This window comes from Dickeya undicola, assembly GCF_000784735.1.
GTDB lineage: Bacteria > Pseudomonadota > Gammaproteobacteria > Enterobacterales > Enterobacteriaceae > Dickeya > Dickeya undicola.
Window position 1 is genome coordinate 57,672 of sequence record NZ_JSYG01000008.1, and the last position, 57,671, is coordinate 115,342.

The window sequence follows — 57,671 nt, forward strand, 5'->3', positions numbered from 1 at the left end:
CCGTATCATCCTCAGCGACATCGAAAACGCGCTGCGGGAACACCCGCAGGTACAGGACGCGATCGTCACTCCCTGGCTGTTACACGGCACCCCTCAGGGACTACAGGCGTTTATCCTGTCCAGCCAGAGGGATATTCTCCCGGCGCTGGCGGCTTATCTGCGCCGCTATTTCCCACTCTATATGGTGCCCAAATTCTGGTATCCGGTGGACGATGCTTCGCTCAACCACAACAGCAAGCTGGATCGCCATCACATCACCCGGCAGGCGCTCGACAAAGGCAAACGTTATGTTTTCGTCAGTTCTTAATCCGATTCAGACACAGATGCGGGAAAACCCGCAGCATCTTGCTCTCGTCAACGACAGCGGCAGCTATACCTTTGCGCAACTGGGAGGCCGGGTGGAAGGCATTCGTCAGGTGCTACGCCAACACACGCCGCGTTGTGTAATGATTTACGGCCACAAACAGGTAGACGCCGCTGCCGCCATGCTAGCCTGCGCGTTTGAAGCCATTCCCTTCACTTTCGTCGATATCGCCAACCCGTCCGCCCGTATCGAGCGTATCGCGGCGATGGTGCAGGCCGAGTTGGTACTGTTGACGTGTGAACCACGTACCACATTTCCCGCATTGTCAGTACCGATTATCTCCACGACCAGTCTGGCAGACGGTAGCCCTCTACTCCCGGCAGTCATACCGACGCCAGAACAACTCTTTTATATCCTGACCACCTCCGGCAGCACCGGCGAGCCGAAGGGGGTGAAAATCAGTTATGGGAACTACGGCGCGCTCGCGCACTGGGCACTGCCGCTGCTGCACGAGTCAGGCTGCGGCGTACACGTTAATCACGCCTGCCTGTCGTTCGATCTGGGTATCATGGATGTTTTCCTGACACTGGCGGCAGGCAAAACGCTGGCGATGCTGGACCACATCAACAATATTCGTCCGCGCAAAAACCTGTCGTTACTGACACAGCCAACGCTTCGGATCGACAGTTGGTTTTCTACACCGGGCTTTCTTGACCTGATGTGCTCGGATGCCTGGTTCTGTCAGCAAACCCTGCCCGACCTGAGATATATCGCTATCGGCGGAGAAGCGCTGTTGCCCTCTCTGGTGCAGACGCTTCACCAACGTTTTCCACAGGCAACCCTGCTGCATTGCTATGGCCCGACCGAAGCGGCTTGTATGACGCACGCGGCCCGCATAACGCCGGACAATCTGCCTGCCGTGCCACCCCTGCCGCTCGGCCCAGCTTGCGGCGACAACAGCGTGATAATTGTGGATGAAGGCGGTGAACCACTGCCCGCTAGAACATCGGGCGAAATTGTACTTCTCGGGCCGCAAATCAGCCCCGGTTACCAGCCAGAACCAGACCCACGCAATCACTTGTTCAACTGGCGACAAGGACAACGTTGCTACCACACCGGCGATCTCGGCTACCTCGACGCGCAAGGTAACCTGTTTGTGAAAGGCCGCAACGACGGGCAGATCAAATGGCAGGGAAACCGGATAGAAATCGGCGAAATTGAAACCGTAACCAACCAGTTGGTTGGCGTACAGCAAGCCATTATCCTTGTCGAGAAGCAGGATAACCGGGTAACGGAGCTGGTGCTGTTCGTACATCTGTCACCCGACACCAACGAGCGACGCGACAGCCTGCGCCGCGAGCTGGCGCAGCGGCTACCCGCTTATATGGTGCCACGTATCATTCGGTTCACCGGCCCATTTCCGCTGACACTGCATGGCAAAACCGATCGCCAGGCGCTGATGCGGCAATTCGAAACCGACACAAAAAACGCACCGCATTATGCGTCGCCAAATTAGCGGTACGACCTGCAAGCAGGCATAAAAAAAAACCTCTGTCGCCGGTAGTCTGATACAAACGGTATTGACGGGGGAAAAGTCATGAAATTCAGCCATGTTGGATACATCGTCAGAAATAGTGATACCACTATTGCGGCAATGGCGACTTTTTTCCCGCATATCATCGTGCACCGCAAAAAAGTCAGCGCGCAGCAGATCTACGTCACCTTCATGAACACCGCTCACCACGATATGCAGATAGAACTGGTGGAGCCACTACCGGAAAATCGGCTGCTGAGTGGCATGTTGAACAAAGAAAACAAAGACTGCCTGCCCTACCATATCTGCTTTGAAGTGGATGATTTCGATAAAAAATATCAGCAGTTACGTGGCGATGGCTGGCTGGCGCTAACGCGCCCGTTTCATGCCTATCCACAGGGGCCGCTGGCCAGCCACTTGTATAAACCGGAGGCGGGCATCATGGAGATCATGTCCGGCAGCACCAGTCTGATCGCACAAGGAGAAACCGCGTGAATGATTACGACCCTTTCCTTGAGCCGCTGAAACGCCTGATTGAAGATACCTTGCCCGAAGGGCGCCATCTGGGTGGGCAAATAGATATCGCCCCAGAGAAAGCACGGCTTACTGCGCAATATTCGCTGGCACCGATGCTCAATACGCTAGGCGTACCGGCCGACTATCGGCCGACCTGCTGGCTGGAGGACGATGGTGTCGCCCTGCGAGCGCTGCCGTTGCCGCTACGGTGCGAAGCTTACGAATCCTTTGGTTACATTGACCCCAACGTGCTGTTTGCCGCACCGGGGCCCGGCATGGCGGCGCTGGTGGTAGAAAATATGGGCAGCCAGGAACAGCGGGATGCGTTCTTCTCCCAGTTCAGCCGCGAGCTGACCTGGAGCTGCTTTGCCATGACCGAGCCGGAAGTGGGCAGCGATGCACAACAAATCCAGACCAGCGCCGTTAAGGTAGACGGCGGCTGGCTGATCAACGGCGAGAAGTATCTGATCGGTAATGGTGTCATCGCCGATACCGGCGTGCTGTTTGCTCGCACCGCATCCGGCCCGCTCGGCATCAATGTGTTCACCTTTTCGCCACGCCATCAGAATGGCGTATTCGCCGAACGTATCCCGATCAACGGCGTACCGGGTTGTAACGTGTCACATCTGAGGTTTCAGGATCTGTTTGTACCGGACAGCGCGCTACTGGGGCAACATCTCAGACCGACCGAACGTTTTGCCCGTTCCGCGATGGTCACCTTCGACTCACTGCGCCCTTGCGTCGGCGCGATTGCGCTCGGCGTCGCCCGTTCCGCACTCGACCTCGCCCTGCAACAACGCTGGGCCACACCCCGCGCCGCCTGGTTGCTGAAAGCCCGCCGACAGTTGCAGGCGGCCATGTCGCAAGCCCGCATGGTCTGCACGCGTTTCGAGCAAGGGGAAACCTGTGGACGCGACGCCGGACTGGCGAAAATCACCGCCACCCGAGTGGCCGAACAGGTGGTCATGTCGGTCATTCATCATGCGCCACCCGCCGCGCTGGGCGAATATCCGCGTCTGGCAAAAGCCTGGCGTGACGTAAAAGCCTTTGAGTACACCGAAGGCACTACCTTTATCCACCTGATTAACCACGGTTATCGGGGGGCGTAGCATGGCATACCCAGCGCGGCTCCCCGTTAGCCGTTCAATAGTGCAGGAAACCGGCAGTCTGGCGGTGGAAACGCGGGCTACACCGTTAACAGCGGAACAACATGCTCTGCTGTCTCCCTGGTTTGTCCTCAACCACGCCGACCCCACGATGCCCTGGTTTCTGCATGAACCCGTCCACAGTGACGAGTTCGGCCTGCATGACACCAACGTTATTGCGCTCTGCCGCCATTTTTGCGCCAATCATGCCAACAGCGTCCTGCTCTACGAGTATTACGGCGCACCGCTCCAGTTCCGCACGCCGTTGTTGCAAAGCCTGCTCTATGCCGCGCCAGGTTTTCATCACAGTCTGGGGATCAAGGCGCAAGGGCGGATACAGGCCGAGCGTGATTTGGCCGGTACGTTGCTGGACCACGATGGTGCCGTGCTCTATCTGAGCGATCCGCTGCGTCGCATCAGCCCATGCGCCGATGCGGAACCGGTTGTCTACCGTTACTGTCGGCTGTACCCACGCTAGCCCGTCGCGCCGCACCATGACACCCGCCATATCATGACGCCGGATACAGGGTTCACCTTTTTTCACCCCGCTAACCGCCAGGAGTGCGCGTGTGCTAGGACACATTGAGGCGATAGAAGTCGCGTTTCCACCCGAAGTACAGTCACTGGACGAGATTGCACAGGAAGTCGGCCTGACCCGGCTTGATGTCCGTATGTTCGACCGTTTTTACGGGTTACGTCGTTTTCACGGCGGCCCCGGCACACTGGATGAACTGCTAACGCCGGTTGTCGACCAGATGCAGCACAACCAGCCGCAGGCTTTCGCCGCCATCAGCCATGTTGTGCACTGCCATACCGTCCCTTGTGTACGAGTGTTTGAAACCGTAAGCCAGACGCCATCCTGGCTGGCGCGTTTTTCACCCCAGACCGAGTTCGCCAGCCTGACCATGGGCCACTGCGCCACCCCGCTCACCGCGGCAGAATGGTTGCTGAAGCAACTGTCGCCCGACAGCTTCGGCCTGATACTGATCGGCGAAAAAGCCTTTCACCCCAAAGTCAGGCTGATCAAAGACACGACCTTGATGGGCGAAGCCGCCTGTGCCGTGTTGTTGAGCCGTCAGGGTAACGGCCCGACAATCCTCAGCCGTTATACCGGTCAGGATGGGCGCTTCAGTATTCAAAAAGGCACCGACGAGCACGAAGCCTCCGACTTTGGCCAGCATTATATTGATTTTACTTGCCAACACCTGCAGGCAGCACTGGACAAAGCGGGCATAACCATTGATTGTATTGACTGGATCGCCCCCCATAACGTCAATCTCTCATCGTGGCATCGTCTGGCGCAGTTAATGAATTTTCCACGGGAGAAAATCTTTCTGGAAAACGTCCCGCGCTATGGTCATTGCTTTGGTGCCGACCCGTTTATCAACCTGCGCCAATTGCAGCAACAACAACGGCTGCGTAAAGGCGATATCGTGCTGCTGGTCAGCGTGGGGCTGGGCGCAACCTACTCATCGTTACTGATCAAGATCTAACCAAAACGCAATATCGGGCAATACACCACGGTTATTCCCGATAAGGTACATAATTATCGTGCGAATGGTATTTTTTGCGACTCGACTAACAGGACAGAACATGAAGGCTCTTACGTTCAGTAATGTATTAAAAGAATTGGATGCACTGGGCGAAAAATTACGGCAGGCGGCCAGTCAGGTAGAATCCGATCGTAGCCTGGCGTTATCCTGTCTTGAGGATGAGTTGCTTTATACCATCGCCTACATTGGCATTCCGCCCGAGTTCATTCCGTTCCGAGGCTGGGACTATCAGGCTTGCCACTATAGCGATCACATCGACATGCTGGAGTACCTTAGCCGCTTTGATGCCAGTGGCCTGATGATGTTGCCCGGTGCGTCACTGTCGGCGCGAGCGGTCACGGTGTTGGGCACACCGGAGCAACAGGCATTTTTCTTCTCCCGTTTTAACCAGCCGCCCTGCTGGGCGTTTTTTGCCGTCACCGAGCCAGAAGTCGGCTCCGATACGCAATCGATCGCGTCCTCGCTGACGCCTGTCGATAGCGGCTACGTGCTGAATGCCCGCAAGAAATTTATCGGTGGGGGTCAACTGGCGTCCGTCGGGCTGGTTTTCGCCCGCGAAGGCAACCGCCAGCGACTGGTGATGGTGGAGCCGCAGCAGGCCAGCGCGCATATGACGATCACGCCGCTTGAGCAGTTCGGGCTACAAGGTTCTAACCTGACGGAGATCGAGATCAACGGGTTACCGATCACACCGGATCGCATTCTGGGCTATGACCGCAAAGGACTGAATCAGGGACTGGCTGCGCTGGGAGAAGTGTTTGAGCGCCATCGCCCGATGGTCAGCGCGATGGCACTCGGCACCGCCTACGGGCTGCTGCGCGTGCTGGACGACACCACGTTAGACGCAGAACAACAACGCTGGCGCACCCAGCAGTGGCGCACTTACCATCTGTTGCGACAGCAGCTGTCGGACATCGCCGCGCGCTACCAGTCCGGCCAACCACAATACTACACCACCAGTCAGTTGAAACGGCGCTGCACCCTGTTCGTGGAAACGGTGGCGCACCGTATGCCGCATCTGCTGGGCGAGCAGGCATGGTTGGAAGACGCACCGTTACGTCGCCGTTGTCGCGACGCGCTGGCATTCGAATACATGGAAGGCACCGCCAATATTCATCTGATGAACAGTTTCCGTTGCTACACGGCCAGGGGAGGCGTCTGTGCCCACGTATCTTGACCCTCGGTCGATACTGCACCGCCGCTTTGCGTCGCCCGCCAGTATGCCGCGGCAGGCGATCAGCCCGGCGCAGGAATATTACTGGCACAGCTACGCCACCCGGTTCTTCGACAGCAATGGTCTTGACTGGCATGAGCGGATGGCCAACCTGCAATGCAGCAGCCGGACCAGCGACCTGACATCGTTCATCAGCATGATCGGTCAGTTGCTGCCCGTTTATCGGGCCAGAAACGATCTGTCGCATATCGACAGCGTGCTGATGGCACACTGGACACCGGATTTACATCTGGGCAGTTCAGTGATCAATTATGTGATCGAATCGCTCAGGCTACCGGCCTGTCTGGCACTGACCATCAGTGATCGCGGGCCGGATGCGGCACTATTCGCGCTCTCCAGCATCGCCAACTGTCAGCAGGACGACGACCATGACTCGCTGTTGTTGATCGCCGACCAGAGCAGCCTGCCGTATCACTCTACTCTGCTTGAATCACTCGCGCCGGAAAACAACGCCTGCCTGTTTTCCGTCAGTTGCCATGAGCAGCCGCTGCGCTATCAGGGTTTCTGTCGCCATCCTCAGCCCGCGGCCGACGCCACCCTGGCGCAAACCGTCGCCCAGTTATGCCAACGCTTTGCGCTGCGGCAAGACCGCTTATGCGTGGTGGCGGAACCACTGCTGCTGGCGGCACTGCCACCGACACTGACCGGTATCGCCACCAATCCACACCTGGTGTGCGCCGCGCCGTTTGTGGCGCTGGCGGAACATTACCAGCCTGGCTGCGACTACCTACTGCTGGTTCATTATCAGGACAAGCTCAGCGCCGTCGCATTGCAGGGGGTGGAATCATGCCGGGAGTAGCGTCATAGTGCGCCTGACCCGCTTTGTAACCTGGGTGCCGGAGCAGAGACTAAACGCCAGTGAGATTATTCGCGCCGCAGGTGCCAGTGCATCAGAAGCGCGGGTTTTTTCGCAACTGTTTGGCTTTCAACAGGTGGCGGCACTGGATAGCGATGTGCCGCTGGCCTCGGTGTTCCAGCGGCTGCTCAGCGAACTACAGCGTCAGTCGCCGCACCCCGAGCATCCGGCTGACGTGCTGATCTACGCCCACGGTATGCCGGTGCAGGCGGCGGAGCGGCACCCCTGGCTGGCTCAACTTGGTCGTGAACATCCGTTCATTCGCGATAACGCCCCCTGCTACGAACTCGACCAGCAAAACTGCGCCACGCTATTCTGGGCGCTGTCGCTAGCTCAACGGCTGCTGTTGCAATCGCGGGTGAAGCGGGTGGTTATCATTGCCGGTGATACCTTTGCAGCTTACCCGGTACAAGAACGTTATGTGCCGGGGTGTTCGCTTGCTGGTGATGCCTTCGCGGCACTGTTGCTGGAAGCGGAGCCTGGAGGGTTGCAACTGGAGTCGGTCTTCATGGCACAACGCGCCGAGTTCCACGAGGGATTATTTGGCAGCATCGAGGCGCTGAAAGCGTTCTATCTGGCCCATGACGATATGGTTAACACAGCCCTGCAAGGCGCGCTTCCCAGACAAAGCAGCACAGAGCGACGCCAATTGTACCTGTTGCCACACAACGTCAATCGGTTAAGTTGGCTCAATTATTCCCGTCGTCATCAACATCCACTGGAAAACATTGCACTGGGTCTGATGCCGGATATCGGCCACTGCTACACCGTCGACCCACTGCTGTTGCTACCCGCTGCGTTACCGGCCATTCAGTCCGGCAAGCCCCACGTCATGCTGTCCGTCGGCCTCGGGGCCTGGATCGGCAGTTGTCGAATCCGATACGCTGACGCGCCGTTCTGACCCGCCACAGCCTTGCCGCACTATTTAGCCGCATTTATCAGAATAGTTCTCAATTTCAGACAAAAATGGATAATTCCGCTATGCATAATAGTCATCAGGGAAAGCTTTCGCTGGCGTGCTGGCGATAAGAGACAGGGATGTAACTGAACCGCCCCGCCTGAACAACGGATGAATGATCAGACGGGTATCGGCCAGACAAGGATAAGCTGGCCGCGGGTTCCCTCCTGATACAGGACGTCAGGCTGACATAGCAGGGATAGCAACGGAAAAGGGAGAGAGGAATGAAGGCGTTACTTTATTCCACGCTGGCGCTGCTGCCATTGATGGCGGCCTGTTCTCCGGCGGATCAGCAAAACCTGGATGTGCCCTCCTTTACGACATTGGATGTCAGCCGTGGCCTGAGCGTCACTTTGGTTTGCGGTAATGGATACCGCGTGGAGGCCAGCGCCAGACAGGATGTTCTGGAGAAGCTGGTCATCCGCCCTCAGGGGCAGAGTCTGGTCATCGAAAACCATTCCAGCGATGACAATATCCTGCGTGATCACAGCGCGGCGATCACTGTCGTTGTCAGTGCGCCGATTAATGCGGTCAAGGCACAGTCAGGCGTCAAAATGACCGTTCCCGCCTGCGCGGTTTCGCCCGATACATTCAGCGTCGACGGCAGTATGGGCACGGAGATCAATGTCGCGGGCAATACACGTCAGCTCGACCTATCACTGGCGATGGGTTCCTCCTTCAATACCCATGAAGCGATTTTTTCAGCGCGAGAAGCTGTTGTGAATATCGCCATGGGTGTAGACGCACGGTTATGCCACGTGCAGCAACTGAGTGGAACCGTCACCACCGGTGCCAGAGTCCGGGTCGCACCGGATACGCTGGTTCATACCAACAACGGCTTAGCCAGCCTGATAGACCATCACGGCTGCTGAGGCGGTGTGCTGTTTCCCGGCGCGTCGTCTTGCAGTATCAGCACACGCCACGCCTCCGGCACCACCGATTTTGCGGGGAACAGGCAGTAGCTGAGCGCAACCGGCGGCGCTCCCATAATCCACGCCTCATCCAGCCAGCTATCGCTACTCTGCCCATCATCCACCACCTGTAGCCTTCCCTGACCGTCGGCCAGACAACTAAACGACGCCAGCGATTTACGCAGCCCCAGACCCAACGCCTTGATATAGGCTTCTTTGCGGCTCCACAAACAGGTGAACGCAGGCAGGAATTGCGTGTCATCAAACGCATCCAGCCAGCGGACTTCATCAGGGTGAAAAAAACGTCTGGCTATCGACCGCTTACGACTCGCCTGACCCTGGCAGCTTTCCACATCCACGCCCACTGGGCTGTGGCGCGCAAAAGCAAAGGCAAAGGCACTATGGGTATGCGACAGGTTGAACTGAATGGTTGGGTGCTGTGGTAAAAACGGTTTGCCATGCGGGGTACGCTCAAAGCGTAACGCTGTCGCCTCCTGCTGACACAGCGGGGCGAGCAGATGACGCAACACGCCCTCCGCCAACTGGCGAGGTGGCAATACCGCATCCGGCGACACACCACAGGCCTGACGGGCCTGGGTGACAATTACCGGGCTTGCCAGCTGCGCACGCGGCACCACAATACAGTGGGGATACGGCCATGTTCTCGCCGTCAGGTCATCCCAGTGGCAGGAAGATATTGACGACACAGCCTTCTGCATCCTTACGGTTCTCCAGCGTCAGGTGCCCGTCATGACCTTCGACAATCTGCCGACACAAAATCAGCCCGATGCCGCTGCCATGCGTTTTGGTGGTATAAAACGGCACGAACAGGTTTTCGATATTCGCCACCCCTTTGCCTTGATCGATAATCTCGATATGCAGTTGCCGGGCAATCACTTTCCAGCGCAGCACGATCTCACCCTCACCGGGCTCCATCGCTTCATCCGCGTTTTTCAGTAAGTTGATAAACATCTGCTGCATTTGATTAGCATCGACCATTACCTGCTGCGGCGCATCCCCGGAAAAGACCAGTTTGCGTTGTGGAAACAGCATCGCCATTTGCATCATCAGCCCGGCGATATCACATCGCTGCTTATTGGCCGATGGCAGGCGGTTCAACTGGCGATAACTGCCGACAAAGGTAATCAGTTCGCGGGCGCGATTATTGATAATCTCCATACCGTTGACCAAATCCGGTGCCGCCTGATGCTGGTTATCCTTACGAAACACCTGCAACAGCGTCTGGCTGATGGAAGCAATTGGTGTCAACGAGTTATTGATTTCATGGCTGATCACCCGTAGCAGGTTCTGCCAGGTTTTTTGTTCCTCGTTACGCAGCAGCTTGCTCACGTCGCTGATGAATAACAGATGGTTTTGCCGACCGTCTTCGATAAAGGAATCGTGACGAATCTGGAACATGCCCCGTGTGCCGGGAAAACGCCAGTCGACCGGCTCAGCATTGGACGGTTGTTGCAGCAGCCCTTCCAGTCCAAACTCCGCTGCCGGTTGTCCCACCAGCAGTGATAGCGGTTTGTTGACCAGCGCTGCCGCCGCGTCGTTGCACCAGATGATGCGTCGCTCCGCGTCCAGCGCGAACACGCTGATATTGATATTGGAGATCACCTTGTGCAGCACATAATAGGTTTCTTTTTGCTGCTGACGGCTGCGCGCCATCGTGCCGGAGAGCTGGTTAATCTGACGGATCAGGTTATCAAACGCGCCTTTATCCTTGGTCACACCGCGCAGGCTGAAGTTCTCCTGCTCCAGCGCTTCCAGCAGATTGGAGACAACGTGGATCTTGCCGTTCAGTCGCTCGGAGAAAGTAAAGCTGCTGTACACCAGGCACAGAAAAATGATGAATACCGTCAGTACCTTCAGGTACACCGACTGGTCGGGAAACAGCCATAGCAGGAAATAACCCAGCAAGCCGGCAATCGCTGCGACATTGAATGACAACAGGTGAGGCGGCTCAAAGGAGGAATCGAGTTTACTCATGGTTAATCTTGTATTTTTCCAGTCGTCGATAAAACGCACTACGGCTCAGCCCCAGCGAATGGGCAGCCTTGATGGCATTGCCTTCAAACTTCGCCATGCGCTGACAAAGCAGGCGTTCTTCAATATCGGCCAGCGTCGCCTCAGACGCCACCCACTCCGGCTCGGCTTTCGCCGCTTTTTGCGGCGCGCCAGGCAGTGACGGAAAAATATCGTCACTGTTCAACCGGGACGCCCCGCACAGCAACACCGCCCGCTCCAGCAAATGACTCAGTTCGCGGATGTTACCCGGCCAATGGTATCCCGATAACGCCGCCTGTCCGGACTGGCTGAGTCCCGGTGCCGATTTGTTGTATTTTCTGGCGTAACGGTCAATGAAGTTCAATGCCAGTGGCATGATATCCTGCTGTCGTTCTACCAGTGACGGTACGCGTAGCTCAATGGTGTTAAGACGGTAATAGAGATCCTGACGAAACGTTCCTTCCGCCACTCTGATACCCAGTTCAGCGTTGGTGGCGGCAATAATACGGCAATTGGTTTTCAGCGTACGGGACGAGCCAACCCGCTCAAAACAGCGTTCTTCCAGAATACGCAACAATTTACTCTGCTGGGTCATCGGCAAATTGCCGATTTCATCCAGAAACAGCGTCCCTTTGTCCGCCAACTCAAAGCGCCCGACGCGGCTTTCCCGTGCGTCGGTAAACGCACCTTTCACATGGCCGAACATCTCGCTTTCAAACAGGTTTTCGTTAATGCACCCCATGTTTACCGACACCATGTTCTCGTCACGGCGCGGAGAAAGCTGGTGAATCACCCGAGCCAGCAGGCTTTTACCGGTGCCATTTTCACCCAAGATCAGAATATTGGTTTCGGTTGCGGCTACCTGCTCCACGATCCGCATCAATTGCTTCATTGGCGCGGATTCCACCACCCACTCGCCATTAAAATTGTCTTCCAGTTCCAGCTTTAGCAGTTTGTTTTCTTCTTTCAATCGCTTGCCGGAACGCTGGCTGAGGCTAAAGGAAATCTGCTGGCGAATCACATTCAGCAACCGTTCGTTGTCCCAGGGTTTCTGAATAAAATCTACCGCGCCCGCCCGCATGGCGCTCACCGCGATATCGACACTCCCCCAGCCGGTCATCGCCACCACCGGCAGGTATTCGTCGTAACGCTTTATCTCTTCCAACAACACCAGCCCTTCCTGCCCGGACGTGGTATCCCGTTGATAGTTCATATCCATCAGGATCAAATCAAAGTCATGCTGGGACAACTGAACGGGCACTTGCTCAACGGCAGAAGCGAGTGTGACCTGATAGCCCTCCATAGACAGTAACATCTGCAGGCTGGCTAGAATATGTGCGTCATCATCAACAATCAGGATATGTTGCTTATCCGCCATATGGGTCCTTATCACGCGGGTTCATACTGGGTTTTATACTGATGGGCCGCTCGGCAGGGAACACGTCCCCCTTACAGCATAATCGATTCGTGGTAACTATTAACGGCTCAGTTACCGGAAACTGGAGCGTCAGAGGATATCCTGCCACGAGCGCCAACATGGACGCCACAGGCAGAATACCGTCACGCCGGATTATTCGTAACGTATCGCATCGCCCGGCTTCATCATGATGACACGCCGGGATGGAATCCAGGTTGCGAGCGCGACGATGATAACGATAAACAAGGCCACCCCGCCAAACAACGGTATGAAGCCACCGCCACCGTCACCATATACCCTGTTAATTTTGGGCGCAGCGAAAATCGCCAATGGCAACCCGAGGACCAAACCAGCAAACAACTGCCGAAGTCCAGAGAACATGAGCATACTCAACAATCGGGTAGGTGTTGCGCCCAGCGCCTGTCGAATACCAATTTCCTGGGTACGCTGGTTAATCGCGTGCTGTGTCACACCATAAATACCGCTAGCCGCCAGCACCATGGCAGCGGCACCAAACAGTAGAAACAAATTGGTGACAAACTGCACGCCAACCGTATTACGAGCCAGTTGATCGCTCAACGTCTGTGGTTGGGTACTTTCTATTACCGGCCCTAACTCATTGAGCATATTAAACAGCGGTTTTGAAAACCGCTGCGGCTGAGGTGCCTTAAGCATGATAGTCAACGATGGATTGACTTGCCGGAGCTGCATTAAGGAACGATACACCGTTGGACGCGTTTTGAACTCGCTGAACGGCCGCCCATGAATGATATGTGAAACAACGCCCACCACGGTAAACCAACGGTAGTCATTGCCGTCCCGAAAGCGTAGCCGCTTGCCAACCACCGTTTTTTCATGCGGCCAGTACTTCTTGATAAACGAATCGCTCACCACAGCAACTGGCAACGTGGTATCGATATCGCTGTCAGCGAACTCCCGCCCATTCAATAACTTCACCCCCATCGCCGTCAGACTGCCAGGCATTACTCGCACGTCGTTCACCAGCGAATAGGACAAGGCGTCTTGCCCATCGTGTTCCATATTTTCCGTCACCACTTGATGAGGAAAGGTGAATTGGCCCGGCGCGCTGGAGGTAAGGCCGCTGGCTTGCACACCGGGGATAGTATTCACCTGCTCAAGCAGTTTGAGATAAAATTTTCGGCGGCTACCGTCATCGGGGTAACTATCCTGGTCGACATTGATTTTCGCCACCAGAAAATGATCGATAGGTACGCCGTAGTCAGCCTTAGTGGCGCGCATCACCAGAAATAATAGCAAGACACTGATACACAAGATTGAACAGGACAGCGCTACTTCGATGATTACCAGCGTCCGGCTGAAGCGACCGGTTTTACGCCCCTGATCGCTGTTAACACCGTCACGCAAAGCGTAAGCAAACTTACCGTTAGCGATTTTCCACGCTGGTAATGCACTGGTGACAAACGATGTGGCGAGAATCAGGATGACAGCATCCAAAATCACGCTGCCGTCCAGTGACAGGTGCCACCAAACCGGCACCTTGTTGGGTACAAATTTAGGGAAGATATAGTTGGTAATATCCAACCCCCACGATGCGAGCAGCACACCGATGACGCCTGCGGTAGTGCTGATGATCAAACTTTCCCACAACATCTGCATCACCAACCTTGATGTCGGTGAACCCAGCGCCATGCGAATGGCTATTTCCCGAGTACGCTGATTGGAGCGCGCCAACAGCAGGTTGCCTACATTAAAACAGGCAAGTAGCAGGATAAACCCCACTGCGGACAGCATGACAAAGAAGGTCTGCGCGGTTTCTTCTCCGGTAAAATTCTCCTGAAAGGACAACACATTCGCCGAAATACCTTTATTAACCTTAGGATACTGACGCGCTACTTCCTGCATCAGACCATCGAGCTCGCGGCTAGCAGCAGCAGTCTTCCCTCCTTTCAGTAACCGTCCGAACACAAACACTTCCGGTGCCAGTTCCCGGTTAGGAAAGAGTTTGGGGTCAAGACGCGAGGGGAGCCACAGATCATGATAGAAAGGGAAGGCAAATCCCTTCGGCATCACGCCGACCACTCGGGTGGTGGTGCCGTTTACCTTGACGGTTTGATTAAGAATATCACCGCGACCATTAAAATAACTTTGCCACAACAGATAGCTGATTACCGCTACCGGTTCAGCACCAGGCTGCATATCCTGCTGATTGAACGCTCGACCGAGAAAAGGAGAAACACCGGTATAACTAAACATATCCGGCGTGTTGTACACCGCGATATACCGAACCGATTTCTCGTCATCTTTCAGGTCAGCGTATTCTGCATAAAAATAGCTGATATCTGTCAGTTTCGTCGCTTTTTGCCGGATGAGTTCATAGTCCAGAAAGTTCAACCCTGAATCATTCAGGCCTTCGCCGTCCACATTCGGCGTCACCATCACCATACCTTCCCCCTTCGGATACGGCAGGGTTTTGTACATGATGGTATTGATAACGGAATACATATACAGCGCCAGCCCCAGTCCGCAGGCCATCACAGTAATGGTCAGCACACTGAATCCAGGGCTTTTGAGCAGCAAGCGCAGAGCGTAACGGATATCGAACCATACATTCATTGTGTTATACCGCCTGACGCAATTGTCCGTTTTCGCCATCAGCCACCACCTGCCCGTCGGACAAGACGACCGTGCGCTGGGCACGCATGGCGGAACGCGGGTCATGGGTAACGATACAGATGGTCGCGCCGTCCTGATGCAGTTCATCCAGAATATTCATCACCGCTTCGGCGTTGGCAGAATCCAGGTTTCCGGTCGGTTCATCCGCCAGCAGCAACGACGGCTTGCCGACAATGGCTCGCGCGACCGCCACCCGCTGTTGCTGACCGCCGGAAAGCTGTGACGGGTAATGACGCACCCGATGCGACATATTGACTTTTTCCAGCGCCTGAATGACTCGCGCTTTCTGCTCCGAACGCGACAGGTCATTACGGTAAGTGAGCGGTAGCGCAACGTTTTCCGCGATGGTCAGGTCGCTTATCAGATTAAATGACTGAAAGATAAAGCCGATTTCCCGGTTGCGCAGCCGCGCCATCTCCCGACGACCGATCCGCTCAACATCCGTGCCGTTCAGCCGGTAGCGCCCTTCCGTTGGCGTATCCAGCAACCCCATGATGGACAACAGGGTCGATTTCCCACAACCGGACGGTCCCGCGATAGAGACGTATTCTCCCGAGTGAATAGAAAGGTTTATCTTGCTAAGGGCATGAGTTTCAATTTCATCGGTAAGAAAGATTTTATGCACATTATCAAGCTGAACCAGCACCGTCATGGGAAATCCTCAGTGTATAAATAGAGTCAGCCTTCCTGAGGCCGAGGGTATCTTACAGGCTGCAGGCCACTCACTTTTATCTCTGGTTTTAAAAATGTGTCCAAAATACCTCCATCTGTCCATGATGACGCCCTTTTCCTTCTCCTGAGCGGCGATCCATGCCGTTTCCCATTTATCCACGTCGGCAGGTTGTGTTCGGTCTGCGTGAACGCCAGTGCCTCTAAATAGCAGCACAAATCATACCAATTACATTCTGATCACGGCCAATGCCACGCGCACCGGGCTTCCCGCGCCCCTGCCGCACATCGAGCACGGCATGTCGCTACCCCGCTCGTGGAGCGGTAGCGCATCCGAATTGTCATTTGCGAGACGAAAAATCCCATGTTTGGTACGACTCAATCCCATAAATGGGACGAGTTACAGGTAGATGTAAGTATTTCCCTTGTAAAACAAATAATAACGATATGGCACACAATTTGCCTTAGACAGATCGCACATCTGACCAAAGGACAATAATTAACCACTGACTTCACCGCTGTAAGGATTTTTTGGATTTAGCCAGACCAGACACGGGGAATCTATTTTTTTGGGATGACACCATGAGCTTACAGAACACCTACGCCCATACGCTGGATAATGATATTTTCAACAACAACCTGATTCAGGATATGTACCGCCGTCACCCTAATTTGAGAAAAACGCTCGCAGCCAATAATAAAGCAACCAGCCTGGCGGGAATTATTGACTATATCATCGACAACATCGGTAACAATATTACGCTGGAAGATCTTGAAGACGTCAGCGGTAAATCAAAATTTGATATTTGCCGTCTTTTCAATCAGGTCTACAACATTACGCCGATGCGCTGGATTTGGCGTGTACGCCTGACGCTGGCAAAAGAGATCATTCATATTTCGCCCAACTGGTCGCTCACCGATATTTGCTATGCCTGCGGCTTTTCTTCGCTACCACACTTTTCCCGTTGCTTTACCAAGACCTACAACATTCCTCCATTGAAGTACCGCAAAGCGGTGTCACTGGAACGGGAAAACGAGCAACCACGTACCCTGCAAAATATGAGCTTCGATATTATTTTCGGCAAACAGCGTCATCTGTTCTCACGGCACGTACTGCTGGATAATATCCAGAACCTCTGCAATTAATTAATCCCAGATAGCCCGCCATCCGTGACGGCGGGCTCGTTTGATGCCCCCGCAACGCGCTGCAATATCCTGTCCATGTTAATGCCACCGGCATCGGACCACGCCGCCGCCGCACCATCACCCCTTATCGACTGTTGAGTGAGTGGCGATATCCGCCTTTCAGTTCCCACTGTGGCGTCAGATAAAAACGATAAAATGCGCTGATGCACCAGAGGGCTGCGTAAAATCCCCAAATGCCCCAACCCGCGGGTATAGAACACCTCGCTACGGGCAAATGCCCGGTGGATCGCATCCGCCACCTCCGGATGGACACGAACATCCTGCCAGTCGTGGCAAATCAGCGCCGGGCAATCGAGCGTGCGGTAAAGCGCTTCACCGACCTGATCGGGATGAAAACCAAAGCGCTGTGCATAAATCGCTTTCATGGGTGCCGCCAGCGATGCCGACACCGACGCCCCCGCCAGAAACCGGTCGATCATCTTGCCGAAATTGTCCGGACTTGCCAGTAGCACCAGCCGCTCCGCCGCCAGCCCCTGAGCCAATGCCAGGCTACACACCAGACCGCCGCTGGAATGCCCAACCACCGCACAGAACGGGCCGTAGCGCTGCCCCAGCCGGATAAGCAGGCTGGCCAGTTCATAGTTGGACACCCGCGTTCCCTCAGACAACCCGTGCGCCAGCAAATCCGGCATCACCACGCTGTACCCTTGCGCTTTTAACGCCTCGCACAGCGGCCGAAACATGATGCCGCGGCCTTCCCAGCCATGCACCAGTAAGACGGTTTTTGTCGGCGTATCCGCAGGCGGCGGCACCCAGCGAAACACATACACATTCTGATGCTGAAAGCAGACCGTCTCCTGCTGAAAACCAGCCAGATATTCATGGTCCATCTGCTTGTAAGAGATATAACGTGTGGTTTCAAATAGATGCAGTAGATAGCGCGCCGCCAGATGCAGGGAACAGCACTTCAGCAACCACAAATCCGCCAGACGCAGCACGCGGCACAGCCGGGTGTAATGTGTTTCCGGCTTGATCCGTACTTTAAGCAACAGCGACGGGCGACGCCCAAGCTTCACCAGCACGCGGTAATAGTGGTACTGGACGTGCGTCGCCAGCCACATCAAGGGGTAACACAGGCTATACAGCAGCATCCCGTTCTCCCAGTGCGTTGACCAGCAATCGATACTCACGCAGGAATACCACAGCGTACAGCAGGCTAAAGGCGACCATTAGGCTGGCGATCGCCTGCACGTCGTTAAGGAAGCGATGCGCGGTCAGGGCCACCACCACCATCAGCAGTTCCAGTATCAGTGTGAAAATCAGCACCCGCTTTCCCCGCTCCATCTGTTCCAGCAGCGTTTGCAACGCCGCCACCAGCGAGGTGAGGAAGAACGTCGGCAGCAACAGCAACAGCAGCATCTGGCTGGATTGCCGGATCGCCTCGTCATTGGAAAACCCGGCCAGAATATCGTCGCGCACCCAGCATACCCCTGCGGTCAACGCCAGATAGGCCAGCACGATAAGCCAGACGCCATTGTTCAACAGGCTTGCCAGCAGCGGCGCGGCATGAGTTTTGAGGCGCTGGTTCAGCAAAATGGCGATGGCGGAACCGGTCGCCACCGCCGGAATGATGAAGAAAGCGCGTAGCTTTATCACGATCAGGAACGCTGGCAAGAATCCCGCCCCCAGCGCAGCCACCAGCGGGAAAATCACCATCGAACTCAGGAACACCACCAACATGGAAAAGCCTACCGGCAACCCGGCATTGGTCAGTAACGCCAGCAGTCGCGGCACGAATGCCTGTGGCCGCTCATCCGGCACCGGTGTAGCGACTCGGCGCAGCGCTCGTACCGCCAACGGCAGCAGTACCAACGCCGGAACGCTGTTTGCCAGTAACACGGCATCAAAACCACGCTGGTAGACGTGGAACCCCAGGTAACAGCCTGCCGCATTCAGCAGCACATAACCGCACATCAGCGTCATAGCCGACACGGTTCGTCCCTGCCCGCGTAGCGCCGCATTGCACATTTCCAACGCCAGAAAAGGCGTCATCGACAACAGATAGCCGGGCGCGGCGCTCTGCATCCACGCCGGATCAGGGCTGTTCATCCAGCCGGACAGCGGTACAGCCAGCATCCGGCACAACAGCGCCGCCAGCGCCGTCGTCAGCACGCCTATCCCTCCGAGCCACAGCGTACTGTGCCAGATGCGCTGTCGTGGCCAGTCATGACGGGAACGGGCGCTGAACACCTGATTCGTGATCGCCAGGCATTCCAGAATAGCGATAAACAGGAAATTGAACGGCTGCAAGAAAGAGAGCGTCAACAACGTCTGGCTTTCGGTGCCGTTGCCCAGAATAGCAATTTGCATATTCTGAGACAGCGACACCACCACTGCGGTCACCATCATCGGCCAGGCCAATGCCATGATCTGCCGCATATCCCCACTGGCAGCCGGGGCAGCTCTGGACATCACACGCGAGATCAGGCTCATCATCCCTACCTTTTTTCCGTATTCAGGCTGCGGCCAGACAGCTCGCTTTGCCATAGACGCTGTAGAGCATCATGGAGAAATAGGACAGGCTATGGGTATTCCCCAGCAGGAAACCGTGTCCACCCATCATTTTTTCCGCTTCATTGTTAAGCTGGGTGATCTGGTAGTGATCATCTTCCAGACCGGCCAGGTCACCGTCCTGCAAACGCTGATACTGTTGCTCCAGCAACAGCGCTGCCTTACCGGCCACGTCGGCGAAACTGGCTTTAATTAACTGATGGCGGGTGGTTTTGGTGCCAAAGCTGTTACGGCTGGACAAATGCTGCCAGCTCATCGACTGAATACGGGCTAGCACCCCCAAACGAGCGGCGCACACCAGTATCGGGAAACTGGCCGGTAGCACCAGGGTATCCGTACCGCGCACCACATCCAGACCGAGGTGGTTCAGTACCCGGTCAAACAAGCGCTGTGGCTGGTCGGCGTCAGGCTGGTTGCTGATTTCCTGAATCTGATACCCAATCGGATGAACGTACTGCGCCGCTCCCGCCGACGCTTGCAGCAGGCAGGCCAGCGCATCAGACAACGGCTGCTCCCGAAAAGCGTCCCAGACCTGCTTGACGCGTTCAACTGACATGCCGCACCTCCTGCAACACATTGGCGTTCAGCCAGTTAATCAGGCTGCCCACCGTGGTGAAGGCATCCATGTTGATTTGGTCAGGATCGAACAGCAGCCCGTCGATGTTATCTTCAAGCGTCAGCAAAAATTGCACAAACATCACCGAGTCCAGGTCGAGGTCATGATCAAAATCCGTTTTTTCATTGATCTTGATGTCGTCATTCTCCATGACTTCGCGTAACGCCTGTTGAATAGTGATTAATAGCGCAGACATGTCTGTCTCCTGTTTAGATATCAATTTGCTGTATCAGCGCGCAGGAAAGCGTGACCCCCATTCCCATCGAAAAACAAAAATAGTTTTTCGCGCGACCGGTTGTAGTTTTCATTAATGAAGAAAAATTAAATAAAACGTCTGAGCAATACAGATGACCATAGTCAGAAACCTGCTGACTGAATAAGCGATCGCCCATATTCAAACGCTGTGCTATCTGACGTAATAACGGCAAATTAAGATTGCAGGGAACAAAATAGTCCATCTCATCCATGCCGATACCGCTGTCCCTGACGGCATCGACAATAAACCGGCACAATTCATCCAGCAGGCAACTATTCAAGTCGGCTTTTTCCTGCCGGGTCATATTGCTCGGATTGTTATAAAAACGGCTCAAATGCCGGACCGCGGTAAACGTCACCTGCCACGGGCTGTTCGCCGCATTGAAGAGTGCCGCCACCGGCAACTCTCCCTGTACACCGACCGTGAAGCGGTTGATCTCAGGGTGAAACGCCTTCTCCCCCGTCAATAACAGCACCGGCGTATTCCGACGCACAGCGCTGTGCCGCACCAGATGTAACGCCGACAACGCGCTGGCGCAGTGATTCAGACTCAGCGTCGTGACGTCCCAGTGCATCAACCGCTGGCGCTGCAAGATGTCATCCAGCCAGGGGCGGTCAAAGAAGGTGTTATGTGTCTGCGTTCTGGCATAGATCAGCAGCCCTTCCTGTGAAGGCAGCGTCGGCCAGCGCGCCATTACCCCCGCCACCACCGACTCCAGCATCGCCTGATGACTGTCGGCACGCATCGGCACCGTCTTTAGCTGATACAGCTTTTCCATCATGCGACGCTGCCCTTCCCGCAGCTGATGCGAATCCCCCAATTCTCCCAGGGGAAAACGCCGGATACGCTCCGGCGCTTCATGATGAATATCATTAAGGCAAAACATGCTGGTCTGTGATGAAGTTTGCACGGCTACCGTCCCCATGTCGCACAAACGCTCATGACGCTAATTAATAATGAAGCTATGTCGCCGCGACACCGTTCATGACCCCCGATCGAACACCGTCAATCTACGGATACTTTGCCAACAAACGCGTTTTGTTTTTATCCGCAATTGCCGTTGCCCCGCTTTCAGCACGCTTTTATCTCGAAAGTGGGATTAATGCGCTAAAAAATGGGATTTTGTCGGCAAAACAGCGGAAAAGTCGGTTTGATCATGGGACCATGCAGAAAAGCGCGCGGGAGGCTCCCCGCGCGCGTGATGCTAACCGCCTTACCCCACCAGACTGGAAGGTGACTGCTGGTCATGAATGACTCGCGTCAGTTCAGCGATCCCCGGTGTTTTCAGCATACTGTAGTGGTCCGCCATCAGCTCCAGCACCGTGGGCGGTAAAGCGGAGAACCCGCCGTGATTCTCGATGAACGCGTAATCGTCACCTTGCGCCTTGATGATGGTGACCGGCGCGTTCAGTTGCCGCTGCTGTAGCTCGCTGAAGGTGTAGGAGAACTCGAAGGTTTGCGCCACAATGCGGGTGATCCGTCGTACCAGCCCGTCATCCAGCGCCGGATTGATCCCGGTGATAAAGGCCACAAAGCTCTCCTCGTCGCGCACCGTCTCCAGGCAGCGCGCCAGCGCCGGGTCGGTAATGCTGCCGATAAAGACCGAGAACAGGATGGTCAGATAACCGGGATTATCAAAATCGGCCGTGCGGCTCATCGCGGCTACGCGCTCATCGCGCAGCTTCGGCGAGCCGGGCGCCAGCAGATACAGATTCTCCACCACCTCGCCCGCCTGCTCCAGTTGCCAGGCGGTTTCGAACGCGACGCGCGCGCCGAAAGAGTAGCCCCACAGCGTATATGGCCCGTGCGGCTGGTGCTGGCGAATCAGTTCAATATCTCTGGCCGCCATCTCGCCGATGGTGGCATAAGGCGTCTCGCCCGGATTGATGCCATGCGCCTGAATACCAAAGAACGGTCGTTCCGCCCCCAGTTGTCGCGCCAGTAACCGCAAATTCATGCAGTAGCCGCCCAGCCCCGGCCAGCAGTAGATCGGTGCCTGACGCCCTTTGGGCTGCAACTGAACCAGACGGGATACCGGCTCCTGACGCGCGCGGCTCAGCCATACCGCCAGTTTTTCAACCGTGGGTGCCTGAAACAGCACCTGCAACGGCAGGCTGGCGTTCAGCGTCGCGTTCAACTCATTGATCAGGCTGACAGCGATCAGCGAATTACCGCCCGATTCGAAGAAATTGTCGTCCACCGACACCTCTTCGCGTTTCAGTTTCGCCTGCCAGACCGCCATGATCTGATGCTCCAGCGGGGTTCGGGGCGCGACCATCGTTTTGTGCTTCAACTCGACATTGATATTCGCCAACGCTTTCATGTCGATTTTGCCGTTTACCGTCAGCGGCATTTCGTCAAGAATCAGCACCTTGTTCGGCATCATGTAATCCGGCATGAACGTCGCCAAATCGTCACGAATCATCTCCGCCGGTCCTTTCATGTGTACGGTGTCTTCCCTCATCCCCTCACTGTATTTCTGCTCGTCACTGATGCGCCCGCCAATAAAGAAATAATACGGCCCGGTACGATGGCCGAGAATGTGCCAGAAGCGGCGGGCAGCAGGCAGATCGTTGCCGGTTTCCGAGCTGTAGCCGGAAGACATCAGCCCGACATTCAGGTGATTCATCTGCAGGCGTTGCAGTTTACGCCCCACATGCACGTAGCCTGCCCAGCCTTCGGTCCGGCTGGCGATACTGATGCCAAACGACGAGCGCTCATACACCGCCTGGTTGATGGCGATAACATGTTTCTTATCAATGACGTCATCGGCAATGTGCTGCAAATCGCCGCGCACGTAGCGATAAGTCCCCACCGGCAGATCGGCGATCGTCGTACCCGCAGTCTGCACATAAATATCCAGGTCGTGGTCCACCGGCAGACCCAGCCCGCACAGCACATCGCAGGCTCCCAGATAATCATCGTCCGGATTCATCGCCAGCGGTGCCGGGTCCAGCGTTGCGGTGTCGCACAGCGTTACGCCCAACCCATAATCCGGCAGGATGTTATCCAACATGCCAATGATGTGCCCCATCTCCATTTGCAGCACTTCCCGAATGTTGTTTTTGTAGATGGGTTCGATGGCGCTCTTCTTGCCGACAAAGTGCAACCGCAGGCTACCCGGCGTCACCGAAACCTGCTCGCTGACCCGAACCAACTGGTGATGCACCGGCTGGTAGTAATAATGTCCCGCGGCCAGCCCGGCCACGGCGTTCAGTTCCAGAAACACCTGGGTGGCGTACAGCGCGCCCGGTGAAGCGTAGGTATATTTGGGCAACAGCCGCTCGGTACTGGTGAACTGGCCCAGATAACGCAGCCAATGCCCCAGTTCCTCCAGCGTCAGGGAATCTGGCTGGCGGGACATGCCCGCCAGGGGAGGTTCATGCAACAACGAGAGAATGTCGTTACGCCCGACGGCACCACCGTCGTAAAACCGATAGGTTTTGCGAGCAAACGCGGTGAGGCGCTGCTTTTCATCCGGCTGTTTACCCGGCAAATCGAGGGTATACGGCTGGCTGGCGGCCGGGAATTCCCGGCATCCTTTATTGGCCAGTTGCATCATCACCTGCGCCTTATCGGCTTTGGACTGATGATGCGAGCCGTGATTGCCCTGATCCATCAGCGCCGCTTCGCGGGCATTCAGTTCAATAAACGAAATCAGGTTCTGATAGCCGGTGAACGGGTCGTTCCTGACGATAACTGCCGCCGATTTCACCCAGTCATGGGTTTCGATCGCCGAGCGGATCTCATCCAGCTCGACGCGATAACCGCGCAGCTTAACCTGATTGTCGGCACGACCGGCGTACTGAACCGTGCCATCGTGATTCCAACTGGCTAAATCGCCGGTCCGGTATAAGCGCCGCCCGGAATCCACTGGTGCAAACGGGTCGATAATGAAACGCTCGGCGGTCAGATCATCACGATTCAGATAGCCTCTCGCCACCCCATCACCACCGATGTACAGCTCGCCGATTTGCCCGACGGCCACCGGCGTCAGGCAGTTATCCAGAATGTAATAGCGGGTATTCGCCACCGGTGCGCCGATGGACAACGTATCCGGCCCTTGCTGCACGCTGGCGGGATCGACCCGGAAAGCGGAGCTGTTAATCGTGCATTCAGTCGGGCCGTACAAATTAATAAGTTCGCAATCGGGCAAGGTTTCCAGACACGCCTGCGCCAGGTGCTTTTGCAGCGCTTCACCGCCGCTGAAAATTTGCCTTAACGCCGGGCAGTCCGTCAGACGCTCGGTATCCAGCAGCGCCTGTAACAATGTCGGCACGCACTGCAACGTCGTCACCTGATACGCTGCCAGCATATCCACCAGTTGTTCCGGGTTCCGGTACACGCCCGGCTCCCCCATCACCACCCGGCAACCGCAGGCGGGCGACAGCATTTCCCACTGCGCCGCATCAAAGCTCATCGGCGTTTTCTGCAGAATCACCGTCTCGTCATTCAACCCAATCGTTTGTGCCAGCCAGTTCATCTGATTCAGCACGCTATGATGTTCAATCATCACGCCTTTCGGCTTGCCGGTACTGCCGGAGGTATAAATCACGTAGGCCAGATGGTGCGGTGCAATATCATTCGTCGGCGCGTCGGGCAGAGGCTGCGCGTGCTGGCGCATAAACGCATCCACATCGTCCGGCGTCACCACCTGAATTCCCGGCGGTGACAGCGCCAGCAGCTGATCACGCAAGTGAGGCTGGGTAACGATGATACGGGTTTGGCTGTTCTCCAGCATATAAGCCAACCGATCTTCCGGGTACTCCGGCGACAACGGCAGATAGGCATTACCGGACAACAGGATCCCCCAGGCACCGGTCATGAGCTCCAGCGATGGCTCGACAAACAATCCCACGCAATGCCCGCGCGCCGTCTCCAGCGCATTCAGGTAATGCGCCAGCGCACCCGCCTGCTGGTAAAGCTGCCGGTAACTCAACGACTGCTCGCGAAACACCACGGCGGTCTGTTCCGGATGACGTTGCGCCCGGTTTTTCAGCTTTGCGACAACGGTCGTTTCACCCTCCCACATGTGGTCGGTTTGGTTAAACGTGTGTAGCACGCGTTGGCGTTCGACATCATCAATCAACACAATGTCACGCAACGTTTCCAGGCCGTTTTTTGCCGCGCATGTCGTTATCTGATGCCATACTTCAGGGAGCTTTTGCATTTGTGCCACACTGAAACGCGCCGGATTAAACCGCAGCGTTAACACAAGCGCGTCGTCGTGGCTGACGATATGACCTGCCAGCGCCCGAACCGGTTCGTTTTCCGCAGGTGGTTGCCAGGATATTTCCAGATCAAACAGCTCGTGGAGCGCATGTTGCGTACCCAGCTTCAGCACGCTAACACCCGCGTCATTTTTCTGACAAATACCGTTCGGTGTCATCCAGGCTATTATTTCACGCGTAAAATCAGCAATCGGCATAGCGTTATTAAGCCGAATATTCAGTGGAAGAACACCTTGGCGAATATATTCACTATCTTTCCATGAATCTATTTCCTGAAAGTGCAAATGAAAACCGACGAGCATTTCTTCATTCTGAGTAATACGCGATATCGCCAGCACCAGGGCAGAAAAAAGATAACGTGCCAGAGAGGCGTCGTTATGATCAGGGAATAATCCTTTATTTAAAATCAATACCGGGTAATTGAATGCGTGATTCGAGATGTTATCCATTACAATCCTCGTGCATGAATCAATGAAAATAAATCGAAATTTTTATTTCAGTATGAAATGCCGCACATAGAATTTGGCCTCAGACTCCAGTCTTCAGGCCAAATCTATTTTTGAGACAATAAAATGACTAAGAGAAATCAGACAGAATCAACAATAAGATACCGGGGAAGAAGACAGTTTTAATAATGCGTGGGCAGCCCCGACTACCTCGCTAAATGTATCGACAATCACCTGCGGCTCTGCCGCCTTAAGCTGGTCGGTATTATGAATCCCCCATGTCACGCCAATAGCAGCCATACCCGCCTGTTTTGCCATCAGCAAGTCATGCGTAGTATCACCCACCATCACGGTGGTTGCCGCATCAGCCGCCAAGCGCGACATCGCCAGCAGCCCCATCTCGGGATGTGGCTTGGGGTGCGTCACCATGTCCGCTCCCAGCACCAAATCAAAGTACGACCACAATCCGGCCGCCTCCAACAGCGCCCTGGCGCTGGCGAACACCTTGCTGGTGGCGACCGCCAGCGTATACCCCTGCCCTTTAAGCAACGCCAGCCCTTCCTCCACGCCGGGAAAGACCAGCTCCGGTGCCTGCGGCAGCACCTGCTCACGGAAAACGGCCTGATACAGCCTGACCGCGGCGGTAACCCTTTCGTCCTCCACTGGCAGCGCCAGAAGCTGACCAAAGGCTTTTTCCAGCGGCAGGCCGATCGTGGCGCGAATGGCGCGACGGTCCTCAACGGGCATCCCCAAATCGCGCAATGCCGTAACAAATGCACTAACAATGCCGCTCGGCGTGTCAACCAGCGTGCCGTCCAGATCAAAAATCACAAGTGGCTTCATGAGACATATCCTTATGCCTGATTGTACTGCCGTAGGTAGTCGGTATGGGCGCGAGCCAGTTTGCCAGCCAATGCAGCAGTACTGATCAGCACCGACATATTGGCCTGGACCGTCCGCCCTTGCGTGGCTTTGGCAACAGCCCGCATCAGATAGGGCGTGGCACCTGGCCCGCGAATACCGTCATGTTCCGCCTGAATAGCGGCTTCACGGATAATCGACTCGACTTCATCGGTGTCGATGGCGTCGCTTTCGTGAATCGGATGAGTAATCAGCACCGAACTCTGGTTACCCAGCTTCCAGTGCATCTCGATGGAACGGGCAACAAGCGTGGCATCATCCAACCGATGGGGGCTGTGAAAACCGCTGGAGCGGCAGTAAAAAGCGGGAAAATCGTCAGACTGGTAGGAAATGATAGGGACGCACTGGGTTTCCAGATATTCAAGCGTCAAACCCAGGTCAAGAATACTCTTGGCACCGGCGCACACCACCGCGACTCGCGAACGGGTGAACTGGATCAAGTCAGCGGAAATATCCATCGACCGTTCAGCACCACGGTGCACACCGCCAATCCCCGCTGATGCAAAGAAAGGAATACCGGCCAGGTCCGCCGCCACCAGCGACGAAGCCACGGTGGTCGCGCCCATGCCGCCTTGCGCCAGAATCACCGGAATATCGCGGCTACTGGCTTTCGGAATACCCTTGGTCGAGCCAAACCGTTCAATATCGGCATCTGACATGCCTATCAAAAACCGACCGTTTTCGATGCCGATCGTCGCAGGAATCGCTCCCTCAGCACGCACGGCAGCTTCAATCTTTCTGGCCGTAGCCACATTCTCAGGATAAGGCAGCCCGTGGGCGATCACGGTCGACTCCAGCGCCACCACCGGTTTACCGGTATGCAGCGCCTCTTTTACCTCATCACTAAACCGCAATAACTCATGTGAAAAATCCGTTTTAGACATAATATTCTCTCATCCTGGGCGATTATGTCAGCTTATTCCCATCATCCTTCACGTTGCAGATGCATTATGTTATTCAACACAAGAGCATATTGCCCTGCAACTCGAATTATTTGGGGTATATTATCGATAACAATACATCCTGAATTATTATCGATTCATATTAAACGCCAGAGGATTTTTATCGACTGACGAATAACATCCCGATTAAATTAAAAAACGCTTCCTCTGTCTGCAAGATATTAACTATTAATACGATAACTTAAATTTATTAAGCAACACACATATTACTTTAATATTTCACATTCAAGACCATTTTGTGACGAAAAACACAGAAACATTATTTAACAACACGGGTAGATTACCCCAGCGCCTTTACTTTTTTTCTTCTGCTAAATAACGAGAGATCCTGCACGATAATAATCGCAAAAAAAATAAATATCACGCCAACCAATTGCGCGCTGGAAAGCCCTTGTTGCAGAAATAAAAATCCCAGCAGCAGTGCGACCAACGGGCTGAGAAAACCCAACATCGACATCATCACGGGAGAATTCGCTTCGATACCGGAGAACCACATGAAATACGCCAGTAAAGAGCCAGGAATCGCCAAATAAAAATAGCCAGCAAGGTTGGTCAGGGTCACCACATCTGGCAATGGTTCGGTCAGCATCTGCACCGGCAGAATCACCAACCCGCCACAAAACAGCTGCCAGCCGGTAAACGTCAGCATCGTCATCCCTGTTGGCCGCCCCCATTTTTTGGTCAACACCAGACCGGATGCCATACTCACCGTCGCCAACGCCGACGCCACCAACCCGGCAGGATTCAACGGCACGTTCGGCAGCGAAATCAACAACGCAATACCGATACCGCCAGCCACGGCCGCCACCATCTGCTTTTTCAGCACCGGCTGCGCCAACAACAGGAACGATAGCAGGATGACGAGCAGCGGCTGAAGTGACCCCACCAGCGCCACCACGCCGCCAGGCAGACGGTAGGCAGCAAAAAACAGCATCACAAAGAACACGCCAATATTGAGTGCGCCCAGCACAAACAAGCGCCACAGCCAGCCGACCGGCGGCAACGTTTTGCCGAGGATGAGAATAATACCCGCAGGCAGTGCGCGAATCAGCGCAGCCAACAAGGGTTTGTCGGCGGGAAGAAACTGGGTGGTGACAAAGTAGGTGGTTCCCCAGACACAGGGGGCGTAGAAAGCGAAATCTTTTAATTTCACGAAATGAACCTTCCTCAAACTGTTCCAGTCCAAAAGCAGAGGCGTACTGACCACCTCTACTCAGCCTGAGGCGTACCGCCTCCCTGGCCGTACAGAAGGCGCACATCCTTGTGCAGTTCTCCTGACTTACTCACGTTGGATCTTCCCGTATCCTGACGCGTCACATCCTGTGACACCGATAAACAACACTGCATATTACGATTTCGTAATATACGTAGACGTAATTACTGTGTCAATAACATCTGACATTGAATATTTCTTTCCAGAATATTACAGTAGGGTAGATCGCGTAATGGCATTGCCCTGCGCCGTAATAAAAAGGAATGGTTTTTTATATTAATCAAGGATATATCGTTAATGGCACGCTACCTGGAAGTATCAGATATTGTTCAACAATGGCGCAATGAGCGCCCTGACCTTGATGTCGAGCCCATGCTGGTGATTGGCACCTTGTCCCGCGTCAGTCTGCTGATTGACCGCGCCCTGGACAAAGTATTCAGCAAGTACAAACTGAGCGCCCGCGAGTTCGACATTCTGGCGACCCTACGCAGACGAGGCGCGCCTTATGCCATCAGCCCATCGCAGATCGTCAACGCGCTGATGATCAACAACAGCACCCTGACCAGTCGGCTGGATAGGCTGGAACAAGCTGGCTGGCTGCGACGGATGCCGATTGAAGGCGACCGCCGTTCAGTCAACATTCAACTGACCGACGAAGGATTTGCCCTGATTAACCGGGTGGTGGAAGAACACGTGGAGAATGAACGTGACATTCTCTCCCCGTTCAGTGAAGAAGAGAAAACCCAATTGCGTACCCTGATGGGGCGCATTGAAAAGCACCTGGTAAACAACCGCTAATCATCGGGTATATCGCCGTCGGGTGGTGACAGGCGGCGAAGACGAAAAAGGGCATCCAAACGGATGCCCTTTGTCATGACATTCAGGCCGCGATTATTTCGCGGACTTATCCTGCAACGACGGATTGGCAACTTGCGGCAGACCCGCACTGCTGGAAGAAATCAAGCCGCTTTCCACGTAGTTGAACAGCTTCTCGCGGGTGTCGGTGATATCCAGGTTACGCATCGTCAACTGACCAATACGGTCATCCGGCGAGAACACGGATTCGCCTTTTTCCATCGTCAGGCGTTCCGGCTTGTAGGTCAGGTTATCCGACACGGTGTTCAGGATCGAATAGTCGTTGCCGCGACGCAGTTCAAGCGTCACTTCACCGGTGATTTCGCTGGCGACCCAACGCTGCAACGCATCACGCAGCATCAGCGCCTGCGGGTCAAACCAACGGCCCTGATACAGCAGGCGGCCCAGTTGGCGACCATGAGCATGGTACTGCTCGATGGTGTCTTCGTTATGAATGCCGGTCACCAGACGTTCGTAAGCGATGTGCAACAGCGCCATCCCCGGTGCTTCATAGATGCCACGGCTTTTCGCTTCGATGATACGGTTTTCGATCTGATCGCTCATGCCCAGGCCGTGACGACCACCGATGCGATTGGCTTCCAGCAACAGTTCCACATCATCAGAAAACGTCTGGCCGTTCAGCGCCACCGGATGGCCGCGCTCAAAACGCACGGTCACTTCTTCCGCCGCAATGCGCACGCTTTCGTCCCAGAACTTCACGCCCATGATCGGATTAACGATTTTCACGCTGGAGTTCAGGAATTCCAGATCCTTGGCTTCGTGGGTCGCACCCAGCATATTGGAGTCGGTAGAGTAGGCTTTTTCCGCCGACATTTTGTAGTCGAAGCCCGACTTCGTCATAAACTCGGACATCTCCTGACGGCCGCCCAGCTCGTCGATGAAATCAGTGTCCAGCCAGGGTTTGTAGATTTTCAGTTCGGCATTGGTCAGCAGGCCATAACGATAGAAACGCTCGATGTCGTTGCCTTTATAGGTGCTGCCGTCACCCCAGATATTAACGCCGTCTTCTTTCATTGCCGCCACCAGCATGGTGCCGGTCACCGCACGGCCCAGCGGCGTGGTGTTAAAGTAAGTCATACCACCGGTGGTGTTATGGAACGCACCGCACTGAATCGCGGCGATACCTTCCGCCACCAGTTGTTTACGGCAATCGATCAGACGAGCATTCTCGGCACCGTACTCTTTGGCGCGACGAGGAATAGCGTCGTAATCGTCTTCATCCGGCTGACCCAGGTTCGCGGTATAGGCATAAGGCACCGCGCCTTTCTGACGCATCCACAGCAAAGCGGCGCTGGTGTCCAAACCACCGGAGAAAGCAATCCCAATCCGCTGGCCCACCGGAAGATGTTTCAAAATCGTCGTCATAACTATTAATCCCTGCTTGATTTCGATGGCGTTAAGCTTAGCAGCCCTGCCGCCGGGTTACGCAATGTCTGGTCATGCATTGAGATGCACACGACACGGTGCCATCAAAATCGACTGCGATGAACAACCGCGCATCAATGCATATTTATGCAGAATTTATGATTGATAATTTAAACATCTTTTCCGGCGAACCGGAAGAGAGGAGGCGAATTTTCAGGAAAAAAATTCGCTACGGCGGCATCGCCTCCAAAATAAAACGCAAAAGCCGCCGTTTTTCACGCAGTCAGTACCGAGACGTTATGCCGCTATAACGGCAAACGCGCCCAGCCATGAAGCAGCATATACACCCCCACCACCGCGATCAGCAGGCTGGAAAAATAGGGTGCCCGGCGCGCCAGCGTGGCGAATCCCGGCCAGCGGCGGCTAGCCTGCTGTACACTCAACGCCGCACCGACCCCGACAGCCACCAGCGTCAACGCCAGCCCGATGCTGAAACACACTACCAGCGCCGCCCCCAGCGTAAAAGCCTTCACCTGAATGCACAACAGCAGCACCGTGATGGCGGCCGGGCAGGGAATCAACCCACCGGTCAGGCCAAACAGCAAAATCTGCCCGTTCGTCGCTTCCCGATTGGCGAAACGCTGGCGTATCTCGTTGGCATGAGCCCGCTCGTGTGCGTCCTGATACTCACCATGATGATTCTCTCCATGAGCCTGCCCGTGGTCATGCGAATACCCGGCATGATGGTGAGTGTGATTGCGATCGTGATGGTGGTCATGATGATCGTGGTGATGCTCATGGCTATGCTGATGTCCATGACTATGCTGATGCTGCACCCACGCTCGTTCGTCGCGCCAGGTGCGCCAGAACATCCAGGTGGCGGTCCCCAGAATGATGATGCCGGAAATAAACTGTAGCCAGGGCTCGGCGGATTCAGCGGTAAATTGCTGGCTCAGGTACATGCCGCCCAGCGCGATCAGCCAAACCACGGCGGTATGAGACAAGGTGGCAGCCACTCCCAGCATCACCGCCTGCTTCACCGTTCCGCGAATCGCCACGATAAACGCCGCCATCATGGTCTTGGAATGACCTGGCTCCAGGCCATGCAACGCGCCCAACAACACCGCGCTGGGAATAAACAGCCAGGCGTTAGCCACGCCCTGCTGCAAAAGTAAGGAAAAATCCGTCATAGTTAGCGTCCGAACCAGGTGGTCGGCAGGCCAACCTGGAAGTGAAATGATGAAAATATACTATACCCCAGTATATAGTCAGACAAGACGGGAGCCACCATGCCGCATACTATTCACGAAAAAAAGAAACTGCTGACGCGCGTCAGACGCATCAAAGGTCAGACGGAAGCGCTGGAAAAAGCATTAGACGGCGGGGGACGTTCATGTCTGGAAATCCTGCAACAGATCGCCGCCATCCGGGGCGCGGTGAACGGGTTGATGGGCGAAGTGCTGGAAGGCCATATCCGCGACCATCTGATGAATGAAGAAGCAGACCCGGCGGAACGTGCTACCGATTTGGAAGCGATCGTGACGGTGATTCGTTCGTATATGAAGTAACGGCCCACGCCGCCGGTCGCCATGTCTACCCTATCACTGGGCGGCGACCTCGGCATGAAGGGAGGGAGTATAGCGCTGTTTATCACCAACGCGGACGAGCAAACATCGATTACGCGACCCACCACTCAATCTTGAAACGATGTTTCATTTGATATGAGTTTCTTTGCTATCCTCGGCGGCACAGATGTTCCTCCCTTTGATGATTGCTGGAGATACCATGGCCAAGAACGTCGCCATTCTTTTGGCTCCCGGATTCGAAGAAGCGGAAGCGATTATGGTGATCGATGTGCTGCATCGCACAAAACTGGACGTCACCCTGCTTTCCTGTCACGACCGGCTGGAGCTACACAGTTACCACAATATCCGCATGTTCGCAGATGCCCTGCTGGAAAGAAGTATGGACCGGCTGTTTGATGCGGTGGTGATCCCGGGCGGTCCGCAGGGCACGGTGAATCTGGCCGCCAACCCGATGGTGACGGAATTTATCCGCCGCCACGACGAAGCCGGTAAGCTGATTTGCCCGCTGTGCTCGGCAGCCGCCAGAGTGCTGGGCGGCAATCAGTTGCTGAAGGGCCGTCGCTATGTCTGCTCTGGCGACCTGTGGAAAGACGTCACCGACGGTGTGTATGTCGACCAGAAAGTGGTGGAAGACGGCAACCTGATCAGTGGCAAAGGGCTGGGCGTAGCGTTTGATTTCGCGTTCACCCTTGCCAGCCGACTGAGCGAAGATAGTGAGGATGTGAACTTCCAGGTCGAGCATATCTATTACGACTACTGGCGCGTGCCCGCCTGAATGGTTGCTCTGTGACGGCGCAACGTGCCGTCACACCCGCTGTGCCCAATTGCCCCAGATCACATCCCGTCATTCGTGGTCATATTGGCTGTCATTGTCATATTGGCTGTCGCCGTAACCACCTTCGCCATAGCGCTCACGGTATTCACGCGGCGTCAGGTCATAATCCTTACGGAACACGGAATAAAAATACGGTAACGAGGGATAACCGCACATGGACGAAATCTCGTTGATCGACAGCGAGGTAGACACCAGCAGATTTCTCGCCCGCTCCAGTTTTTCGGTGTGAATCATGCCGTGAATGGTCTGCCGGGTTTCATCCTTGAAGCGCTTTTCAAGGTTGGAGCGTGACAGCCCAACCGCGTCCAGCACTTGCTCCACTTTGATGCCTTTACAGGCGTGATGACGGATAAAATGCATCGCCTGAATCACCGCTGGGTCGTGTACCGAGCGGTAGTCGGTCGAACTGCGTTCCACCACTCGCAGCGGCGGCACCAGAATGCGCTGCAACGGCTGTACATAAGGTGTCAGCAATAACTGATGCAACAGTTTGGCGGCCCGATACCCCATCTGTCGTGTCCCCTGCGCGACTGAAGATAGGGCTACGCGCGACAGGTAGCGGGTCAGTTCTTCATTATCGATGCCAATCACGCACAACTTTTCCGGCACCGCGATGTTCAGGTGCTCGCACACCTGCAACAGATGGCGGGCTCGGGCATCCGTCACCGCGATGATGCCGGTTTGAGGTGGCAGCGTCTGGATCCAGTCCGCCAGCCGGTTTTGAGCGTACTGCCAGTTGCCCGGCGATGTCTCCATTCCCTGATACACCACGCCCTGATACTGCTCCGCCGCCACCAGTTGCCGAAACGCGTGTTCCCGTTCCTGCGCCCACCCTTTCCCCACCGATGCAGGCAGGCCGTAAAACGCGAACCGGTTCAAGCCCTTACTCTTCAGATGCAAAAACGCGCTCTCCACCAGCGCGTGGTTATCGGTGGCGATATAGTGCACCGGTGGATAGTCCTGCGGATGGTGATAAGACCCGCCCACGCCCACCAGCGGCACCCGCACCCCGGACAGCAATTCGATAATCGCCGGATCGTCAAAATCCGCGATCACCCCATCCCCCAGCCAGTCGCGGATATTTTCGATGCGGCAGCGGAAATCCTCCTCGATGAAGATATCCCAGTCGCACTGAGACGCTTGCAGATACTCACCGACGCCTTCAACTACCTGCCGGTCGTATACTTTATTGGCGTTAAACAGCAACGTAATACGGTAGCGTTTCTCAAACATGGCGATACGTTCTCTTCGGACAGTACGAGGGGGCGTCGTCCCTTCTCCGGGCGAAATCCGGCGCGGAAAGTGCGCCTTTCGCCTAAATAGCACGGCCGACCGTTAGCCCAAAAATAATTTCCTTACTTTGCGAACTGTCTCGCTCATTTTGCCGCAGATAGACCGCCATCCCGGCCATCATCGTGATCAGGCTTTGTGTTTGGTCGCGGTGTCCATCCACACTGCCAGCAGCAGGATGCCGCCCTTGACGATGTACTGCCAGAAGGTGGGAACATCCAGCATACTCATGCCGTTATCCAGCGACGCCATAATGAACGCCCCCATCACGGCACCCGCCACGCTTCCCACCCCGCCCGCCAGGCTGGTGCCACCGATGACGCAGGCGGCGATGGCATCCAACTCCGCGATATTCCCGGCTGACGGCGACCCGGCACCAAGCCGGGAACTGAGCACCAGACCTGCCACCGCCACCATCAAGCCGTTGATGGCGAACACCGCCAGCTTGGTACGCTCGACATTCACCCCCGACAGACGGGCCGCGTCGATATTGCCGCCCACGGCGTAAATACGCCGCCCGAAGGCGGTACGTACCGCCATGAACATGCCACCCAACATGATGAGCGTCAGCAGCAGTACCGGTGTCGGCACCCCGCGATAGTCATTGAGCAGCCAGATGGCACCCAGCACCAACACCGCCATCAGTGCCTGACGGGTAACATCACCGGACGCCGCGGCCACCGGCAGCCCCAGCCGCTGACGACGCAACCGCTGACGCCAGCGCCACACCACAAACACCATCAGCCCGATAACGCCAAACAAAAATCCCACGCCTTCCGGCAGATAACTCTGGCCAATCTGCGACATCGCCGGGCTGGTTGGCGATACCGTCGTCCCGTTGGTGATACCGATCAGCACGCCGCGAAACGCCAGCATACCCGCCAGCGTCACAATGAACGACGGCACGCGCCGGTACGCCACCCACCAGCCGTTCCAGGCACCAAGCACCAATCCCAATAACAAGGTCGCCGCCACCGTCAGGGGCAACGGCCAGCCGAACCAGACATCCAGAATCGCCGCTACGCCACCCAGCAGCCCCATCATGGAACCGACCGACAGGTCGATTTCGGCGGAAATAATCACAAACACCATACCGACCGCCAGAATGCCGGTGATAGCGGTCTGTCGCAGCAGGTTGGAAATGTTGCGCGCACTGAGGTAGGCACCGTCGGTCATGAAGGTAAAAAACAGCATGATGGCGACAATCGCCGCAATCATCACCCACACCTGCAAATTGAAAGGACGGCGACGAGGCGCATCGCCGGGAGACGCCGCCGACGCGGGCGTATGGTCAGACAGCCAGGCTTTCAGCATGATGCTCACTCCTTAATGCGGCTTCCATCACCTGTTCCTGCGTCAGGCCCCGATTAGGTAAATCCGCCTTGAGCCGCCCCTGATGCATCACCAGCACCCGGTCGCTCAGGCCCAGTACCTCGGGCAATTCGGAGGAAATCACGATGACGGCGATCTGTTGCTTCACCAACTGGTTGATCAGTTTGTAGATCTCATACTTTGCACCGATGTCGATCCCACGGGTCGGTTCATCCAGAATCAGGATTTTTGGGTGCAACAGCAGGCATTTCGCCAGGATGGCCTTTTGCTGGTTGCCGCCGCTAAGGCGGGCGATCGCCAGCTCAGGCGATGCGGTTTTCACTTTCAGATGGGTGATAGACTCCCGCAGGCTGTGTTGCTCGTCGGCATCCCGCAGCACCGACAACGCGCCGGTGAACTGGTCGAGCGCTGCCAGCGTGATGTTCTGCGCCACACTCATCACCGGAATGATGCCGTCTCTTTTGCGATCTTCCGGCACCATAGCGATCCCCAGCGCCATCGCCTGCCGACAGTGCCGGATAGCAACCGGTTTGCCTTCCACCTGAATATCGCCCTGCCATCGCCCCGGATACGCCCCAAACAGACACTGGACCGTTTCGGTGCGCCCGGCACCAACCAGCCCGGCGATCCCCAGCACTTCGCCGCGGCGCAAGCTAAACGACACGTCGTCCACCCGGCGAATATGGCGGTTCACCGGATGCCAGGCGGTCAGGTGCTCCACCCGCAGCACCTCTTCGCCGATATCATGCGGTTCGTTCGGATACAGCTCCGTCAGCTCACGCCCCACCATCATGGCGATGATCTGATCTTCGCTGAGCGAATCCGCCGGGCGGGTGCCTATGTGTTTGCCGTCGCGGATCACGCAGATCACGTCGGAAATCGCCTTGACCTCGTTGAGCTTGTGAGAGATGTAGATGCAGGCGATACCGTGATGACGCAGGTCACGCACGATATCCAGCAACACGCCGGTTTCCCGTTCGGTCAGCGACGCGGTGGGTTCATCGAGAATCAGCAGCCTAACCTGCTTGTTCAACGCTTTAGCTATCTCCACCAGTTGCTGTTGACCCAACCCCAGTTCGCCAACCCGAGTATTCGGGTCAAGGTCCAGCCGCACCTGCGCCAGCATCGTCTGACAGCGCAGGTACATGGCGTCGTAATCCATCACGCCAAAGCGCGTTCGCTCATTGCCGAGGAAGATGTTTTCCAGCACCGTCATCTCTTTGACCAGCGCCAGCTCCTGATGAATGATGGCGATCCCTTTCTGCTCGGTGTCGCGGATATGTCCGGCCCGCAGCTCATCGCCAGCAAACCGGATGCTGCCCTCATAGCTGCCATACGGATACACCGCGCACAGCACCTTCATCAGCGTCGACTTGCCGGAACCGTTCTCGCCGCACAGCGACAACACCTGCCCCGCCTCCAGTTGCAGGCTGACATTGTCCACCGCTTTCACCGCCCCGAAAGCTTTGGTGATGTTTTTCATTTCCAACAGACACGGCATAACCCCTCCGCCTGGTCGATGCCGCACATCCAGAGACACCGCAAAGCGGCTCGCCGGATGGCGGGCGAACTGGTTAATAGATATCCGCTTTCTTATGGAACCCGTCGGCGACGACGGTGCTGTCGATATTCATCTTGTCGACCGGGATCGGCGTCAGCAGGAAGGCAGGCACATCTTTCTTGCCGTTATTAAGCGTGGCGTTGGACTCCGGCTTTTTCCCCTGCCCCAGCGACACCGCGATAGTGGCCGCATCCTGCGCCAGTTTGCTGATGGGTTTATACACGGTCATGGTCTGGGTGCCCGCCACGATTCGCTTGATGGCCGCCAGGTCGGCATCCTGACCGGAGATCGCCACCTTACCAGCCAGCCCCTGGGCGGAGAGAGCCTGAATCGCCCCACCCGCAGTCGCGTCGTTCGAGGCCACCACCGCATCAATCTTGTTATTGTTGGCGGTCAGCGCATTTTCCATGATTTTCAGCGCATTCTCCGGCAACCAGGCATCCACCCACTGGTCGCCCGCGACCTTGATCTTGCCGCTATCAATTAACGGTTTTAATACTTTCATCTGGCCCTGACGGAACAGCTTGGCGTTATTATCAACCGGCGATCCGCCCATCAGAAAATAACTGCCCTGCGGCACCTTATTGATCAAATATTGTGCCTGAAGTTCTCCGACTTTTTCATTATCAAACGAAATGTAAAAATCGATATCGGCATTATTAATCATACGGTCATAAGCCAATACTTTTATTCCCTCGCGTTTGGCTTCGGCAATCACATTACTTAAAACCTGACCGTTATAAGGGATAATCACCAGCACATCGACGCCGCGGTTAATCATATTTTCTATCTGGGATATCTGGGTTTCTTCATTGCCGTTGGCGGACTGCACAAACACTTTCGCCCCTTTTTCTTCGGCGTTCTTCACAAAAATATCCCGATCTTTCTGCCAGCGTTCGAGACGCAGGTCGTCGATAGCCATGCCGATTTTCACTTCTTTAGCAAACCCCGGCTGACTCAGCATGGCAAGGGCGGCACAGGCTGACAGTAATACGTGTTTCATTTTCATCGTAGAGTACCTTTGTTATACCCGTCATACTTCAAGTTGCAGGTGCGTTGGCTTTCCTCGCTCACCCCAGTCACTTACTTGAGTAAGCTCCCGGGGATTCGCTGCGTCGCCGCCTTCCTGCAACTCGAATTATTTTGGGTATACAGGACGGCAGGATAAAAACGTCACTTCACTTACGGCTACGTTGCGTGAAATTGTTGACAAGAAAAGTCAGGGTCAGCAATTGCTGATTTTTATCTCTGAATTACGTTTTTTGGTTTAATTGTTATTTTTTGATAGCGGTCATATTTTCATCTTGTTAATCCATTTCATAACAACAGCGAGTGCGAGCGGTTTTGCAGATTATTCCGGCTATTTTTTGCGATCGAGCGCACATTTAATAATTATCTGAATTTCACTGTGAAATAACGTAATTGAGGAAACCGGCAGGCAAACGGAATATTGAGACAAGGCTGAAAAGAGCCATTTCGGTGGTTTGCAAGGAGATAACAATGCACGCTTATTTTGATCAGATAGAAAAAGTTCGCTTTGAAGGTCAGGGCAGCCGCAATCCGTTTGCCTTCCGCCATTACAACCCTGACGAGGTCATCCTCGGCAAACGCATGGCCGACCATTTGCGTTTCGCTGTCTGTTACTGGCACACCTTCTGCTGGAACGGTTCCGACATGTTCGGTGCGGGTGCCTTTGCCCGCTCCTGGCAGCAGTCCGGCGACGCCCTGGCGCTGGCGCAACGCAAAGCCGATATCGCCTTTGAATTCCTGCACAAACTGGGCGCACCCTATTACTGTTTCCACGATGTCGACGTCGCGCCCGAAGGCGGTTCGTTGCAGGAATACCTGAACAACTTTGCGGCCATGACCGAGATTCTGGCGGCCAAACAGCAGGAAACCGGCGTGAAGCTGCTGTGGGGCACCGCCAACTGTTTCACGAATCCGCGTTACGCCGCCGGTGCGGCCACCAATCCCGACCCGGAAGTGTTCGCCTGGGCCGCTACGCAAGTGTTCACCGCCATGAATGCCACCAAAACACTGGGCGGCGAGAACTATGTCCTGTGGGGCGGTCGTGAAGGCTATGAAACCCTGCTCAATACCGATCTGCGTCAGGAGCGCGAACAGATTGGGCGTTTTATGCAGATGGTGGTGGAACACAAGCACAAGATCGGTTTCAACGGCACATTATTGATCGAACCCAAACCGCAGGAGCCGACCAAACACCAGTACGACTACGATGTCGCCACCGTCTACGGCTTCCTCAAACAGTTCGGGCTGGAGAAAGACATCAAGGTCAATATCGAGGCCAACCACGCCACCCTGGCGGGGCACACCTTCCATCACGAGATCGCCACCGCGATTGCACTCGGCATCTTCGGCTCGGTGGATGCTAATCGCGGCGACCCACAGCTCGGCTGGGACACTGACCAGTTCCCCAATAGCGTGGAGGAGAACGCACTGGTGCTCTATGAAATCCTGAAAGCAGGTGGATTCACCACCGGCGGCCTCAATTTCGACGCCAAGGTCCGCCGTCAGAGCACCGATCGCTACGACCTGTTCCACGCCCACATCGGTGCAATGGACACGATGGCGCTGTCGCTAAAAGTGGCCGCCCGCATGTTAGAAGACGGCGCACTGAACCAGCACGTCGCCAACCGTTACGCAGGCTGGGACAGCGAACTGGGGCAGCAGATCCTGCAAGGTAACGCCTCACTGGAGATGCTGGCGGGTTATGCCGCTCGCCACCAGCTTGATCCACAGCATCACAGCGGGCAGCAGGAACGGCTGGAAAATCTGGTCAATCGCTACCTGTTCGGTTGATAGAGTGTAGGCTGGCGCAAACCCAACCACGCAGAAAACGGTTTCTGGTGTCTGCGCCAGCGGCGCAAATATTAAGGGTACAGCCTGATAACGGCACACGAAGTCACAGCGAGGCGTTATGTACATCGGCATCGATCTTGGCACATCGGGCGTGAAAGCCATCTTATTACGGGAAAACGGCGACGTAGCAGCCAGCCACAGCGTGCCGCTGAGCGTCTCGCGCCCACATCCGCTGTGGTCAGAACAGGACCCACAAGCGTGGTGGCAGGCAACCGATGCCGCCTTGACCGGGTTGGCCGCGCAACAGACATTGCAGGACGTGCGGGCCATCGGGCTGACCGGTCAGATGCACGGCGCGACGCTGCTGGATGCGAAGCAGCGGGTGTTGCGCCCGGCTATTTTATGGAACGACGGGCGTAGCGCCGCACAATGCCAGCAACTGGAGCAACAAGTGCCGGACGCCCGCCGCATCACCGGCAACCTGATGATGCCCGGTTTTACCGCGCCGAAGCTGAAGTGGATACAGCAGCACGAGCCGGATATTTTTCGGCAAATCGACAAGGTGCTGTTGCCAAAGGATTACCTGCGCTGGTGCCTGACCGGCGATTTCGCCAGCGACATGTCCGATGCAGCAGGCACCTTGTGGATGGATGTCGCCCAACGGGACTGGAATGACGCCCTGCTCACCGCCTGCGGGCTACACCGCTCACAGATGCCTGCGCTGTTCGAAGGCAACCAGATTACCGGACAACTGCGTAGCGACATCGCCGCCCGTTGGGGCATGTCGACGGTGCCCGTGGTCGCTGGCGGCGGTGACAATGCCGCTGGTGCCATCGGCGTCGGGTTGTATCAGGCGGGCCAGGCCATGCTGTCACTCGGCACGTCCGGGGTTTACTTCGCCGTCAGCAACGGCTTTCTCAGCAATCCCCAACGTGCCGTTCACAGCTTTTGCCATGCGTTACCCAACAGCTGGCATCTGATGTCCGTCATGCTGAGTGCGGCGTCCTGTCTCGACTGGGCCGCCCGGCTCACGCACGCCGACAGCGTGGCGGCACTGCTGGCCGAGGCCGAGCAGGCAAACAAGGATGAAACCGCAACGCCGGTGTGGTTCCTGCCTTATTTGTCTGGTGAACGTACCCCGCACAACAACCCACAAGCTAAGGGCGCTTTCTGGGGGCTAACTCACTCGCACGGCCGTGCGGCATTGGCGCGTGCAGTGCTGGAAGGCGTGGGATTTGCATTGGCGGACGGCATGGACGCACTACATGCAACCGGGCTGGAACCCCAGCAGGTCACCCTGATCGGCGGCGGTGCCCGTAGCGCTTACTGGCGACAAATGCTGGCGGATATCAGCGGCAAGACACTGGAGTACCGCACCGGCGGTGATGTCGGTCCGGCGCTGGGCGCAGCGCGGTTGGCGCAGATTGCGCTAAATCCGGCAACGCCGCTGGCGCAGTTACTGCCTACCTTGCCGCTGGAACAAACGCATCAGCCGGACCCGATGCGTCACGCGCAGTACGCCCAACAGCGCACGGTGTTCCGCCAGCTTTACCAGCAACTCAGCCCGCTGATGATCTGATGCGCCCCACCCAGCCGATGGCAAAACTCACCGTGTTAATAAACTTGCCCTATTAGCAAAAAGAAAGGGCCGCGAAAGCGGCCCATTCCTGACGAGTGACTGGCTTAGAACAAACCGAGCGGTTTCTCGGAGTAGCTCACCAGCAGGCATTTGGTCTGCTGGTAGTGTTCCAGCATCATCTTGTGGGTTTCGCGCCCAATACCAGACTGTTTATAACCACCAAACGCTGCATGAGCTGGGTAGGCATGGTAACAGTTGGTCCAGACGCGACCTGCCTGAATACCGCGCCCCATACGGTAGGCAATGTTGGTGTTACGGCTCCATACCCCAGCACCCAGACCGTAAGGCGTGTCGTTGGCGATAGCCAGCGCTTCCTCAGGTGTTTTGAAGGTAGTCACCGCCAGCACCGGCCCGAAGATCTCTTCCTGGAACACCCGCATACTGTTCTGGCCGAATAGGATGGTCGGCTCCAGATAGTAACCTTGTGCCAGTTCTCCCGGCAGCACTTTGCGATGCCCACCAGTCAGCACCTCTGCCCCCTCTTTCTTACCGATATCGATGTAATTGAGGATGGTATCCAACTGCCCCGCCGACACCTGCGCGCCCATCATGGTCTGGCTATCGAGCGGGTTCCCCACCCGAATAGACTCGACGCGTTTAATGGCGCGCTCCATGAACCGTTCGTAAATCGATTCCTGTATCAACGCCCGGCTCGGGCAGGTACAGACTTCGCCCTGATTGAACGCAAACAACGCGAACCCTTCCAGTACCTTGTCAAAGAAGCTGTCTTCCTGATCCATTACGTCGGCAAAGAAGATATTCGGCGATTTACCACCCAGCTCCAGCGTAACCGGGATGACGTTCTGTGCCGCATAACCCATGATCTGCTGGCCGACCTCGGTCGAACCGGTAAAGGCTACCTTGGCGATACGCGGCGAAGTCGCCAGATACTCGCCGATCTGCCCACCGGCACCGTTAACCACATTCAGCACGCCCGGCGGCAAGATATCCTGAATCAGTTCCATCAACAGCAGCACCGACAGCGGCGTCAGCTTGGCGGGCTTAAGCACAATGCAGTTACCCGCTGCCAGCGCCGGTGCCAGCTTCCAGCACGCCATCAGCAGCGGGAAGTTCCACGGAATAATTTGCCCGACCACGCCCAGCGGTTCGTGGAAATGGTAGGCAACGGTATCATGGTCGATCTCGCTGATCGCCCCTTCCTGCGCGCGAATACAGGCGGCAAAGTAGCGGAAGTGATCGATACCCAGCGGTACATCCGCATTCATGGTTTCCCGGATCGGCTTCCCGTTATCCCAGGTTTCTGCACTGGCCAACAACGCCAGGTTCGCCTCCATACGGTCGGCGATACGGTTGAGGATTTGTGCCCGCTCGCGGGTGGATAACGCCCCCCATTCAGCACTAGCCTTATGAGCCGCATCCAATGCATGTTCGACGTCGCGGTTACTCGAACTGGCGACTTCACACAGCGGCTGGCCGGTTACCGGCGTCAGGTTGACGTAATATTCGTTACCGGATGGCGGCACCCATGCGCCGCCGATAAAATTGTCGTAGCGCGCTTTCAGCGTGAGGGCGGGTCCATACTCACCGGGCAACACCCGGTTTCCTGCGGTATCGATGGCCATATCTGTCTCCTTTGGTGATACAGGGTGTCATCGCAGGTGGTTCCCCGACGTCTGTCGGCATCCCCTGCGCCGCGGCAGCCAGAACCGGCCGGTGTAAAACCGACAGGAATGAAAAGACTATCTGGCTGATAAGTCCTCACAGAAAGTAATGATTAAATCCTATACAGTGTTACCAGATTGTAAAAGGTCTGCCGCAGGGAAAAATGCCACTCTTAGACTCAGCGCACAGTTTGTTATTTTCATGTTCAGGCCATACTTTTTTATCCGTAGGGTGTGTATAGAAACTCACGGGATAAAAATTCGCATCCCTGCTACGGCGGTGAAATAATGTCGGCAAGGATTCATGCAACAGCGAGCACAACACAGTGAACAGTGATGATTCTCAAGGCGTTGCCGAGCAGTTGGTAGCGGGCGCTTGCCAGCGCACCGTCTGGCATCAGGATGAACTGGATTCGCCACAGCAGGACTGGCTGGCGGAAGAAGTGCCGGTGGCGCTGGTCTATAACGGTATTTCGCACGTCGTGATGATGGCGTCGCCAAAAGATCTGGAGCCGTTTGCGCTCGGCTTTTCCCTGTCGGAAGGCATCATCCAGTCACCGCAGGATATCTACGGCATGGATGTCGTGCCGGTATGTAACGGCATCGAAGTACAAATCGAGCTGTCCAGCCGCCGTTTCGCCGGGTTAAAGGCACGCCGACGAGCGATGGACGGGCGAACCGGTTGCGGCGTCTGCGGAGTGGAACAGTTAGAGGAAATCGGTAAACCGGTGTCGCCGCTGCCGTTCACCCAACATTTCTCGCTCTCCCGCCTGGAGCAGGCGTTGCAGGCGCTGAAAACGGTGCAACAAGCGGGCGCGTTGACCGGTTCGACGCACGCTGCGGCCTGGTTGTCGCCCGAAGGGGAACTGTTGGGCGGCTGTGAGGACGTCGGCCGCCATGTAGCGCTGGACAAACTGCTGGGAACGCGCGCGCGCCAGCCCTGGCAGCAGGGGGCAGCGCTGGTGTCCAGCCGCGCCAGCTATGAAATGGTGCAAAAATCCGCCATGTGCGGGGTAGAAATTCTGTTTGCGGTTTCAGCCGCCACCTCACTGGCGGTAGCGGTGGCTGAGCGGTGCAATCTGACGCTGGTTGGCTTCTGCCGTCCCGGACGCGCCACCATCTATACCCATCCGCAGCGCTTGCAGCCCTGATGGTCAGGCTGGGCATAGCTTAGACCGATTTGTTGTTAGCCAGAGCAATTACGGTATAAATGCTTGTAATCGCGGCATAAAATGCGCAGATAAACCGGCTGTTGCCACGAATAGTCGTTTTCAAGATCATTTAATTAACTATAATGAACCTAATGCTTACGCGGTGCTAACAAGCAATAGCACCGCACAATAACTAAATTGCGCACGACAACAATGGAGATGCTAAACATGAGTTATTCACTGCCATCCCTGCCTTATGCTTATGACGCACTGGAGCCGCACTTCGACAAGCAGACGATGGAAATCCATCACTCCAAGCACCATCAGGCTTACGTCAATAATGCTAACGCAGCGCTGGAATCCCTGCCTGAGTTCGCCAGCCTGTCCGCCGAAGAGCTGATCACCAAACTGGATCAGCTGCCAGCCGACAAAAAAGGCCCTCTGCGTAACAACGCCGGTGGTCACGCCAACCACAGCCTGTTCTGGAAAGGTCTGAAACTGGGCACCACGCTGGCAGGCGACCTGAAAGCCGCTATTGAGCGTGATTTCGGTAGCGTTGACGCGTTCAAAGAAAAATTCGAACAGGCAGCAGCAACCCGTTTCGGTTCCGGCTGGGCATGGCTGGTGCTGAAAGACGACGGTAAACTGGCTGTCGTTTCCACCGCTAACCAGGACAGCCCGCTGATGGGCGAAGCGATCTCCGGCGCATCCGGCTATCCGCTCATCGCACTGGACGTGTGGGAGCACGCTTACTACCTGAAATACCAGAACCGTCGCCCGGACTACATTAAAGCATTCTGGAGCGTCGTAAACTGGGACGAAGCGGCCAAACGTTTTGCTGAAGCCAAAAAATAAGCAAAAGGTAAAAATTAATTTCTAAATCAGAAATTAACGCCATAAAACCCGGAATAACCTTTGTTATACCGGGTTTTTTTTATTGTATTTTCAGGATTATTGTCGAAAAAGCAGTATATAGTTTTATTATGGCGCGCCGATAAATTCTGTATGTGCTCATGCATAGACTGCACACAGCCGCCAACATAGCAATCTCACATTAACGAATAAATCGGTTCTCCACCACCTTGCTTCATCACTCAGCCTAATAAATGATGGAAGAAAAAATGGCTATAAAAATCGAAAATATGAAAGTCGGCAGGAAGTTAGGATTAGGGTTCTTCCTGGTTCTGTTGCTGACCGTCATTATTGCTGCAGTCAGCGTACGCTACATCGAAACACTAAAAGGGCGTTTTGAAAAAGTTATCTTCAGCAATCAAATCAGCGATGAGGTTAATGAAGCCCGTTATTATCGGGTTCTGTACAGCACAAGTTATAACCCGGATAGCATTCAACAAAACACCAAACATATTGATAACATTATTACTTTAATTACCTCGATTAAGGATAAATCCTGGCGTGGCGATTATGACGACAAACTGAGTAATATCACCAGCCTGATCAGCCAATATAAGGAAAAGCAAAAAAACTATACCGACGCCGTAGCCAAAAAAGATGCTGTCAGAAAAAGCTGGAACCTGTCCGATTCGGAAAAACCGCTCAAACAGATAGAACAGCAGGTGGTTGGCAATATGCCGTTGCAATTACAACTCACCTCGCTGCACCAGAAGTTGGTGACGGTCCGTTATCTGGTGCGCGGCCTGTTGTTATCGCTGAACAGCGATGCGGAAAAACCGCTGGTTACCTCGCTGGATGATGCGCAGGCAACGTTGAATCAGTTTATTCAGGCGCTGACGCCGGAACAGCAAGCCATCATGGCCCCCGTGGTTTCTACGCTTTCAACCTACAAAACGCAGGTACTGGCTTATCTTCCGGCTTATCAGGTGGAAATGAATCAGGCCAAACTGCTGGGTGAAACCGCCAATCAACTGCTCGACAACATCGACAAGATGGTTACCGAGGAAACTGCCGCCACCCAGAACGATATCACCACTGCCGAATGGCAGATTGCCATCACCGCGCTGATTACGCTGGTGTTGGGTGCGCTGATTGCCTGGTATATCTCCCGCCAGATTACCCAGCCGCTGAACAACACTGTAGCTATCGCCGAAAGCATCGCCACCGGCGATCTGACCATCGCGATTGAAAACACACGCCGCGACGAACTGGGCATGTTGTTTGGCGCAATGGCGAAAATGAAAGCGAATCTACACAACATGATCGATGACATCCGTATGGGTGTCAGCCAAATCACCACCGCCGCCAGCGAAATCGTCACCGGTAACAATGACCTGGCCGCCCGTACCGAATCCCAGGCCGCATCGGTGGAACAAACCGCCGCCAGCATGGAACAACTGACCGCCACCGTGAAACAGAACGCCGCGAACGCGCATCAGGCTAACAAGCTGGTGCTGGATGCGACGCACACCGCACAGGAAGGCGGCAAGCTGGTGGAAGACGTGGTGCAAACTATGTCCGACATCGAAGGCAGCTCCAAACGGATTGCGGAAATCACGTCGGTGATCAACGGTATCGCCTTCCAGACCAACATTCTGGCGCTCAATGCCGCGGTGGAAGCCGCCCGTGCAGGTGAACAAGGCCGCGGTTTTGCCGTAGTCGCCAACGAAGTACGCAACCTGGCGCAACGCAGCTCGCAGGCAGCCAAAGAAATTGAAGGGTTGATCTCCACCTCGGTCGAGCAGGTATCCAAAGGTGCGCATCTGGTGCATTCAGCCGGTAAAACCATGCAGGAAATTGTGACGGCGGTGACGCATGTGCATGACATCATGGGAGAAATTACGGTCGCATCTGATGAGCAAAGCCGTGGTATCGCTCAGGTGAATCAGGCGATCGTTGAGATGGATAGCACCACTCAACAAAACGCCGCGCTGGTGCAGCAATCCTCTGCGGCCGCCAGCTCGCTGGAAGAACAGGCGGTTATGCTCTCCAACACCGTGTCGACGTTCCGTCTCTCCTCCACGCATGAACTGGCACCTGCCAGCCACGGTTTGCCGTTTGCCGGTCATCAGCAACAGTTGTCTTATAGGCGCTAACGGCAGGCGCATCCCCCTTCAACGAAGGGATCAGCGAAAGCGAGAAACAATCACCACCTCCCGAGAGGTGGTTTAAAACCGACAGCAAAAAGGGCAACCCAAACGGGTTGCCCTTTTTATATGATTTATCTGATATCCCTGAATCAGAACGCCTTTTTCAGGCTGATTCCAGCAATAAGCTCGGTCAGTGACAGCACCAGCGTGGAACGCACCATCTGCTGATAACGCTGCTGTTGCATCGCCGCCAGCAACACGTCATCGGGATCGACGCTCGGCGGCAGCATCGGCGACGGCGGCAGGCTGCTTACACAATGCAGCTCGCTGATCGGCCCGAGGATTTCATCATCGGTAAACCGGTAACCATGCTCATCGTGAGTCAGCTCTTCGCCCAACGCCATCAGCAGTTCGGTATCTTCGTATTCTTTACGGCTGATCATGCCCAAACCGTAAATCAGCTTCAGCCGGACTGACAGCTCACCCAGCGGCCCGCTGCCGGATAACAGGGGTTCGACGGCGTACTTCACGGCATAATCGTCTTTGCGAAACGCCTGCAGCATCAGCAGGCTGACGGCTTCTGCCAATAACTCGACGGCCATCAGCATAAAGCTTCTGACCGTTTTCGATGCATTCAGGGATTCCAGTACCCGGTTTTCAAATGCCTGCGTATCGTCCATCGTCGCTTCTCGTACGTTAATTCCGCGCACAGTATTGCCCCTGCGCGTTGGAGCGGCTGACTCCACGGAGGCATGGCTCTTCATCTGCAACGCCCCCGTCCTATCCAACGCACCCGATTGAAAACAGGGACACAGCCTGATCTGTGCCGAGACGCGCCGATTACTGCATGGCGTTATACACACTCACCGCTTTTCCGACAACCTCGCTGTCAGCGTCCAGTCCGGAAATCTGCGCCAGCGCACCCTTCGGCCCATGCGAGGCGATCAACGCCGCCAGTTCCTGCGCCTGTGGGTCCTGCTCGCTGCGATAATGCATAGCAGCCGCGATGCCCTGGATCAGGTTGTCATGCGGCAGGCTGTATTCCAGCGTGCCCAGCAACGGTTTGATCAGGCGATCGCCTGCACTGAGTTTGCGCAGCGGCTGACGGCCAACACGCTCTACTTCATCGTGCAGCCACGGGTTTTCAAAACGGGTAAGAATTTTACGGATGTAAGCCTGATGCTTGTCGGCATCAAAACCATAGCGACGAATCAGCACCGTGCCACTCTCCTCCATCGCCCCTTGCACCACGCGGCGGATCGCCGGGTCCAGAATGGCGTCGCGGATGGTGCTGTGCCCGGCGCGCTGGCCGAGGTAAGCGGTGATGGCATGGCCGGTGTTCAGGGTGAACAGCTTGCGCTCAACGAATGCCATCAGGTTATCAGTGAGTTCCATACCGGCGATCGCCGGTGGCTCGCCGTTGAACTGGGTTTTATCCACAATCCACTCGCTGAACGTTTCCACCGTCACCGCCAGCGGATCAGACTCACCGGCTTCAGCTGGCGGCACAATGCGGTCCACCGCCGAGTCCACAAAACCGACATGCTGCGCGACCCACGCCTGGGTATTTTCCGGCAATTGCGCCAGCACATGCTGCTTGAGCTGGCTGGTGCCGCGCACCATGTTTTCACAGGCGATAATATTCAGCGGCGAGGTGTTGCCGTTGGCATGACGCTTCACCAGCCCTTGCGCAATAGCACCGGCGATCTTCGCCAGAATCTGCGGGCCAACGGCCGTTGTCACCAGGTCAACCCCGGCAATCAATTCAACCGCCTGCGGGCTACCGCTGTGTACAGCACTGACCTGACTAACCGTATCTACCTGCTGCTGTTCGCCGACGATCCGCACCGGATAGCTACCGCGTTGATTGATGGCATCCAGCAACGGCTGATTCACATCAGCAAACGTCAGAGAAATGCCCGCATCCGCCAGCAGCTTGCCGATAAACCCACGGCCGATATTACCGGCCCCAAAATGTAATGCTTTCATCATGCGTAACCTTACTACCGAGATTTAACAATCCGGGGAAATGTAACAATCCGAGAAAGAAAGCGCCGCCCGAAGGCGGCACTTTTTTATCTATCAGGCAGGTGACTTGCCGGAAAGCAGGTCGAGGACATCCTGCACATTCTCCGTCTGAGCCAGGCGTTCTATTATCGACTCATCATCCAGCGCGCTGGTGAGGTTGGTGATGACCTGCACGTGTTCGTTGTTGCGAGCCGCGATACCGATGACCAGACGAGCTACGTCATCTTCATCGTCGCCGAAGCGCACCCCTTGCGGATACTGGCAGAACACCACGCCCGTTTTCAGCACCCGGTCTTTAGCTTCAATCGTCCCGTGTGGCACGGCGATCGACTCACCCAGATAGGTGGAAGTCAGTTTCTCACGCTCCAGCATCGCCTCGACATACGCCGACTCGACATAACCGCCTTTGACCAGTTGCTCACCGGCAAAACGAATGGCCTGTTCTTTGTCAGCAGCCTGTAGGTTCAGGAAGACGTTTTTCTCCGTCAACTGGAACAACGTCTGCGGTGCAGCCGCCGACTCAGCAGCAGGAGCAGCGGCAGCAGGTTTGGCCCCACCGGGTTGAGCCGCCTGCAAGCGAGCAACCAGATCGCTATACAGGTTACTGTCGAGGAAATTGGTCAGCGAAATGTGCTGAGCTTGCGGTGCATGGCGCATGGCGCGCTCGGTCAGATCACGGTGGGTAATCACCAAATCGACGTCTTCCGGCAGGCTATTGATAGCACTGTTGGTCACCGAAATGCTCTGTAGACCGGCATCCTGAACCTTCTTGCGCAGCACCCCTGCCCCCATGGCGCTGGAACCCATACCAGCGTCGCAAGCGACAATGATTTTACGCACGGTGCCAAGGTCACCGCTCACGCCGCTGACAGCCTGGCCTTTGGATGCAGACTTCATTTCCTGCATACGACGGGTCGCTTGCTCCAGTTCGTCGTCATCCTTCACCTTACTGCTTTTCAGCAGGATGGCCGACACCACAAAAGAGACGGCGAACGCGGCGGCAATCGCCGTAATATTGGCGAAGTAGGCACCTTTCGGCGTCATTGCCAGCACCGCCAGAATGGAACCTGGCGAAGCGGGAGACACCAGACCGCCGTTCAGCAGGCCCAGCGTGAACACGCCGGTCATACCGCCAAGAATCACGGCGATAATCAGGCGCGGATTCATCAGCACATACGGGAAGTAGATTTCATGGATCCCGCCCAGGAAGTGGATGATGGCTGCGCCCGGCGCGGACTGTTTGGCGTTACCGCGGCCAAACAGCATGTAAGCCATCAGCACGCCCATACCCGGACCTGGGTTGGCTTCGATCAGGAAGAAGATGGATTTCCCGGCTTCCGTCGCCTGCTGGATGCCCAGTGGCGAGAAGATACCGTGGTTGATGGCGTTATTCAGGAACAGGATCTTCGCCGGTTCAACAAAAATCGACGCCAGCGGCAACAGGTTATTCTGCACCATCAGGTGTACGCCTGCGGCCAGAATGCGCGACAGCGCCTCGACCAGCGGGCCAATCGCCAGGAAGGACAGAATAGCCAGCAACATGCCGATGATACCGGCGGAGAAGTTGTTGACCAGCATCTCAAAACCGCTTTTGATTTTGCCGTCAACCGCGCGGTCGAAGTGTTTGATCGCCCAGCCGCCCAGCGGACCGGCAATCATGGCACCGAGAAACATCGGGATATCGGAACCAACCACCACGCCCATGGTGGTGATGGCACCCACTACGCCGCCGCGCTCTCCACCAACCAGACGCCCACCGGTAAAACCGATCAGCAACGGCAGCAGATAGGTGATCATCGGGCCGACCAGCTTGGCCAGCGTCGCGTTGGGGATCCATCCGGTAGGAATAAACAGTGCTGTGATAATCCCCCAGGCAATAAAGGCACCGATATTCGGCATCACCATATTGCTGAGGAAGCGGCCAAAATTCTGCACCTTGACCTTGGTATCTGGTGAGAGCATAGAGATACACCCCTTTGAAGCGCGCGGCGGAAAGCGTTCGCGCGATAATTATTGATTGTTAGACAGCGTGATGACTTCCGTCGGAATCATGAGGTCGTGTACCGCAATGTGCGCACCGCTATTGTCGTCATATCGAATCTGTCGAATCGCGACCACGGCATCGTGTGACGACGAAAAATCTCAATCGCGTGCGCCACCGGCGTGGCCCCCAAAAACCCGTTCTCAAACGGACTCTAGCACGTGATTTCCAGACCGCAACTCGCGACAAATTTGTGATTAAAGTCACAAATACAACCAACAAGATCAAAACAAATGAGTGATGTAATTCACAAAAAAATAATAAAACCGGATAAATGGTCAGAAAAAAACCAATCAGCCCACAAAAAAGAGTGATCTACATCACTATTTTTAGACTTTGGTTTATATGAAATATGTGAGTTAAATCACAATATATTTTCGACACGAACCGGTCTTCACAAGAAAACCAGCCCGTGCCGGGGTCACCTTAGTGAGGCAGGAAATTCTGGGTTTTGAGCGTCGTGAACAGTTTCTGCTGCTGATTGGCGATATCAGTCATCATGCTGTTGTACTGATCCACCTGCTGCTGGGTATGGAATTGGACGCCGTTGTTGCCAAATACCACCTGATTACCTTGCGTCTGCAAGTAATCACCCACCTGCACCACGCTTTGTGCAAACGACGTGCTCGCTGGCACCACCGTTACCATGGCATTAGCTGGCAGAGAAACCGCACGGTTATAGACTTTATCGTATGCCGTCTGCAATTCTTCCGACTGTTTGAGCGCCCGGCGAGCATTGTCCGCCTGGGTTTTGGCGTTCTGTACCTGCGGGCTTAGCATCGTGAGGCCACCCAGCGCCTGACGCAGGTTATCGCGCTGAGTGATGTAATCCTGCGGCACGCGAATGCGAGACACCACGTCCAACAGCGGCGTCAGGCTGGCTGCCAGCGCCTGATCCAGTTGCTGATTGAAAGCGGTCATCACTGCGTAATCCTGGGTAAAACGCCCGAAGCTCTGTTTCTGCTGTTCGGACAACGTCGGTAACTGGCGCCCTTCCTGCTGTGAAATTCCCTGTAGGAACGTGATAAACGCCTGACGCGCATCCTTATCCTTGTCGCCACAAGCCGACAGTTGCAACGCCACAACCAACATAACCACTGGCAGCAGCCAGCGCGAACGGTAATCCGCCAACATCATTACTACTCCTGTTTATTTTCACCACCGTGACCCGGCGGTTTCTATCGCCCGACGAGCCATGTCGCCATAAGCGTAACCGAACCGGCCACCGCATGGGACATACCTCGCCGGTTTTTTTCGCCTAACGGCCTGTTCAACAATCAAGGACCGCTATTCTACGCCGAATCGACGCCATGCCACCCGCAGAATCGTCTGTTCTGTTACAGCGCCGCTGTTATGACCACAACGACGACGAGCACATGGCTGCGCACCGTTTGCACACCATCTTGCACACAACGTGTCATCGTGCACACAGGTCTTGCACATAAGTAGTGCATCCCGGCAGTGCACAGCCGATGACCGCCGATAGCCGAACAAACGGGTCAGCACCACAGCACACCACACTAATAAATTGAAAGATAAGTAAAAAATAAAAGTAACGTGCATGGCAGATGCATATCAATACGCAACATGGCAAGTATTTTGCTTTGTTTGACTGGCAGCAGGAGCGATAGCGGGCAACCGGTGTCGCCAGACAATTTGGAAATGGGTGACTAGGGTTCCGGCTTTACTGCGCAGGTCCGAGAGTCACCGACCGCCCTCTGGCGGTTACACGGCGGGATAAAAGCCCGGGAGGATACAGCGAGATACATGCTCGCCGCCCTCCTGCTTTGCTAATGATTGCGCCCAACGTCAGAGGATATTCGCCATGAAAACGATTCAACGATTACTGCTTGTTTGCGCATTGGCGCTATGCAGCGCCGGTGCACTGGCCGCCAATAAACCCGCCTTCAAACTCTGTTGGTCCATTTACGCTGGCTGGATGCCGTGGGACTACGCCCAGCAGCAAGGCATCATCAAAAAATGGGCCGACAAATACGGTATCGATATCCAGTTTGTTCAGGTCAACGACTACATCGAATCCGTTAACCAGTACACCGCAGGCGGCTTTGACGGCTGCACCATGACCAACATGGACGCCCTGACCATTCCAGCAGCCGGTGGCGTGGACAGCACCGCGCTTATCGTCGGCGACTACTCAAACGGCAACGACGGCATTCTGATCAAGGGCACGAACAGCCTGGCCGCACTCAAAGGCAAGCCGATCAATCTGGTCCAACTGTCCGTGTCTCACTACCTGCTGGCGCGGGCGCTGGAAAAGAACGGCATGAGCGAGAAGGACATTAAAGTGGTGAATACCGCCGATGCCGATCTGGTCGCCGCCTTCGGTACGTCGGAAGTACAGGCCATCGTCACCTGGAACCCCTTGCTGGCGGAAGCCAAAAAACAGCCGGGCAGCCAGTTGGCGTTCTCTTCCGCACAAATCCCCGGCGAAATTCTCGATCTGCTGGTGGTCAATACCGCCACGCTGAAGCAACACCCCGAACTGGGCAAAGCCCTGACGGGTGCCTGGTATGAAACCCTGCAAGTGATGTCCGGTGATAGCAGCACCGCCCGCCAGGCCCGTATTCGCATGGGACAAGCCGCAGGCACCGACCTGGCAGGATTCGACGAACAACTGGCCGCTACCCACCTGTTTGCCACCCCGAAACAGGCGCTGACGTTCGTCCAGAACGCCCAGTTGAAAGCCACCATGCAGTCAGTCGCAGAGTTCTCCTTCCGTCACGGCCTGTTGGGCGACGGCGCACCGAGTGCGGACGTGGTAGGCGTCTCCACGCCTGCGGGTCTGTGGGGTAACACCGGTAACGTCAAACTGCGTTTCAGCGACGAGTTCCTGAAACTGGCGGCCGACAACACGCTGTAATACGGGAGAACGCCAGATGCGCAAATTGATCAACTACCAGCCGCTGCCGCTGACACGCGGAATGATGGGGTTTCTGCCGCTACTGGCGCTGCTGCTCGTCTACCTGATGGCGTCCGACGCCCGTCTGGCGGCGAACGCCGCCGACAAGCTGTTACCGGGGCTAAACGCGATGGCGGATGCCATGCACCGCATGGCGTTTGAGCCCAACGAACGCACCGGCGAATACCTATTGTGGGTCGATACCGCCGCCAGCCTGCTTCGGTTGTTGACCGGCGTGGGGTTAAGCGCGTTGCTGGCACTGGTGTTCGGCCTGCTGTGCGGTGCGCTACCGGCGGTGCGCGCCACGTTGTCACCGCTGGTTACCCTGTTTGCGCTGATCCCACCGCTGGCGGTGCTGCCTATCCTGTTCATCTGCTTCGGGCTGGGTGAAGTATCCAAAGTGGTGCTGATCATGGTGGGCATTACGCCGTTCATCATTCGCGACCTGCAACTCTACATCCAGAGCCTGCCGCAGGAGCAGTTGGTGAAAGCGCAAACCCTCGGCGGCCACAGCGGCCAAATCCTGTGGCGGGTAATTTTGCCGCAATTGATGCCACGGTTACTGGATGCGGTACGCCTGTCGCTTAGCTCCGCCTGGCTGTTCCTGATCGCCGCCGAAGCTATCGCCGCCACCGAAGGGCTTGGCTACCGCATCTTCCTGATGCGCCGCTATCTGGCGATGGACGTCATTCTGCCTTACGTCGCCTGGATCACAGCACTGGCGTTCCTGCTCGATGTGCTGCTACGGGTCATCAGCCGTCGCGGCTGGCCCTGGTATTACTCGAAATGAGCCGTTAACCGGAATGCAGGAGAAACAATGTCGTTATTAAAACTTAAAAACATCAGGAAAGAGTACGACGGCCAGGTGGTACTGGAACGGCTCAATGTCTCGGTCGAGGAAGGCGAATTCGTCTCCATCGTCGGGGCGTCTGGTTGCGGCAAAACCACCTTTCTCAAGATGCTGCTCGGCACAGAAAGCCCCAGCAGTGGCCAGTTGCTGCTCGACGACACGCCCATGCCGCAGGAGCCGGACGAACACCGCGGCGTGGTGTTCCAGCGCTATTCAGTTTTCCCTCATCTTCGCGTGGTGGAAAACGTGATGATCGGTGCCGAATTCGCTGAAGCACGCTGGCTCGGCCGAGTATGGGGTGCTCGCCGCCGGGCGCTTCGAGATCAAGCGATGGCGATGTTATGTCAGGTCGGGCTGGAGCAATCCGCCCAAAAATATCCGCATCAGTTATCCGGCGGTATGCAACAGCGGCTGGCGCTGGCACAGGCACTAATCAAACGCCCGCGCATTCTGCTGCTGGACGAGCCATTTGGGGCGCTGGACCCTGGTATCCGCGCTGAAATGCACCAATTAATCAGCCAGTTATGGCGTGAAAATTGCCTGACCATTTTCATGATCACCCATGACCTTAAAGAGGGCTTTTCACTCGGGTCACGCCTGTGGGTATTCGACAAACTGCGTCAGGATCCGCAAGCACCAGATGCCTTTGGTGCCAGCATCACCTACGACCTTCCGCTGGAGCGGACACCAGCCGGTGTTCGGGATTCAGCAGGAGAACGCATTGACGGGCGGCACCACGCCGCCTGATGGGAGGAGTGACACCATGAACGATCATTATCAAACTGAACTACCCGCCGGGTCACACTGGTCGCTGGTCATGCGCCGTGGCACAGCATTACGTTTGACCGATACCGAAGGCGGTGCCAACGTAGGTATGCTGTTTTACAACCCGGAAAATCCGCTGGAGCGTTACAACGCGCCGGACACGCTTAAATGCCAGCATACGTTTCGCCTGACCGTCGGCCACTGCCTGTACTCGGATATGGGCCGTATTTTTTGCGGTATCGAAACCGACAGTTTCGGCTGGCATGAAACCGTGTGTGGTAGTGCCAACGCACAACAGGTGGCACGTCAATTTGGCGAACTGAGCTACCAGCAGGCCCGCAACCACCGTCATCAGAACGGCTATGACAGCTTCCTGGTGGAACTGGCGAAATACGGTCTTGGTAAACGCGACATGGCCGCCTGCGTTAATTTTTTCGCCCGCGTAAGCAGCGACGACGACGGCAACCTGACACTGGAACAACAGGGGCAGCCCGGCGCGAGTGTCACCTTGCGTTTCGCCATGGATACGCTGGTTATCCTGCATACCTGCCCGCACCCGCTCAGCACCACCGCTGACTACCCGCGTCACCCGGTCCTGCTAACACTGGACCATCAGCGTGCACCGCTGCCGGATATCTGCCTGGCGCGACCAGAGAACCAACGCGGACTGCGCAACAACACACTTTACTATCTGGCCGAACAACCCCAAGGAGTCTGATCATGATCCGGACCAGCCAACGCGACCCCACCACAGCGATTTACCGCGCCACCCTGCCTGCCGGTGACTACTGGCTGCACCGCATTGAAGCCGGGCAAACGCTGCGTATTACCGATCTCGAAGGCAACCAAGCCGCCGACACC

General features: G+C 55.7%; 49 protein-coding genes and 1 riboswitch (2 of these 50 cut by a window edge). Of the genes, 24 read left to right on the forward strand and 25 right to left on the reverse strand.

All coding sequences use genetic code 11. The annotated features are described in order from the left end of the window. The 10 genes from OB87_RS03635 to OB87_RS03680 form a co-directional block, all read left to right on the forward strand. Positions 1–307: the 3' end of an AMP-binding protein gene (locus OB87_RS03635; RefSeq protein WP_033568076.1), read on the forward strand. It extends 1,238 nt beyond the left edge of the window; 307 of the gene's 1,545 nt are visible here — the last part of the coding sequence; its start codon lies off the left edge, out of view; the stop codon is at positions 305–307. After that, a complete protein-coding gene (locus OB87_RS03640; RefSeq protein ID WP_050515624.1) occupies positions 288–1,820 on the forward strand; it encodes an AMP-binding protein in 1,533 nt (510 codons plus the stop codon). The genes OB87_RS03635 and OB87_RS03640 overlap by 20 nt, the downstream gene beginning before the upstream one ends. Positions 1,821–1,901: 81 nt before the next feature. Next, positions 1,902–2,333 (forward strand): VOC family protein, encoded by a 432-nt coding sequence (locus OB87_RS03645; RefSeq protein WP_033568077.1) that lies wholly within the window; start codon positions 1,902–1,904, stop codon positions 2,331–2,333. Next, on the forward strand, positions 2,330–3,463 hold the full coding sequence (locus OB87_RS03650; RefSeq protein ID WP_033568078.1) for an acyl-CoA dehydrogenase family protein: 1,134 nt from the start codon (positions 2,330–2,332) through the stop codon (positions 3,461–3,463). The genes OB87_RS03645 and OB87_RS03650 overlap by 4 nt, the downstream gene beginning before the upstream one ends. 1 nt (position 3,464) lies before the next feature. Further along, a complete protein-coding gene (locus OB87_RS03655) occupies positions 3,465–3,977 on the forward strand; it encodes a hypothetical protein (RefSeq protein ID WP_033568079.1) in 513 nt (170 codons plus the stop codon). A gap of 91 nt (positions 3,978–4,068) precedes the next feature. Continuing rightward, positions 4,069–4,992 carry a 3-oxoacyl-[acyl-carrier-protein] synthase III C-terminal domain-containing protein gene (locus OB87_RS03660; protein WP_033568080.1) on the forward strand — a complete coding sequence of 308 codons (924 nt, stop codon included), beginning with the start codon at positions 4,069–4,071 and terminating at the stop codon, positions 4,990–4,992. A gap of 100 nt (positions 4,993–5,092) precedes the next feature. Beyond that, positions 5,093–6,229 carry an acyl-CoA dehydrogenase family protein gene (locus OB87_RS03665; protein WP_033568081.1) on the forward strand — a complete coding sequence of 379 codons (1,137 nt, stop codon included), beginning with the start codon at positions 5,093–5,095 and terminating at the stop codon, positions 6,227–6,229. Continuing rightward, a complete protein-coding gene (locus OB87_RS03670; protein ID WP_033568082.1) occupies positions 6,213–7,085 on the forward strand; it encodes a hypothetical protein in 873 nt (290 codons plus the stop codon). Before OB87_RS03665 ends, OB87_RS03670 begins: the two co-directional genes overlap by 17 nt. Positions 7,086–7,092: 7 nt before the next feature. Continuing rightward, the gene (locus tag OB87_RS03675; protein WP_033568083.1) at positions 7,093–8,043 is read left to right on the forward strand and encodes a beta-ketoacyl-[acyl-carrier-protein] synthase family protein; all 951 of its coding nucleotides are present in this window, start codon (positions 7,093–7,095) and stop codon (positions 8,041–8,043) included. Between the two features lie 281 nt (positions 8,044–8,324). Continuing rightward, positions 8,325–8,972, forward strand: a complete 648-nt coding sequence (locus OB87_RS03680; protein ID WP_033568084.1) for a GIN domain-containing protein — start codon at positions 8,325–8,327, stop codon at positions 8,970–8,972. On the opposite strand, the gene OB87_RS03685 is transcribed toward OB87_RS03680, so the two are convergent. The 5 genes from OB87_RS03685 to OB87_RS03705 form a co-directional block, all read right to left on the reverse strand. Continuing rightward, positions 8,960–9,718 carry a 4'-phosphopantetheinyl transferase family protein gene (locus OB87_RS03685; protein WP_235425230.1) on the reverse strand — a complete coding sequence of 253 codons (759 nt, stop codon included), beginning with the start codon at positions 9,716–9,718 and terminating at the stop codon, positions 8,960–8,962. The genes OB87_RS03680 and OB87_RS03685 overlap by 13 nt on opposite strands. Beyond that, positions 9,687–11,006 carry a two-component system sensor histidine kinase VfmI gene (gene vfmI / locus OB87_RS03690; RefSeq protein ID WP_033568086.1) on the reverse strand — a complete coding sequence of 440 codons (1,320 nt, stop codon included), beginning with the start codon at positions 11,004–11,006 and terminating at the stop codon, positions 9,687–9,689. The genes OB87_RS03685 and vfmI overlap by 32 nt, the downstream gene beginning before the upstream one ends. Further along, positions 10,999–12,402, reverse strand: a complete 1,404-nt coding sequence (gene vfmH, locus OB87_RS03695; protein WP_033568087.1) for a two-component system response regulator VfmH — start codon at positions 12,400–12,402, stop codon at positions 10,999–11,001. The genes vfmI and vfmH overlap by 8 nt, the downstream gene beginning before the upstream one ends. Before the next feature lie 192 nt (positions 12,403–12,594). Beyond that, the gene (locus OB87_RS03700) at positions 12,595–15,036 is read right to left on the reverse strand and encodes an ADOP family duplicated permease (protein WP_033568088.1); all 2,442 of its coding nucleotides are present in this window, start codon (positions 15,034–15,036) and stop codon (positions 12,595–12,597) included. A gap of 4 nt (positions 15,037–15,040) precedes the next feature. Then, positions 15,041–15,748 (reverse strand): ABC transporter ATP-binding protein, encoded by a 708-nt coding sequence (locus tag OB87_RS03705; protein WP_033568089.1) that lies wholly within the window; start codon positions 15,746–15,748, stop codon positions 15,041–15,043. 599 nt (positions 15,749–16,347) lie between these two features. Here OB87_RS03705 and vfmE point away from each other — a divergent pair. Continuing rightward, entirely contained in the window at positions 16,348–16,911 is a 564-nt protein-coding gene (gene vfmE, locus OB87_RS03710; protein WP_022631627.1) for an AraC family transcriptional regulator VfmE, read from the forward strand. Here vfmE and OB87_RS03715 read toward each other — a convergent pair. The 9 genes from OB87_RS03715 to OB87_RS03755 form a co-directional block, all read right to left on the reverse strand. After that, entirely contained in the window at positions 16,908–18,062 is a 1,155-nt protein-coding gene (locus OB87_RS03715) for an alpha/beta fold hydrolase (protein ID WP_081977345.1), read from the reverse strand. The two genes, vfmE and OB87_RS03715, sit on opposite strands and share 4 nt — an antisense overlap. Beyond that, complete coding sequence (locus OB87_RS03720; protein WP_235425231.1) at positions 18,049–19,407, reverse strand: MATE family efflux transporter; 1,359 nt, start codon at positions 19,405–19,407, stop codon at positions 18,049–18,051. The genes OB87_RS03715 and OB87_RS03720 overlap by 14 nt, the downstream gene beginning before the upstream one ends. Positions 19,408–19,426: 19 nt before the next feature. Further along, complete coding sequence (locus tag OB87_RS03725) at positions 19,427–20,038, reverse strand: acyl-CoA dehydrogenase family protein (RefSeq protein ID WP_033568091.1); 612 nt, start codon at positions 20,036–20,038, stop codon at positions 19,427–19,429. Beyond that, entirely contained in the window at positions 20,028–20,294 is a 267-nt protein-coding gene (locus tag OB87_RS03730; protein ID WP_193747049.1) for an acyl carrier protein, read from the reverse strand. Before OB87_RS03730 ends, OB87_RS03725 begins: the two co-directional genes overlap by 11 nt. A 13-nt stretch (positions 20,295–20,307) precedes the next feature. Continuing rightward, positions 20,308–21,264 (reverse strand): 3-oxoacyl-[acyl-carrier-protein] synthase III C-terminal domain-containing protein, encoded by a 957-nt coding sequence (locus OB87_RS03735; protein ID WP_235425232.1) that lies wholly within the window; start codon positions 21,262–21,264, stop codon positions 20,308–20,310. A 303-nt stretch (positions 21,265–21,567) separates the two neighbouring features. Beyond that, positions 21,568–26,034 carry an amino acid adenylation domain-containing protein gene (locus tag OB87_RS03740; protein WP_033568093.1) on the reverse strand — a complete coding sequence of 1,489 codons (4,467 nt, stop codon included), beginning with the start codon at positions 26,032–26,034 and terminating at the stop codon, positions 21,568–21,570. A 147-nt stretch (positions 26,035–26,181) separates the two neighbouring features. Further along, complete coding sequence (locus OB87_RS03745) at positions 26,182–26,874, reverse strand: HAD family hydrolase (protein WP_033568094.1); 693 nt, start codon at positions 26,872–26,874, stop codon at positions 26,182–26,184. 11 nt (positions 26,875–26,885) lie between these two features. Further along, the gene (locus OB87_RS03750) at positions 26,886–27,836 is read right to left on the reverse strand and encodes a pseudouridine-5'-phosphate glycosidase (RefSeq protein ID WP_033568095.1); all 951 of its coding nucleotides are present in this window, start codon (positions 27,834–27,836) and stop codon (positions 26,886–26,888) included. Between the two features lie 358 nt (positions 27,837–28,194). Beyond that, positions 28,195–29,067, reverse strand: coding sequence for a carboxylate/amino acid/amine transporter (locus OB87_RS03755; protein ID WP_033568096.1), 873 nt, complete (start codon positions 29,065–29,067; stop codon positions 28,195–28,197). Positions 29,068–29,424: 357 nt separating this feature from the next. Between OB87_RS03755 and OB87_RS03760 the strand changes: the two genes are divergently transcribed. Next, positions 29,425–29,925 (forward strand): MarR family winged helix-turn-helix transcriptional regulator, encoded by a 501-nt coding sequence (locus OB87_RS03760; protein WP_033568097.1) that lies wholly within the window; start codon positions 29,425–29,427, stop codon positions 29,923–29,925. Between the two features lie 93 nt (positions 29,926–30,018). Here OB87_RS03760 and argG read toward each other — a convergent pair whose 3' ends face one another. Together argG and OB87_RS03770 are read right to left on the reverse strand one after the other, a co-directional pair. Then, positions 30,019–31,368 carry an argininosuccinate synthase gene (argG, locus tag OB87_RS03765; RefSeq protein ID WP_033568098.1) on the reverse strand — a complete coding sequence of 450 codons (1,350 nt, stop codon included), beginning with the start codon at positions 31,366–31,368 and terminating at the stop codon, positions 30,019–30,021. 305 nt (positions 31,369–31,673) lie between these two features. Beyond that, positions 31,674–32,558: a nickel/cobalt efflux protein RcnA gene (locus OB87_RS03770; RefSeq protein ID WP_033568099.1), complete on the reverse strand. Its 885-nt coding sequence runs from the start codon at positions 32,556–32,558 to the stop codon at positions 31,674–31,676. Between the two features lie 99 nt (positions 32,559–32,657). Between OB87_RS03770 and OB87_RS03775 the strand changes: the two genes are divergently transcribed. Both OB87_RS03775 and OB87_RS03780 read left to right on the forward strand, forming a co-directional pair. Continuing rightward, positions 32,658–32,936 carry a metal/formaldehyde-sensitive transcriptional repressor gene (locus tag OB87_RS03775; protein WP_033568100.1) on the forward strand — a complete coding sequence of 93 codons (279 nt, stop codon included), beginning with the start codon at positions 32,658–32,660 and terminating at the stop codon, positions 32,934–32,936. Between the two features lie 217 nt (positions 32,937–33,153). Continuing rightward, entirely contained in the window at positions 33,154–33,729 is a 576-nt protein-coding gene (locus OB87_RS03780) for a DJ-1/PfpI family protein (RefSeq protein ID WP_033568101.1), read from the forward strand. Positions 33,730–33,798: 69 nt separating this feature from the next. On the opposite strand, the gene xylR is transcribed toward OB87_RS03780, so the two are convergent. The 4 genes from xylR to xylF form a co-directional block, all read right to left on the reverse strand. Further along, on the reverse strand, positions 33,799–35,022 hold the full coding sequence (gene xylR / locus OB87_RS03785) for a D-xylose utilization transcriptional activator XylR (RefSeq protein WP_033568102.1): 1,224 nt from the start codon (positions 35,020–35,022) through the stop codon (positions 33,799–33,801). A 186-nt stretch (positions 35,023–35,208) separates the two neighbouring features. Then, positions 35,209–36,393, reverse strand: coding sequence for a xylose ABC transporter permease XylH (gene xylH / locus OB87_RS03790; RefSeq protein ID WP_033568103.1), 1,185 nt, complete (start codon positions 36,391–36,393; stop codon positions 35,209–35,211). Next, positions 36,371–37,912: a xylose ABC transporter ATP-binding protein gene (locus tag OB87_RS03795; protein ID WP_033568104.1), complete on the reverse strand. Its 1,542-nt coding sequence runs from the start codon at positions 37,910–37,912 to the stop codon at positions 36,371–36,373. Before OB87_RS03795 ends, xylH begins: the two co-directional genes overlap by 23 nt. A 73-nt stretch (positions 37,913–37,985) precedes the next feature. Continuing rightward, complete coding sequence (gene xylF / locus OB87_RS03800) at positions 37,986–38,981, reverse strand: D-xylose ABC transporter substrate-binding protein (protein ID WP_033568105.1); 996 nt, start codon at positions 38,979–38,981, stop codon at positions 37,986–37,988. A 491-nt stretch (positions 38,982–39,472) separates the two neighbouring features. On the opposite strand from xylF, the gene xylA reads away from it, so the two are divergent. Further along, complete coding sequence (gene xylA, locus OB87_RS03805; RefSeq protein ID WP_033568106.1) at positions 39,473–40,792, forward strand: xylose isomerase; 1,320 nt, start codon at positions 39,473–39,475, stop codon at positions 40,790–40,792. 118 nt (positions 40,793–40,910) lie between these two features. Next, positions 40,911–42,371 carry a xylulokinase gene (gene xylB / locus OB87_RS03810; protein WP_033568107.1) on the forward strand — a complete coding sequence of 487 codons (1,461 nt, stop codon included), beginning with the start codon at positions 40,911–40,913 and terminating at the stop codon, positions 42,369–42,371. A gap of 104 nt (positions 42,372–42,475) precedes the next feature. Here xylB and exaC read toward each other — a convergent pair whose 3' ends face one another. Next, positions 42,476–44,014, reverse strand: coding sequence for an acetaldehyde dehydrogenase ExaC (gene exaC, locus OB87_RS03815; protein WP_033568108.1), 1,539 nt, complete (start codon positions 44,012–44,014; stop codon positions 42,476–42,478). Positions 44,015–44,379: 365 nt separating this feature from the next. On the opposite strand from exaC, the gene fdhD reads away from it, so the two are divergent. The 3 genes from fdhD (at position 44,380) to OB87_RS03830 (ending at position 48,212) form a co-directional block, all read left to right on the forward strand. Next, on the forward strand, positions 44,380–45,204 hold the full coding sequence (gene fdhD, locus OB87_RS03820; protein ID WP_033568109.1) for a formate dehydrogenase accessory sulfurtransferase FdhD: 825 nt from the start codon (positions 44,380–44,382) through the stop codon (positions 45,202–45,204). 228 nt (positions 45,205–45,432) lie between these two features. After that, complete coding sequence (gene sodA, locus OB87_RS03825; RefSeq protein WP_033568110.1) at positions 45,433–46,059, forward strand: superoxide dismutase [Mn]; 627 nt, start codon at positions 45,433–45,435, stop codon at positions 46,057–46,059. 266 nt (positions 46,060–46,325) lie between these two features. Further along, positions 46,326–48,212 carry a methyl-accepting chemotaxis protein gene (locus OB87_RS03830; protein ID WP_033568111.1) on the forward strand — a complete coding sequence of 629 codons (1,887 nt, stop codon included), beginning with the start codon at positions 46,326–46,328 and terminating at the stop codon, positions 48,210–48,212. Positions 48,213–48,355: 143 nt separating this feature from the next. On the opposite strand, the gene OB87_RS03835 is transcribed toward OB87_RS03830, so the two are convergent. The 4 genes from OB87_RS03835 to OB87_RS03850 form a co-directional block, all read right to left on the reverse strand. Next, positions 48,356–48,970 carry an MltR family transcriptional regulator gene (locus tag OB87_RS03835; RefSeq protein WP_395856428.1) on the reverse strand — a complete coding sequence of 205 codons (615 nt, stop codon included), beginning with the start codon at positions 48,968–48,970 and terminating at the stop codon, positions 48,356–48,358. 76 nt (positions 48,971–49,046) lie between these two features. After that, positions 49,047–50,195, reverse strand: a complete 1,149-nt coding sequence (locus tag OB87_RS03840) for a mannitol-1-phosphate 5-dehydrogenase (RefSeq protein WP_033568113.1) — start codon at positions 50,193–50,195, stop codon at positions 49,047–49,049. 93 nt (positions 50,196–50,288) lie between these two features. Beyond that, on the reverse strand, positions 50,289–52,196 hold the full coding sequence (locus tag OB87_RS03845) for a PTS mannitol transporter subunit IICBA (RefSeq protein WP_033568114.1): 1,908 nt from the start codon (positions 52,194–52,196) through the stop codon (positions 50,289–50,291). A 505-nt stretch (positions 52,197–52,701) separates the two neighbouring features. Further along, entirely contained in the window at positions 52,702–53,412 is a 711-nt protein-coding gene (locus tag OB87_RS03850) for a DUF3053 domain-containing protein (protein WP_033568115.1), read from the reverse strand. Positions 53,413–53,934: 522 nt separating this feature from the next. Then, positions 53,935–54,029: riboswitch (guanidine-I (ykkC/yxkD leader) on the forward strand. Between the two features lie 71 nt (positions 54,030–54,100). On the opposite strand from OB87_RS03850, the gene OB87_RS03855 reads away from it, so the two are divergent. The 5 genes in view from OB87_RS03855 to OB87_RS03875 are tightly spaced (at most 27 nt apart) and all read left to right on the forward strand, a layout consistent with a single transcriptional unit that may run on beyond the window. Beyond that, positions 54,101–55,156: a putative urea ABC transporter substrate-binding protein gene (locus OB87_RS03855; protein ID WP_033568116.1), complete on the forward strand. Its 1,056-nt coding sequence runs from the start codon at positions 54,101–54,103 to the stop codon at positions 55,154–55,156. Positions 55,157–55,172: 16 nt separating this feature from the next. Next, positions 55,173–55,985 (forward strand): ABC transporter permease, encoded by an 813-nt coding sequence (locus OB87_RS03860; RefSeq protein WP_033568117.1) that lies wholly within the window; start codon positions 55,173–55,175, stop codon positions 55,983–55,985. Between the two features lie 27 nt (positions 55,986–56,012). Beyond that, positions 56,013–56,792 carry an ABC transporter ATP-binding protein gene (locus tag OB87_RS03865; RefSeq protein ID WP_033568118.1) on the forward strand — a complete coding sequence of 260 codons (780 nt, stop codon included), beginning with the start codon at positions 56,013–56,015 and terminating at the stop codon, positions 56,790–56,792. Positions 56,793–56,808: 16 nt separating this feature from the next. Further along, entirely contained in the window at positions 56,809–57,528 is a 720-nt protein-coding gene (locus OB87_RS03870) for an urea amidolyase associated protein UAAP1 (protein ID WP_033568119.1), read from the forward strand. 2 nt (positions 57,529–57,530) lie between these two features. Continuing rightward, positions 57,531–57,671 carry the 5' portion of an urea amidolyase associated protein UAAP2 gene (locus tag OB87_RS03875; protein ID WP_033568120.1) on the forward strand. The gene runs 495 nt beyond the window's last position, so 141 of the gene's 636 nt are visible here — the first part of the coding sequence; it begins with the start codon at positions 57,531–57,533; the stop codon falls past the right edge of the window.

Coding starts and splice junctions, on each gene's coding strand:
- OB87_RS03640 (WP_050515624.1), top strand. CDS start 288: ATGTTTTCGTCAGTTCTTAATCCGATTCAGACACAGATGCGGGAAAAC.
- OB87_RS03645 (WP_033568077.1), top strand. CDS start 1,902: ATGAAATTCAGCCATGTTGGATACATCGTCAGAAATAGTGATACCACT.
- OB87_RS03655 (WP_033568079.1), top strand. CDS start 3,465: ATGGCATACCCAGCGCGGCTCCCCGTTAGCCGTTCAATAGTGCAGGAA.
- OB87_RS03665 (WP_033568081.1), top strand. CDS start 5,093: ATGAAGGCTCTTACGTTCAGTAATGTATTAAAAGAATTGGATGCACTG.
- OB87_RS03680 (WP_033568084.1), top strand. CDS start 8,325: ATGAAGGCGTTACTTTATTCCACGCTGGCGCTGCTGCCATTGATGGCG.
- vfmI (WP_033568086.1), bottom strand. CDS start 11,006: ATGAGTAAACTCGATTCCTCCTTTGAGCCGCCTCACCTGTTGTCATTC.
- vfmH (WP_033568087.1), bottom strand. CDS start 12,402: ATGGCGGATAAGCAACATATCCTGATTGTTGATGATGACGCACATATT.
- OB87_RS03700 (WP_033568088.1), bottom strand. CDS start 15,036: ATGAATGTATGGTTCGATATCCGTTACGCTCTGCGCTTGCTGCTCAAA.
- OB87_RS03705 (WP_033568089.1), bottom strand. CDS start 15,748: ATGACGGTGCTGGTTCAGCTTGATAATGTGCATAAAATCTTTCTTACC.
- vfmE (WP_022631627.1), top strand. CDS start 16,348: ATGAGCTTACAGAACACCTACGCCCATACGCTGGATAATGATATTTTC.
- OB87_RS03715 (WP_081977345.1), bottom strand. CDS start 18,062: ATGCTGCTGTATAGCCTGTGTTACCCCTTGATGTGGCTGGCGACGCAC.
- OB87_RS03720 (WP_235425231.1), bottom strand. CDS start 19,407: ATGATGAGCCTGATCTCGCGTGTGATGTCCAGAGCTGCCCCGGCTGCC.
- OB87_RS03725 (WP_033568091.1), bottom strand. CDS start 20,038: ATGTCAGTTGAACGCGTCAAGCAGGTCTGGGACGCTTTTCGGGAGCAG.
- OB87_RS03730 (WP_193747049.1), bottom strand. CDS start 20,294: ATGTCTGCGCTATTAATCACTATTCAACAGGCGTTACGCGAAGTCATG.
- OB87_RS03740 (WP_033568093.1), bottom strand. CDS start 26,034: ATGGATAACATCTCGAATCACGCATTCAATTACCCGGTATTGATTTTA.
- OB87_RS03745 (WP_033568094.1), bottom strand. CDS start 26,874: ATGAAGCCACTTGTGATTTTTGATCTGGACGGCACGCTGGTTGACACG.
- OB87_RS03750 (WP_033568095.1), bottom strand. CDS start 27,836: ATGTCTAAAACGGATTTTTCACATGAGTTATTGCGGTTTAGTGATGAG.
- OB87_RS03760 (WP_033568097.1), top strand. CDS start 29,425: ATGGCACGCTACCTGGAAGTATCAGATATTGTTCAACAATGGCGCAAT.
- argG (WP_033568098.1), bottom strand. CDS start 31,368: ATGACGACGATTTTGAAACATCTTCCGGTGGGCCAGCGGATTGGGATT.
- OB87_RS03770 (WP_033568099.1), bottom strand. CDS start 32,558: ATGACGGATTTTTCCTTACTTTTGCAGCAGGGCGTGGCTAACGCCTGG.
- OB87_RS03775 (WP_033568100.1), top strand. CDS start 32,658: ATGCCGCATACTATTCACGAAAAAAAGAAACTGCTGACGCGCGTCAGA.
- OB87_RS03780 (WP_033568101.1), top strand. CDS start 33,154: ATGGCCAAGAACGTCGCCATTCTTTTGGCTCCCGGATTCGAAGAAGCG.
- xylR (WP_033568102.1), bottom strand. CDS start 35,022: ATGTTTGAGAAACGCTACCGTATTACGTTGCTGTTTAACGCCAATAAA.
- xylH (WP_033568103.1), bottom strand. CDS start 36,393: ATGCTGAAAGCCTGGCTGTCTGACCATACGCCCGCGTCGGCGGCGTCT.
- OB87_RS03795 (WP_033568104.1), bottom strand. CDS start 37,912: ATGCCGTGTCTGTTGGAAATGAAAAACATCACCAAAGCTTTCGGGGCG.
- xylF (WP_033568105.1), bottom strand. CDS start 38,981: ATGAAAATGAAACACGTATTACTGTCAGCCTGTGCCGCCCTTGCCATG.
- xylA (WP_033568106.1), top strand. CDS start 39,473: ATGCACGCTTATTTTGATCAGATAGAAAAAGTTCGCTTTGAAGGTCAG.
- xylB (WP_033568107.1), top strand. CDS start 40,911: ATGTACATCGGCATCGATCTTGGCACATCGGGCGTGAAAGCCATCTTA.
- exaC (WP_033568108.1), bottom strand. CDS start 44,014: ATGGCCATCGATACCGCAGGAAACCGGGTGTTGCCCGGTGAGTATGGA.
- sodA (WP_033568110.1), top strand. CDS start 45,433: ATGAGTTATTCACTGCCATCCCTGCCTTATGCTTATGACGCACTGGAG.
- OB87_RS03830 (WP_033568111.1), top strand. CDS start 46,326: ATGGCTATAAAAATCGAAAATATGAAAGTCGGCAGGAAGTTAGGATTA.
- OB87_RS03835 (WP_395856428.1), bottom strand. CDS start 48,970: ATGAAGAGCCATGCCTCCGTGGAGTCAGCCGCTCCAACGCGCAGGGGC.
- OB87_RS03840 (WP_033568113.1), bottom strand. CDS start 50,195: ATGAAAGCATTACATTTTGGGGCCGGTAATATCGGCCGTGGGTTTATC.
- OB87_RS03845 (WP_033568114.1), bottom strand. CDS start 52,196: ATGCTCTCACCAGATACCAAGGTCAAGGTGCAGAATTTTGGCCGCTTC.
- OB87_RS03850 (WP_033568115.1), bottom strand. CDS start 53,412: ATGATGTTGGCGGATTACCGTTCGCGCTGGCTGCTGCCAGTGGTTATG.
- OB87_RS03855 (WP_033568116.1), top strand. CDS start 54,101: ATGAAAACGATTCAACGATTACTGCTTGTTTGCGCATTGGCGCTATGC.
- OB87_RS03860 (WP_033568117.1), top strand. CDS start 55,173: ATGCGCAAATTGATCAACTACCAGCCGCTGCCGCTGACACGCGGAATG.
- OB87_RS03865 (WP_033568118.1), top strand. CDS start 56,013: ATGTCGTTATTAAAACTTAAAAACATCAGGAAAGAGTACGACGGCCAG.
- OB87_RS03870 (WP_033568119.1), top strand. CDS start 56,809: ATGAACGATCATTATCAAACTGAACTACCCGCCGGGTCACACTGGTCG.